The 57,671-nt window shown below is 59.7% G+C and carries 54 protein-coding genes and 1 tRNA gene (2 of these 55 cut by a window edge); 24 read left to right on the forward strand and 31 right to left on the reverse strand.

The features are described 5' to 3' along the window. Positions 1-1,696, reverse strand: the 5' portion of a protein-coding gene (locus CQ015_RS10685) for a fumarate hydratase (RefSeq protein ID WP_096283286.1). Its footprint begins 11 nt before the window's first position; 1,696 of the gene's 1,707 nt are visible here — the first part of the coding sequence; its start codon is at positions 1,694-1,696; its stop codon lies beyond the left edge, outside the window. Between the two features lie 111 nt (positions 1,697-1,807). Between CQ015_RS10685 and CQ015_RS10690 the strand changes: the two genes are divergently transcribed. The 8 genes from CQ015_RS10690 to CQ015_RS10725 all read left to right on the forward strand — a co-directional run bounded on the left by CQ015_RS10690 (position 1,808) and on the right by CQ015_RS10725 (position 8,768). Next, on the forward strand, positions 1,808-2,293 hold the full coding sequence (locus CQ015_RS10690; protein WP_181150397.1) for an SseB family protein: 486 nt from the start codon (positions 1,808-1,810) through the stop codon (positions 2,291-2,293). A gap of 104 nt (positions 2,294-2,397) precedes the next feature. Next, positions 2,398-2,468 (forward strand) — tRNA-Gly (locus CQ015_RS10695). Positions 2,469-2,552: 84 nt separating this feature from the next. Continuing rightward, positions 2,553-3,482: an AEC family transporter gene (locus CQ015_RS10700; protein WP_105553283.1), complete on the forward strand. Its 930-nt coding sequence runs from the start codon at positions 2,553-2,555 to the stop codon at positions 3,480-3,482. Between the two features lie 158 nt (positions 3,483-3,640). Beyond that, on the forward strand, positions 3,641-4,447 hold the full coding sequence (locus CQ015_RS10705; protein WP_105553284.1) for an amino acid ABC transporter substrate-binding protein: 807 nt from the start codon (positions 3,641-3,643) through the stop codon (positions 4,445-4,447). A gap of 89 nt (positions 4,448-4,536) precedes the next feature. Further along, positions 4,537-5,199 (forward strand): amino acid ABC transporter permease, encoded by a 663-nt coding sequence (locus tag CQ015_RS10710; protein WP_105553285.1) that lies wholly within the window; start codon positions 4,537-4,539, stop codon positions 5,197-5,199. Further along, positions 5,189-5,959: an amino acid ABC transporter ATP-binding protein gene (locus CQ015_RS10715; protein ID WP_105650085.1), complete on the forward strand. Its 771-nt coding sequence runs from the start codon at positions 5,189-5,191 to the stop codon at positions 5,957-5,959. Before CQ015_RS10710 ends, CQ015_RS10715 begins: the two co-directional genes overlap by 11 nt. A gap of 63 nt (positions 5,960-6,022) precedes the next feature. Next, complete coding sequence (locus tag CQ015_RS10720) at positions 6,023-7,726, forward strand: helicase HerA-like domain-containing protein (RefSeq protein WP_105553287.1); 1,704 nt, start codon at positions 6,023-6,025, stop codon at positions 7,724-7,726. A gap of 40 nt (positions 7,727-7,766) precedes the next feature. Next, positions 7,767-8,768, forward strand: a complete 1,002-nt coding sequence (locus tag CQ015_RS10725; RefSeq protein ID WP_105650086.1) for a hypothetical protein — start codon at positions 7,767-7,769, stop codon at positions 8,766-8,768. Between the two features lie 7 nt (positions 8,769-8,775). Here CQ015_RS10725 and CQ015_RS10730 read toward each other — a convergent pair whose 3' ends face one another. The 11 genes from CQ015_RS10730 to CQ015_RS10780 form a co-directional block, all read right to left on the reverse strand. Then, positions 8,776-10,041: an MFS transporter gene (locus CQ015_RS10730; protein WP_374954987.1), complete on the reverse strand. Its 1,266-nt coding sequence runs from the start codon at positions 10,039-10,041 to the stop codon at positions 8,776-8,778. Positions 10,042-10,203: 162 nt separating this feature from the next. Next, positions 10,204-12,120: an NHL domain-containing thioredoxin family protein gene (locus tag CQ015_RS10735; RefSeq protein WP_105650087.1), complete on the reverse strand. Its 1,917-nt coding sequence runs from the start codon at positions 12,118-12,120 to the stop codon at positions 10,204-10,206. 105 nt (positions 12,121-12,225) lie between these two features. Next, positions 12,226-12,993 carry a hypothetical protein gene (locus CQ015_RS10740; protein WP_105553291.1) on the reverse strand — a complete coding sequence of 256 codons (768 nt, stop codon included), beginning with the start codon at positions 12,991-12,993 and terminating at the stop codon, positions 12,226-12,228. Continuing rightward, entirely contained in the window at positions 12,983-15,097 is a 2,115-nt protein-coding gene (locus CQ015_RS10745; RefSeq protein WP_105650088.1) for a cytochrome c oxidase assembly protein, read from the reverse strand. Before CQ015_RS10745 ends, CQ015_RS10740 begins: the two co-directional genes overlap by 11 nt. A gap of 105 nt (positions 15,098-15,202) precedes the next feature. Then, on the reverse strand, positions 15,203-16,426 hold the full coding sequence (locus tag CQ015_RS10750) for a Dyp-type peroxidase (protein ID WP_105650089.1): 1,224 nt from the start codon (positions 16,424-16,426) through the stop codon (positions 15,203-15,205). Then, on the reverse strand, positions 16,427-16,975 hold the full coding sequence (locus CQ015_RS10755) for a copper chaperone PCu(A)C (RefSeq protein WP_105650090.1): 549 nt from the start codon (positions 16,973-16,975) through the stop codon (positions 16,427-16,429). A gap of 157 nt (positions 16,976-17,132) precedes the next feature. Then, positions 17,133-17,735, reverse strand: coding sequence for a copper resistance protein CopC (locus CQ015_RS10760; RefSeq protein ID WP_181150398.1), 603 nt, complete (start codon positions 17,733-17,735; stop codon positions 17,133-17,135). Positions 17,736-17,793: 58 nt separating this feature from the next. Continuing rightward, on the reverse strand, positions 17,794-18,294 hold the full coding sequence (locus tag CQ015_RS10765; RefSeq protein WP_146114048.1) for a hypothetical protein: 501 nt from the start codon (positions 18,292-18,294) through the stop codon (positions 17,794-17,796). 275 nt (positions 18,295-18,569) lie between these two features. Then, a complete protein-coding gene (locus CQ015_RS10770; protein WP_096255549.1) occupies positions 18,570-18,854 on the reverse strand; it encodes an HU family DNA-binding protein in 285 nt (94 codons plus the stop codon). Positions 18,855-19,140: 286 nt separating this feature from the next. Then, positions 19,141-19,425, reverse strand: a complete 285-nt coding sequence (locus CQ015_RS10775) for an HU family DNA-binding protein (RefSeq protein WP_096255549.1) — start codon at positions 19,423-19,425, stop codon at positions 19,141-19,143. A gap of 172 nt (positions 19,426-19,597) precedes the next feature. Further along, a complete protein-coding gene (locus CQ015_RS10780) occupies positions 19,598-20,593 on the reverse strand; it encodes an SDR family NAD(P)-dependent oxidoreductase (protein ID WP_105650093.1) in 996 nt (331 codons plus the stop codon). Between the two features lie 100 nt (positions 20,594-20,693). Here CQ015_RS10780 and CQ015_RS10785 point away from each other — a divergent pair, with 100 nt between their 5' ends. Continuing rightward, on the forward strand, positions 20,694-21,305 hold the full coding sequence (locus CQ015_RS10785; RefSeq protein ID WP_105650094.1) for a DUF1992 domain-containing protein: 612 nt from the start codon (positions 20,694-20,696) through the stop codon (positions 21,303-21,305). Between the two features lie 91 nt (positions 21,306-21,396). Here CQ015_RS10785 and rpsN read toward each other — a convergent pair whose 3' ends face one another. The 9 genes from rpsN to CQ015_RS10830 all read right to left on the reverse strand — a co-directional run bounded on the left by rpsN (position 21,397) and on the right by CQ015_RS10830 (position 28,726). Further along, positions 21,397-21,702 (reverse strand): 30S ribosomal protein S14, encoded by a 306-nt coding sequence (gene rpsN, locus CQ015_RS10790; protein WP_060702423.1) that lies wholly within the window; start codon positions 21,700-21,702, stop codon positions 21,397-21,399. Between the two features lie 3 nt (positions 21,703-21,705). Further along, positions 21,706-21,876: a 50S ribosomal protein L33 gene (gene rpmG / locus CQ015_RS10795; RefSeq protein ID WP_022874359.1), complete on the reverse strand. Its 171-nt coding sequence runs from the start codon at positions 21,874-21,876 to the stop codon at positions 21,706-21,708. 1 nt (position 21,877) lies between these two features. Further along, on the reverse strand, positions 21,878-22,114 hold the full coding sequence (gene rpmB, locus CQ015_RS10800) for a 50S ribosomal protein L28 (RefSeq protein ID WP_096283268.1): 237 nt from the start codon (positions 22,112-22,114) through the stop codon (positions 21,878-21,880). Between the two features lie 332 nt (positions 22,115-22,446). Continuing rightward, a complete protein-coding gene (locus CQ015_RS10805) occupies positions 22,447-22,947 on the reverse strand; it encodes a MarR family winged helix-turn-helix transcriptional regulator (protein WP_105650095.1) in 501 nt (166 codons plus the stop codon). A 409-nt stretch (positions 22,948-23,356) separates the two neighbouring features. Continuing rightward, entirely contained in the window at positions 23,357-24,154 is a 798-nt protein-coding gene (locus tag CQ015_RS10810; protein ID WP_105553366.1) for an ABC transporter permease, read from the reverse strand. A 9-nt stretch (positions 24,155-24,163) separates the two neighbouring features. After that, complete coding sequence (locus CQ015_RS10815) at positions 24,164-25,096, reverse strand: ABC transporter permease (protein ID WP_105553300.1); 933 nt, start codon at positions 25,094-25,096, stop codon at positions 24,164-24,166. Beyond that, entirely contained in the window at positions 25,093-26,253 is a 1,161-nt protein-coding gene (locus CQ015_RS10820) for an ABC transporter ATP-binding protein (protein ID WP_105553301.1), read from the reverse strand. Before CQ015_RS10820 ends, CQ015_RS10815 begins: the two co-directional genes overlap by 4 nt. Before the next feature lie 6 nt (positions 26,254-26,259). Further along, positions 26,260-27,483 carry a PotD/PotF family extracellular solute-binding protein gene (locus CQ015_RS10825; protein WP_105553302.1) on the reverse strand — a complete coding sequence of 408 codons (1,224 nt, stop codon included), beginning with the start codon at positions 27,481-27,483 and terminating at the stop codon, positions 26,260-26,262. A gap of 10 nt (positions 27,484-27,493) precedes the next feature. Further along, positions 27,494-28,726, reverse strand: a complete 1,233-nt coding sequence (locus CQ015_RS10830) for a PotD/PotF family extracellular solute-binding protein (protein WP_105650096.1) — start codon at positions 28,724-28,726, stop codon at positions 27,494-27,496. A gap of 270 nt (positions 28,727-28,996) precedes the next feature. On the opposite strand from CQ015_RS10830, the gene CQ015_RS10835 reads away from it, so the two are divergent. Both CQ015_RS10835 and CQ015_RS10840 read left to right on the forward strand, forming a co-directional pair. Then, positions 28,997-29,470, forward strand: a complete 474-nt coding sequence (locus CQ015_RS10835; RefSeq protein WP_105553304.1) for an Lrp/AsnC family transcriptional regulator — start codon at positions 28,997-28,999, stop codon at positions 29,468-29,470. Beyond that, positions 29,467-30,849 (forward strand): aspartate aminotransferase family protein, encoded by a 1,383-nt coding sequence (locus CQ015_RS10840; protein WP_105568680.1) that lies wholly within the window; start codon positions 29,467-29,469, stop codon positions 30,847-30,849. Before CQ015_RS10835 ends, CQ015_RS10840 begins: the two co-directional genes overlap by 4 nt. 86 nt (positions 30,850-30,935) lie before the next feature. Here the strand turns inward: CQ015_RS10840 and CQ015_RS10845 are convergent, their stop codons facing one another. Further along, on the reverse strand, positions 30,936-31,352 hold the full coding sequence (locus CQ015_RS10845) for a hypothetical protein (RefSeq protein ID WP_105568679.1): 417 nt from the start codon (positions 31,350-31,352) through the stop codon (positions 30,936-30,938). 93 nt (positions 31,353-31,445) lie between these two features. On the opposite strand from CQ015_RS10845, the gene CQ015_RS10850 reads away from it, so the two are divergent. Both CQ015_RS10850 and CQ015_RS10855 read left to right on the forward strand, forming a co-directional pair. Further along, a complete protein-coding gene (locus CQ015_RS10850; protein WP_105650097.1) occupies positions 31,446-32,111 on the forward strand; it encodes a metalloregulator ArsR/SmtB family transcription factor in 666 nt (221 codons plus the stop codon). A 234-nt stretch (positions 32,112-32,345) separates the two neighbouring features. Then, a complete protein-coding gene (locus tag CQ015_RS10855) occupies positions 32,346-34,322 on the forward strand; it encodes an acyl-CoA dehydrogenase family protein (protein ID WP_105650098.1) in 1,977 nt (658 codons plus the stop codon). Here CQ015_RS10855 and CQ015_RS10860 read toward each other — a convergent pair. Further along, positions 34,319-35,131 (reverse strand): shikimate 5-dehydrogenase, encoded by an 813-nt coding sequence (locus CQ015_RS10860; RefSeq protein ID WP_105650099.1) that lies wholly within the window; start codon positions 35,129-35,131, stop codon positions 34,319-34,321. The genes CQ015_RS10855 and CQ015_RS10860 overlap by 4 nt on opposite strands. A 52-nt stretch (positions 35,132-35,183) precedes the next feature. Next, entirely contained in the window at positions 35,184-36,806 is a 1,623-nt protein-coding gene (locus CQ015_RS10865; protein WP_105650100.1) for a PucR family transcriptional regulator, read from the reverse strand. A gap of 124 nt (positions 36,807-36,930) precedes the next feature. Between CQ015_RS10865 and CQ015_RS10870 the strand changes: the two genes are divergently transcribed. The 5 genes from CQ015_RS10870 (at position 36,931) to CQ015_RS10890 (ending at position 42,463) form a co-directional block, all read left to right on the forward strand. Further along, complete coding sequence (locus CQ015_RS10870) at positions 36,931-38,439, forward strand: CoA-acylating methylmalonate-semialdehyde dehydrogenase (RefSeq protein WP_105650101.1); 1,509 nt, start codon at positions 36,931-36,933, stop codon at positions 38,437-38,439. Positions 38,440-38,484: 45 nt separating this feature from the next. Next, positions 38,485-39,855: an aspartate aminotransferase family protein gene (locus CQ015_RS10875; protein WP_105553312.1), complete on the forward strand. Its 1,371-nt coding sequence runs from the start codon at positions 38,485-38,487 to the stop codon at positions 39,853-39,855. A gap of 95 nt (positions 39,856-39,950) precedes the next feature. After that, positions 39,951-41,321, forward strand: coding sequence for an FAD-binding oxidoreductase (locus CQ015_RS10880; protein ID WP_258133802.1), 1,371 nt, complete (start codon positions 39,951-39,953; stop codon positions 41,319-41,321). A gap of 106 nt (positions 41,322-41,427) precedes the next feature. Further along, a complete protein-coding gene (locus CQ015_RS18980) occupies positions 41,428-41,889 on the forward strand; it encodes a hypothetical protein (protein ID WP_181148205.1) in 462 nt (153 codons plus the stop codon). 100 nt (positions 41,890-41,989) lie between these two features. Next, positions 41,990-42,463, forward strand: a complete 474-nt coding sequence (locus CQ015_RS10890; protein ID WP_181148204.1) for an HtaA domain-containing protein — start codon at positions 41,990-41,992, stop codon at positions 42,461-42,463. A gap of 71 nt (positions 42,464-42,534) precedes the next feature. Here CQ015_RS10890 and CQ015_RS10895 read toward each other — a convergent pair whose 3' ends face one another. The 4 genes from CQ015_RS10895 to CQ015_RS10910 form a co-directional block, all read right to left on the reverse strand. Beyond that, positions 42,535-43,947, reverse strand: a complete 1,413-nt coding sequence (locus CQ015_RS10895) for an aldehyde dehydrogenase family protein (RefSeq protein WP_105650103.1) — start codon at positions 43,945-43,947, stop codon at positions 42,535-42,537. A gap of 15 nt (positions 43,948-43,962) precedes the next feature. Beyond that, the gene (locus CQ015_RS10900) at positions 43,963-45,399 is read right to left on the reverse strand and encodes an APC family permease (RefSeq protein ID WP_105650104.1); all 1,437 of its coding nucleotides are present in this window, start codon (positions 45,397-45,399) and stop codon (positions 43,963-43,965) included. Positions 45,400-45,503: 104 nt separating this feature from the next. Continuing rightward, entirely contained in the window at positions 45,504-46,433 is a 930-nt protein-coding gene (locus tag CQ015_RS10905) for a helix-turn-helix domain-containing protein (protein WP_181150399.1), read from the reverse strand. 107 nt (positions 46,434-46,540) lie between these two features. Beyond that, on the reverse strand, positions 46,541-47,128 hold the full coding sequence (locus CQ015_RS10910) for a TetR/AcrR family transcriptional regulator (RefSeq protein ID WP_105553318.1): 588 nt from the start codon (positions 47,126-47,128) through the stop codon (positions 46,541-46,543). A gap of 127 nt (positions 47,129-47,255) precedes the next feature. Here CQ015_RS10910 and CQ015_RS10915 point away from each other — a divergent pair, with 127 nt between their 5' ends. The 5 genes from CQ015_RS10915 (at position 47,256) to CQ015_RS10935 (ending at position 53,278) form a co-directional block, all read left to right on the forward strand. Continuing rightward, positions 47,256-49,175, forward strand: a complete 1,920-nt coding sequence (locus CQ015_RS10915; protein ID WP_105553319.1) for a primary-amine oxidase — start codon at positions 47,256-47,258, stop codon at positions 49,173-49,175. A 4-nt stretch (positions 49,176-49,179) separates the two neighbouring features. Beyond that, positions 49,180-49,578 (forward strand): hypothetical protein, encoded by a 399-nt coding sequence (locus CQ015_RS10920; protein ID WP_105568673.1) that lies wholly within the window; start codon positions 49,180-49,182, stop codon positions 49,576-49,578. Between the two features lie 358 nt (positions 49,579-49,936). Beyond that, positions 49,937-51,382, forward strand: a complete 1,446-nt coding sequence (locus CQ015_RS10925) for an FAD-binding oxidoreductase (protein ID WP_105553321.1) — start codon at positions 49,937-49,939, stop codon at positions 51,380-51,382. Next, positions 51,382-51,750, forward strand: a complete 369-nt coding sequence (locus tag CQ015_RS10930) for a cupin domain-containing protein (RefSeq protein ID WP_105553322.1) — start codon at positions 51,382-51,384, stop codon at positions 51,748-51,750. Before CQ015_RS10925 ends, CQ015_RS10930 begins: the two co-directional genes overlap by 1 nt. Before the next feature lie 37 nt (positions 51,751-51,787). Then, complete coding sequence (locus tag CQ015_RS10935; protein WP_105553323.1) at positions 51,788-53,278, forward strand: gamma-aminobutyraldehyde dehydrogenase; 1,491 nt, start codon at positions 51,788-51,790, stop codon at positions 53,276-53,278. Here CQ015_RS10935 and CQ015_RS10940 read toward each other — a convergent pair. The 3 genes from CQ015_RS10940 to CQ015_RS10950 are packed head-to-tail and all read right to left on the reverse strand — an operon-like array spanning position 53,275 to position 56,796. Next, positions 53,275-54,393, reverse strand: coding sequence for a CDP-glycerol glycerophosphotransferase family protein (locus CQ015_RS10940; RefSeq protein ID WP_105553324.1), 1,119 nt, complete (start codon positions 54,391-54,393; stop codon positions 53,275-53,277). The two genes, CQ015_RS10935 and CQ015_RS10940, sit on opposite strands and share 4 nt — an antisense overlap. A gap of 20 nt (positions 54,394-54,413) precedes the next feature. Then, positions 54,414-55,472 (reverse strand): metal ABC transporter solute-binding protein, Zn/Mn family, encoded by a 1,059-nt coding sequence (locus CQ015_RS10945; RefSeq protein WP_105553325.1) that lies wholly within the window; start codon positions 55,470-55,472, stop codon positions 54,414-54,416. 46 nt (positions 55,473-55,518) lie between these two features. Continuing rightward, the gene (locus tag CQ015_RS10950; RefSeq protein WP_105650106.1) at positions 55,519-56,796 is read right to left on the reverse strand and encodes a YibE/F family protein; all 1,278 of its coding nucleotides are present in this window, start codon (positions 56,794-56,796) and stop codon (positions 55,519-55,521) included. Between the two features lie 156 nt (positions 56,797-56,952). Here CQ015_RS10950 and CQ015_RS10955 point away from each other — a divergent pair, with 156 nt between their 5' ends. Continuing rightward, positions 56,953-57,671, forward strand: partial view of a CPBP family intramembrane glutamic endopeptidase gene (locus CQ015_RS10955; protein ID WP_105650107.1) — the 5' portion only. Its footprint extends 439 nt past the window's final position; 719 of the gene's 1,158 nt are visible here — the first part of the coding sequence; it begins with the start codon at positions 56,953-56,955; its stop codon lies beyond the right edge, outside the window.

Below are 57,671 nucleotides of genomic sequence, written 5' to 3' on the forward strand. Positions count from 1 at the left end.
GAACCGGAATGCCGGTGAAGGTCGGCTTCATGGTCGCTTCAAAGAAGTCATTGCCCTTGTCATCGACAACGATGAACGCCGGGAAATCTTCGACGTCGATCTTCCAGATAGCTTCCATGCCAAGCTCCTCATATTCGACGACCTCGACCTTCTTGATGCAGTCCTGCGCCAAGCGGGCGGCCGGGCCGCCGATCGAACCGAGGTAGAACCCGCCGTGGGTGTTGCAGGCCTCGGTGACCTGGCCGGAGCGGTTGCCCTTGGCCAGCATGACCATCGAGCCGCCGGCTGCCTGGAACTGATCCACGTAGGAGTCCATGCGACCGGCGGTCGTTGGGCCGAAGGAACCCGAGGGCATGCCCTCGGGAGTCTTCGCCGGACCCGCGTAGTAGACCGGGTGGTCCTTCAGGTACTGCGGCATCTCTTCGCCGGCGTCCAGCCGTTCCTTGATCTTGGCGTGCGCGATATCGCGAGCCACGACCAGCGGACCGTTCAGCGACAGTCGGGTCTTGACCGGGTATTTGGACAGTTCGGCCAGGATCTCATCCATGGGCTTGTTCAGGTCGATTTTGACCACGGAGGATCCGCCGGTGCCGGAGACCCCAGCGGTTTCGTCGTCGTGCGCGGCGATCGCCGGGTGGTTCTCATCTGGCATGAAGCGCGCCGGATCGGTTTCCAGCTGCTCGACGAACAGTCCGTCGGCGGTGACCTTCGCCATCATCTGGCGGTCGGCGGAGCAGGATACCGCGATAGCCACCGGCAGCGAGGCACCGTGGCGTGGCAGGCGCACCACGCGCACGTCGTGGCAGAAGTACTTGCCGCCGAACTGGGCGCCGATGCCGAAGTGGCGGGTCAGCTCCAGCACCTTGTCTTCAAGCTCCGTATCGCGGAATCCGCGTCCGGTCATGGCACCCTCGGTGGGCAGCGAATCAAGGTATTTGGCCGACCCGTATTTGGCGGTCTTCAAGGCCATCTCGGCGCTGGTTCCACCGATGACGATGGACAGGTGGTACGGCGGGCAAGCGGCCGTTCCCAGCGAACGCAACTTCTCATCCAAGAACCGCAGCATCGCATTCTCGTTGAGGATCGCCTTGGTCTCCTGGTACAGGAAGGACTTGTTGGCGGAGCCGCCGCCCTTGGCCATGAACAGGAACTTGTAGTCGGTGTCGTGGCAGGCCTTGGTGTCTGCGTACAGGTCAATCTGCGCGGGCAGGTTGTTGCCGGTGGCCTTCTCTTCCCAGGTGGTGATCGGGGCGAGCTGCGAGTAGCGCAGGTTCAGCCGGGTGTACGCGTTGTAGATGCCGCGCGATAGCGAAATCTCGTCCTGCTCTTCGGTCAGCACACGCTGGCCGCGCTTACCCATGACGATTGCCGTTCCGGTGTCCTGGCACATGGGCAGGATGCCGCCGGCGGCGATATTTGCGTTCTTCAGCAGATCCAGTGCCACGAACTTGTCGTTCGGGCTGGCATCGTCATCGTCGAGGATGTTGCGCAGCTGCTGCAGGTGGGCCGGACGCAGGTAGTGCGAGATATCGTGCAGTGCGGTTTCGGCCAGCTGTTCCAGTGCCTCGGGGGCTACCTGCAGGAAGTTCTTGCCATCCGGTCCGGCGACAACTTTGACGCCCTCGGAGGAAATCTTGCGGTATGGGGTCTGATCCTCGCCAATTGGCAGAAGATCTTCATAGCGAAATTCAGGCATGCTCAGTCCTTGGAAATGATGATGATTGCTCTTCAACTATTTTAGGCCTTTGCGCCGATTTTCCTCATTCGGCGTTTGCACCTGCGGGTTTGGCGCGACATGCTTGAGTACATGAGCTCCGATAACAGCAACGCCCCGCGGGACGGACGCAATCCCGACGACCAGCCGAATATGGTCGTCGAAACGCCAATGGACAAGGAACGTGAACGTCCCAAAACGCACTTCGAGATGATGTTGCAGGCCGGACTTAACAAACCCGAACTTTCCGGATCCGTGATCAGCGCTTTCATGACCGCCGAGGTTTACTTCCTCTCACGCGAGGAGGTGACCGAGGAGAACAAGAACGCTCAGCCGATGCTGCTCACCAACCCGGCTGGGGCCGCAATGGTCGCGCTGTTTACCGGTTTGGATCGTATCCCTGGCTCCTACATCGACATGGCCCCCTATGGAGTTAAGGTTCAGGGTGCCACAATTGTGCGCGCGCTGGAAGGAACCGGTTTCGTGGTGAATCCGGGAGATGAGCTGAGCTTTGAAGTTCCAGCGGATGGAGTGGCCATCCTGAAGGAGGAACTGCTCAAGGAAAAACGGGCCGAGTAAGTTCGGGTCAAAATTCGGACATCTTGGTTCGCAGATTTCTGACCTGCGTTTTCGTAGGATAAGCTGGACTTCGCCCGGGCCGCCAATAGGCCGCCCGGAGCATTGCGGGCGTAGCTCAATGGTAGAGCGCTAGCTTCCCAAGCTCGATACGCGGGTTCGATTCCCGTCGCCCGCTCGCATTAGGCCGAACGTCGGGACACCTCAGGTGTCTCGACGTTTTGCGTTGGCATCCCGCGCCTTATCGAACCGAGGAGTTTCCATGACCGGTGTGCTGTCAGGATTCTCAATCATCTGGATAGTGATCTTGGTGGGTTACCTGGTGGGTCGCACCGGAGTGCTGGGCGAACAGGGACGCCATGTGCTGAGCCGCCTGACGTTTTTCGTCGCCAGTCCGGCGCTGTTGTTTGTCACCTTGGCCGAGTCAGAACCGGTGGCCGTACTGGGGCCGCTGATGTGGGTTGCCGCGATCTCTGCCGGTTTGACGGCTCTGGCTTACCATCTGGTGACCTATAAGTGGCTCAAACGCGAGCCGGCCGAACGAATCGTGGCGGCCATGTCGGCCTCCACGGTGAACTCCGCGAATCTTGGCCTGCCCATCGCCTTGTACGTGCTTGGCGACGTGTCTCATGCGGCGCCCATCATCCTGTTTCAGTTGGCCCTCTACCAGCCGATCAATCTGGCCATGCTAGATGCTACGACCAGCACACATCGCACTACCCCGATAGCCTTGGTGGTTGCCACCGCGAAGAACCCGATGATTATCGGTTCGATGCTGGGACTGGTGGTGGCGCTGACTGGATTCGAGGTTCCCGAATTGGTATTGGCACCTATCGAACTAATTTCTGGTGCGTCGATTCCGGCCATGCTGATGGCATTCGGCATCTCCCTGGTCGGCTCCAAACCCTTGGAAAAGAAGTCCGGACGCCGGGCAGATGTATTGCTGGGTTCGGTTGCGAAGCTATTCTTGCAGCCGCTGCTCGCGTGGCTGGCCGCCGCCTACCTCTTTGGCCTTTCCGGTGGGATGCTGGTCGCGGCGGTCATTATGGCCGGGCTACCCACCGCACAGAATATTTTCGTCACCGCGCAACGCTACGAGCGTGGTGTGACGGTCGCCAAGGATACGGTGTTAATCACCACTATCTGCGCCGTCCCCATGATGATGATTCTGGCATTGCTCCTCGGGCTTTAGCGGAAGATTCGGCGACGGATGATCGATTCCCAGAAGAAGATATATGACATGTCAGTTGCTTCATAGGTTTATTCACGGAAATCTTACGGAATACCCGGTAAGTCAGCACCGTTGATCTGGGTAGAGAACACCTCGTCACCTCGAAATGTTAGGTCATCATGAAGCGCACAGCTCCCCTTCTGGCAATTACGGCAGTACTCGCACTGGCACTGAGTGCATGCGGTGCCTCAAGTACAGACTCCGCCAGCTCCCCCGCCGCGGATGAAAACCTGCTGCAGCATGTGAAAGACAGCGGCGTGCTGACCGTGGGCACCGAAGGCACCTACCGTCCCTTCTCCTTCCACGAAGGCGATCAGCTGACCGGTTTTGATGTCGAAGTTATTGAGGCAGTCGGCGATCAGCTCGGCGTAGAGGTCGAGTTCCAAGAAACCCAATGGGATGGCATTTTCGCCGGCCTGGAAGCCGGACGATTTGACGTCATCGCCAACCAGGTCAACGTAACCCCGGAACGGGTTGAGAAATACCTGCTTTCCGAGCCATACAACTTCTCCAGCGGTGTCATCGTCACCAAAAGCGAGAACACCGACATCACTTCCTTCGATTCGCTGGACGGTAAAACCACTGCGCAGTCGCTGACCAGTAGCTTCCACGATGATGCCAAGGATGCGGGCGCCAAGATCCAGGCGGTCGAGGGCTGGGCCCAGGCCGTCACGCTGCTCAAGCAGGGCCGCGTTGATGCCACGGTCAACGACAAACTCACCTTCCTGGATTCGCAGACGACCAACCCGGATGACAGCATCAAGATCGCTGCCGAGTCCGAAGAGAAGTCCGAGACCGTCGTCGCCTTGAAGAAGGACCAGACCGAACTTCGCGATGCCATCAACACCGCATTGGAGGAATTGTCGGCTGACGGGACCCTCACCAAGATCTCCGAAAAGTACTTCGGCGAAGACATCACCAAGTAACTAGCCTCGATCGTCGCACCTCGACACGTAAGCTGGCCCAAGGACCCACTTTGGGCCAGTGTCCGCTGTCTAGGACGGGAAGATAACAAATGGATTCACTCTGGCAGCTAGCCTTGGATTCGCTGTGGCCGATGGTCAGCGGCGCATTAATGGCCACCATTCCCCTGACCTTGATCAGTTTCAGCCTGGGCCTGGCGTTGGCGTTGATGGTCGCGCTGATGCGGATCAGCTCGAACAAGCTGGTCTCCGGAATTGCCCGTGGTTATATTTCGATCATCCGCGGCACCCCGTTATTGGTCCAATTGTTCGTGATCTTCTATGGCTTGCCCTCCTTGGGAGTCACCATTGATCCTTGGCCTTCGGCTATTTTGGCGTTCACCCTCAACGTCGGAGGCTATGCCGCGGAAATCATCCGCGCCGCAATCCTGTCGGTGCCTGGTGGGCAGTGGGAGGCCGGTTACACCATTGGGATGTCCCGCACGCGCACCCTGTATCGGCTCATCTTGCCGCAGGCGACGCGTGTGGCAGTACCGCCGCTGTCGAACACCTTCATTTCGCTGGTTAAAGACACGTCGTTGGCATCGATGATTCTGGTGACCGAGATGTTCCGGCGTGCCCAGGAAATCGCCGCTACCACCTATGAATTCATGCTGCTATACCTCGAAGCGGCAGCCATCTATTGGGTCATTTGCCTGATCCTTTCGGCAATCCAGGACCGCATGGAAAGCAGGCTTGAAAAGTATGTCGCCTAGGAACCCCACCCCCTTGCTCAACGTCACCGGGCTGCACAAGGCATTTGGCAGCAATCAGGTTTTGCGCGGCATAGATTTTACCGTGCATTCCGGTGAAGTTGTAGCACTCATTGGACCGTCTGGTTCGGGTAAAACTACCGCACTGCGTTGCTTAAACGGCTTGGAAAATCCGGATCAAGGAGTCGTAGCTTTTGCCGGTGGCCCCGAGGTGCGCTTTGCCCCTGGGCTTTCACCTAAGAAGGCCCAGGTGCTCCGCGATCGCTCAGCGATGGTTTTTCAAGGTCACCATTTGTTCCCCCATCTCACGGTGCTGCAAAATGTGACCATTGGCCCCTTGCAGGTGCAGCGCCGGCCCCGCGAAGAGGTGATGGCTAAAGCCAATGAATTGCTGGAGCGGGTCGGCCTTTCGCAGAAGGCCGCGGCTTATCCTTCTTCGCTCTCCGGCGGTCAGCAGCAACGTGTGGGCATCGTGCGGGCGCTGATGCTGCAGCCGGATCTGTTGCTTTTTGACGAGCCAACCAGTGCCCTGGATCCGGAACTTGTCGGCGAGGTGCTGACCGTGATCAAGGAGTTGGCGCAGGAGGGATGGTCAATGGTGCTAGTCACCCACGAGCTGGCTTTTGCCCGTGACGTGGCCGATACCGTGGTGTTCATGGATGGTGGAGTTGTGGTCGAGCACGGGTCCGCCGCCCAGGTTCTCGGTAATCCATCGCATCATCGCACCAAGGCTTTTATGCAGCGGCTTTTGCATCCCTTCTAAGTCTTCTACGAATTTTTACGTGCCGTTCTCCCGATAGCGCCACGCGATGCGTAGGCTATGTGCATGGTTGAAAGTACCTCGCAGGAGATCATCGCGCAGCTTCGGGCTGGTTACGCCTTTGACGGCACATGCCTGGAGCTTGGCGCGGCAATTGTCGCTGGAACGCCGGAGCCTGAGGCTCAAGTTCGTGTTCCCTTAAGAATGCTCAACCGACATGGCATCATTGCCGGTGCCACGGGCACCGGCAAGACCGTCACCTTGCAGGTGATGGCAGAGCAGCTCAGCGCTCAGGGCGTGCCGGTCTTCTTGGCGGATATCAAGGGCGACCTGGGCGGCCTGGCCCAGCAGGGAGAGCCCAGCGACAAACTCACCGCACGCCTCTCGGGTATCGGCCACGAGTTCACCGCACGAGCGAACCCGGTGGAATTCTTGACCCTCGGCGAGGGCACCGACGGGCTTTCGGTACGTGCCACCATTGATTCTTTCGGCCCGATCTTGCTTGCACGCGTTTTGGAACTCAACGAGACGCAGGAGGAATGCCTCCAGCTGGTTTTCCACTACGCCGACCAGCGTGAGCTGCCCATGGATGATCTCAAGGATCTCAAAGCGGTCTTTAATTTCTTGCTCTCCGATGAAGGCAAGCAGGATCTCGAAGGTCTCGGCGGAGTTCCTGCCGCAACGGCCGCAGTCATCTTGCGCGGACTGACCATCATGCAGTCACAAGGCCTAGATAAATTCTTCGGCCAGCCCGAATTTGATACCGACGACTTTTTACGTTTCGACGAGGCCGGGAACGGCATCATCAGCTGCCTGGAACTGCCCTCACTGAATCGCCAACCGTTGCTGTTCTCCACATTTATGATGTGGTTGCTTGCCGACCTCTTTGATGACTTGCCAGAAGCCGGCGATCTGGACAAGCCAAAGCTCGTCTTCTTCCTCGACGAGGCGCACCTGCTGTTCAAAGACGCTTCCAAGGCATTCGTCGATGCGATCATTTCGACCGTTCGCCTCATTCGCTCCAAGGGTGTTGGGCTGTTCTTCGTCACGCAATCGCCCGCGGACCTGCCCGACGAGGTGCTCGGCCAGCTCGGCAACCGGATACAGCATGCGGTACGCGTCTTCACGCCTAAGGACGGCGAAGCACTCAAGGCAATTATCAAGACCTTCCCTGCTGGTCCTCTGGACCTGCGCCAGGCTCTCACCCAAGCCGGGGTTGGCGAAGCGGTCATTACCGTGCTCAATGAGCGCGGTGCGCCGACGCCGGTGGCTTGGACCAAGCTCACCTCGCCGGGCTCACACATTGGTCCACCGTCCCCGGAAACTCAGGCTTCGCTGATCGAGACTTCTGAGCTGGCAGCAAAATACGCCACGGCGGTCGATAGGCATTCGGCCATGGAGATGCTCAATGGCCAACCGGCGGCCACAGAGCCGGCAACACCGGCTGCGGCGCCGGGCTCCGGTACTTCGGATGCGCAAGATGTCGATGCCGAAGCACGCCGGATCGCGGATTCAATTCTTGGCAAGCCCACTTCGGTACCGCCCAGTTCGCAGAGCCCGGCCGAACAGCCACCGGTTGAATCCACGCCGCCGTCTTCGTCACGTACAAAATCACCGTCGTCATCCTCCGCGCCCCCACAACGCTCCAACGATTCTTCAAACAATCAAGTCAACCCGCTGATGGACTTCGCGATGGACGCGGCGAAGATGGTGGGGCGCGAAATGCTCCGCGGCATGTTCGGCACAAAACGCCGACGACGCCGACGTTGAGTTACAACCTCTGAACGGAAACCCGCTAGCCTGATTAATAATGAAATCTCGTATCTCCGTGCCGCGCCTTGCCCTGCGCTGGGCAACTGCGGCCATCATCATCGTTGCACTGGCGGTAACTAGCGCCCTTGTTGCCAACCGCACGCTGTTCTCAGCAGAGCATGCGGTCGAGTCGTTGCACAAGCATCTGCTTGCCGGTGAAGGCGCCGAGGCGCTTGGCCTGATGGGTGCCCAAGTCCCCCAGGGCGACGCCGTAGCACTCGACGGCGAGGTGCTCAAACGCACCCAAGCGGGGATTACGGAATTCGACGCGCAGAAGGCCGATTCTTCCGAGAACGACCCGGATTTGCATACGGTCACCGCCACGTACAAGGCCGACGGTGTCGAACAAGAATCCACCTATACGCTGCGCCGCACCGGCAAGTCCTGGCTGTTCTTCGACCAGTGGTCCTTTGAACCGGTGATGCTCCCTACCGTTCGGGTCAAGGCCAATACCGTCAACGAGGTTGCCGTCAATGATCAAAAGATCCCTCTGGTCAAGGGGGTGAGCACCCTGCCGGTGTTCTACCCCTCGATTACCGACGCGAGCTTCAGCACCAAGAACTTCGAAGCCGACACCCGTGGAGTAGTAGTGACCGGTCCGGCCAAGGAACCGGTGGAAATTTCCTTGAAGACGCAGCCGACCAAGGAATTTATTGCGCAGGTCAATTCCAAGGTACGAACCTACCTCAATGAATGCGCCGCGCAGCAGGTACTGATGCCTTCGGGCTGCCCCTTCGCCTATCACACCCCCTCACGGGTGAACCCCGAGACCATCGAATGGTCCATCGCGAAATACCCGACCATTGAAGTCAATTACTACAATGGCGCGTGGGTGCTCAGCCCGTTGAAAGTGACGGCAAAGCTGTCGTTGACCGAGCAGGACCTGCGTACCGGTACGCTGGAAAAGAAGACCGTGAATGAGCAGTTCTCCTTCACCGCGCAACTGACCACCAGCACCTCCGAAGTCAGCGTGGTTCCGGTAGCAGGCACCGAGGAATAAGCCCGGCTTAGCCTCGTCGTTTGCGAACCGGTACGAGTTCTCTGAACTGGGTACGCAATGGCACCGCATCGGGACGAAAGCGCTGCCAAACCAGCAGGGCCACGACGCTGACCAGCAGCGAAAGCACCGCGCCGAATGCCACCGCTGCGCGCACCCCCAGCAGCTCGGCGAGCCAGCCCACCAGCGGCGCGCCCAAGGGTGTTCCGCCTTGCACCACCATCAGATAAAGCGCCAGAACTCTGGCCCGGTACTGTGGCGAGACAGAGGTCTGCACCATGGTGTTGCAGCTGTTGAGGAAGGTCAGCGCGCTCAGCCCGACGAGGACCAGGCTCGCCGCGAAGAGCAGATAGTGCGGCATGAACGCCGAGAGCAATGCGGTCGCACCGAAGGCGATGCCGCCACCGATCACGAATCGCCAGCGTGGCCTCGAGCGACGTGCCGCCAGCAAGGCGCCGGCAAAGGTGCCGACCGCCATGATGCTGCCCAGGATTCCGTATTCTGCTGCGCCCACCCCAAACACTTCGGCGGCCATCATCGCGTTGGTCATCTGGAAGTTCAGCCCGAAGGTGCCAATGACAAATGCCATGGCAAAGATCAACAGCAGGTCCTTGCGGTTTTTAACATAGCTGAATCCCTCACGCACCTGCCCCTTGGCGCGCGCCACGGGTTTGGACTGGCTCAGTTCGGAGACTTTCATGGTGCTCAGCGAGAACAGCACCGCCAGGAAGGACAAACCGTTGAGCAGGAAGGCCGGGCCGGTCCCGACCAAGGCGATCACCGCACCGGCAATTCCAGGTCCCGCGAGCCTGGCAAGGTTGAAGTTGGCGCTGTTCAACGCCACCGCGTTTGTCAGATGAGTGCCGGGCACAATCTCGGAGACGAATGCCTGACGGGCGGGGGCGTCAAAGGCCGATCCGATGCCTAGCAGGGTGGCAAGGACATAGACATGCCACAGCTGAACCGTTCCGGTGATGACCAAGGTGCCCAGCACCAGCGCGCAGAGGCCCATAAAGGTCTGGGTTGCGAGCAGGACCTTGCGTTTGTCATACCGATCGGCAACCAGGCCGGCGTAGGGGCCGAGGAGCAAGATGGGCAGGAACTGCAGGCCGGTGGTGATGCCGGTGGCCACCCCGTCATGATCTGTCAGCTCGGTGAGCACCAGCCAGTCTTGGGCCACGCGTTGCATCCAGGTTCCGATATTTGAAACGAGCGCACCGATAACCCATAAACGATAGTTCGGCACTTCCAGTGCCCGGAACATCCTATTTGCCACGAATTAATTAGCCGAACACCAGATGTTTCGGCTCCTCCCGTCGGCATCCAGTCTAGCGACCGGGCAACGCAAAATTGGTGAGGTTTCCTCAATTTCCTGTCACTTAAATACTCGGGGCGCACCAAGTCGTACTTGGTGCGCCCCGAGCTGAGTGCGTGATCGCTAGTTCACGCCACGCAGATCAAGCAATAATTCGTTGTCGCCGCCGGCATCGAGTTCTACCGGGATGCCCCAATCCTGCTGGTACAGGTGGCACGCGGCATGATCTGGGATCTCGCCGCCTGGCTCGCCATCGCAGGCCGCCGCGCGTGCGGTGATATGCAGGACGCCGTCGGTGATTTCAGGGTTCAGCACCAAGGTACGCGTCAGCCCCACCGAGGTACCGGAACCTTCGAGGATCAGTTCCTCGGGGCTGGCCGAGATCTTCAGCTGTGTCGGGTCGCCCCAACGGTCATCGAGCTTCTGGCCCTTCGGTGCGGCGAAACGCACCAGGATCTCGTGGTTGCCGGACTGCACCTTGGTCTTCGGACGCTGGGTCTGGCTCGCACCCTCGTCCACCACTAGTGCCTCGGCAGGAACCGGGATACGGATCAGCTGGTGGGTGTTGGTCTCCACAACCAGCAGCACCGGGGCCCCATCGACTGAATCGTCCAGCAACACGTCTGCAGGTTCCTTCAGCCCCTTGGCCAAGGTCGAAACCATACCGGTCACCGGGTCGAACCGGCGCACCGCACCATTGTAGGAGTCGGCCACCGCGATTGAACCATCTGGCAATGCGGTCACGCCCAGCGGGTGCTGCAGGCGAGCCTGCTCGGCTTCGCCATCGCGGAAACCGAAATCGAAGAGTCCCGCGCCAATCGCGGTGTGCACCGCGACCGCATTGCCCTGCGCGTCGATTTCCAACCGGCGCAGGGCGCTGGTCTCCGAGTCGGCGATCCACACATCGTCATTGGTGTCCAGGCTCAAACCCGAGGACTGGGCAAACCACGCTTCGAGCGGCTTGCCGTCGGCCAGGCCTTCCAGGCCGCTGCCGGCAAAGACATTAACCGCGCTGGTGACCGGGTCGAAGGAGAAGATCTGGTGCGTGCCGGCCATTGCGATGATGACCTTGCCCGAAGGGTGGTAGAGCACGTCCCAGGGCGAGGACAGCGAGATGTTCAGCGCGTCGCTGCCAAGCTCGGTTGGCTGCTGTTCTTGGCGGGCGTTCTCCGCGTCCAGGAGGCGCTGCACTCCATTGCCTGCCACGGTTCCGACCGCCCCGGTGCTCAACTTGACCGAGCGCAGCCGGTGGTTGACGGTATCGGCGACGATCACGTCGTAGCCGACCTTCGCGGCAAGTTCCGTCGGCAGTATGGCCAGGCCCTGCAGCTCGTTGAACTGTGCGGTATCCGCGTCGCCATCGGCATAGCCCTTGACCCCTGCACCGATGGTGCGCACCACGGTGCTCAGGTCATTGCCCAGCTCCACGAGGCGGTGGTGGCCGGAATCGCCGACCAGGAAGTTCCCGTTCTCCAAGGCGATTGCCTTGCCCGGGAAGCGCAGATCCCCTTCGCGGGCCTCGGGCGCCACGTAGGGTCCGTCGCCGCGGTGCAGGGTTCCCTTGGCCTCATGCTCTGCCACGAGTTCGTCGACCAGGGAGCCCAGCCCCTGGGCATGGCCCTCGCCGGAAAGGTGCGCCACGATGTAGCCTTCGGGATCGAGCACCACCAGCGTCGGCCAGGCGCGAGCGCCGTAGGCCTGCCAGGTGACAAGCTCTGGATCGTCAAGCACCGGGTGGTGGATTTCGTAGCGTTCCACGGCGGCGGCGAGCGCCTCCGGGTCTGCCTCGTGCTCGAATTTTGGCGAGTGCACGCCTACGGTGACTAAGACATCGGAGTACTCCGCTTCCAACGGACGCAGTTCGTCCAGCACATGCAGGCAGTTGATGCAGCAGAAGGTCCAAAAATCCAGAAGGACAATCTTGCCGCGCAGGGCCTCGAGATTCAGTTGTTCACCGCCGGTATTCAGCCAGTTGCGGCCCACCAGTTCGCTGGCCCTGACCTTGTAGTTTGCGCGTACCGAGTCGGAAGTTGCACTCATGATTGTCCTTTCAAGGCGACTTCACTATCTAGATGCGACAGTGAGATTTCAATTATCTGCCACTAGCCCTGCACCGCAGAACAGTATGAAGCGATGCTAAGCCGTTTAGAGCTGAGCGATTGCGGTGTCCATGATGGTCTTGGCTACGTCGTTGAACTCTTGCTCGGCCAGCGAAGCGGTGGACATGAATGAAACCATCACCACATAGTCTCCCTTGCTCTGCAATAACACCAGCGATTCGCGGGCGTTCGCGGAATCTCCGGTGCGTGTGTAGTACAACTGAGACTCGACCTCGGATATTCCGGGGCTGGAGAACTTCAGCGTCTCGGTGTATTCCGGTCCGTTGAGCTTCACGCTCTTGCATTCGGTGCGGATCTCCAACACGGTGCGGTAGTGATCCTCGAGCTTTTCGCGGTTTTTCACCTCGGCGACTTCGATGGAACCTGCAATGTTCTGCGCCTCATTGGTGAAGTCGGTGCGCGCAACCTCGGTACCCAGCTGCGCCGGGGACCAATTCAGTTCTTCGACCGGTTCCGAGCACTGCGCGGGCAGCACGACCACACCCTTCAGCGTGTCGGTCGGGGCAACCGCGAGGCCTTCGAGCTCCTCCGCGGTAATCTGACGTGAGTTGGGGAAACCCAGGGTCGCTGCCATCACCGCACCGGTGGAGGCAACCACCTGCGCCTTAGTCAGTTCGGCTTCCGCGGAGCCTGATGGCGCTGGATCCTTGGCCGATTCGCTCGGTGGCTCGGTGGCCTTTTGGTGCGTGAGGTCATCAGGCATTTCAGTGCCAGCTTCTTGGGCCGAGCAGGAGGAAAACAGCAGTGCCCCGGCCAGCATTCCGGCGGTCAGCTTCCATACCTTAGCGGCCACGATATTCTCCCTTTGTATCTTGCTGCTTCATCTTCGCAAACATCTCGTTGTAGGCTGCCAGCTCGGCATCTCCATCACGGTCAGCCTGGCGGTCATATCGCTTGGTGTCCTTCTTATCTTGGCGCAGCCAGGAAACCACCACGAACATGGCCAAAACCAAGGTTGGCACCTCTCCAATGGCCCACATCGCCCCGGCGCCCACCACTTGATCCTCCATCGCGGTGCCGCCCCAGGTGCGCCCCATATTGCCGTACCAGTCCGGAGCCAACAGGTTTTCGTTGCCCATCAGCGCCACCCCGAAGAAGGCGTGGAAGGCGACGGTGGCTAGGAGCACGATCAGTCGCATCGGGTACGGGTAGCGTTTAGGGATCGGGTCCGCATCGACCAGCGACAGCGCGAAGATATAGCCGGTGAGCAGGAAATGCACGTTCATCAGTTCGTGCCCCGCGTGGTACTTCATCGCGATTTCCAGGATCGGCGTGAAATAGAAAACGACAATCGATCCGGCGAACATCACCGCGGCGAAGATCGGATGGGTAACCACAGCCGAATACTTCGAGTGCACCGCCCACAAGATCCATTCGCGTGGTCCACGCGTTCCGTCGGTTCGTGAGCCAAGCACCTGCAGGGCCAGGGTGATCGGGGTTCCGAGCACCAAGAAGATCGGCGCAATCATGGTCAGCGACATGTGGTCGACCATATGGACCGAGAATTGCACCTTGCCATAGACGGCCAGCGCACCACTGGTGATGTAGAACAGCACCACCAAGCCGATGATCCAGCTGAAGAGCCGCGGGAAGCTTGGCTTATCTCCGCGTCGACGCAGGAGGATAAACGCCCAGAGGTAGAAGGCCAGCAGGAAGAAGCACACCGCAACCCACAGCCAATCCAGGCGCCAGACGGTCAACCAGCTGGCAGTGGTCGGCGGCGCCGGAAGTTCATAGCCGGTCAGCAGACGCGCGGGGGTGGCCTCCACCGGGGGCTGGTCATCGGTGGGCGGCGCGGTCCGTGCCAGCACCGTAGCCAGCGACATCGTGGCGCCCATCAGGATGAGTTCGGCCAGCACCACACGCCAAGCTGCATTGAGTGTCGTGAGTTTCCCGGCCAGCAGTTGCGGAATGACGTGGCGGCGGTGCATGAAGCCTAGGAAACCCAGCACCAGCGTCAGGACCACCTTGGCGATCACCACTAGCCCGTAGCTCGAAAGCCATTGGTCCAGCTCGGTGATGCGGATCGTTGCAGAGGCCAGACCGGATCCCACCATCAAGACAATGGCGACGGTTGCCAAGGCGGAGAAACGCTTGAGCACCAGCCCGGCAAGCACCGGACGGGATTCGAAGCGTCCGGGGGCCGCGGAAGTCAGCGTCGGCGAAAGCAAGGCCAGCACCACGATGCCGCCGAACCAGATGACCACGGCCAACAGGTGCAGGGCAATGGAATTCACCGCGCCGTAGTGGTCATCTCCGCCGGCAGCGTGGCCGATAAATGCCATGGGGACAATGCCGAATAGCGAAAACACCGCGGCCAGTCCCACCCCGGTGTGGGAACGGATGGCCAGGGCCAGAGAACTAGTGATCGCAGCAATGACGATCATCCAAGCCCAGGCCCGGCCGGTGGCCAACTGCAGAATGTAGTCAAGAATTGCCGCGGTATAGCTCGCGTCGAGGTTCATCGGGACACCGGCCAGGTCCCAGAAGGTCAGCAGCAGCACGGTAGCTGCCGCGAGGGTCCACACCACACCGGCGCCGGCGGCAATGTTCATGGCGCGGTTGAAAGCCGGATGGCTCTGGCCCACCTCTACGCGCGCGTCGTCGACGCTGGGGCGCCGGATCTTGGTGCTGCGGGGAAGTATGACCGCGGCAAAGATCAGCGCAGCGATGGTGATTGCCATGGAGCTGTGGTGGATCGCTCGGGAGATGGGCAACGCCCAACGCACGAAAGCCCCGGGGTCTGCGAGCTGGCTGGGAGCGGCGATTCCGGTGAATAGCGCCGCGCCGAGGAAGACCAGCGCCATAACCGGGATTGCCGGTAGCAGATATCGCGATATGGAGGGTTGCTGCGGTGCCGACCTGGTCGCCGGTGGCTTTGGAGTTTGAGTGGCCATAACCTCTCCATCATCTCACTTGCATTTACCCGGCTTTGAATCGGGTAGTGGTTTTAGGCCGGTGAGGCGGTGCATCTCACACCGCCTCACCGCTTGGTAACGCTCCTACTGCTTATTTTGGGAGAATAGTTCTTCCCCCAAATATTTGCCTTCCGCGACCCCTGGGAGGATCGCGTACAACGCCGAGCCCGCGTGTGTGATCCATTCGTTGAGCGCATCGGCTTGCGCCAGGCGGCGTTGGACCGGCACAAAACTGCTCCTCGGATCGCGCTGGTACGAAGCGAATAACAACCCCGAGCTCTGGGTCTCGTGGTAGTTATAGCCGCGGCGCCACAGTACCTCATCAGCCGTTTCCGGTTTCGCCCTGGCGACATGGGCATGAGCGGCAATAGCAGGCAGCCCCAGACCGTCGACCGCTTGCAGATCCACCGGATCCGTTGGCTTCGTCCCGGACAGCGGGGAGCCGTCGCTTTGCCGTCGACCCAAGGCGAAGTCGCGTCCGGCCCGATCCACCTCGTCCCACTTGTCCAGATTCATTTCGATGCGGCGAAGCACCAAGGTGGTGCCGCCAGCGATCCAACTCGGCTCCTGGGCATCGCCAAACACCGCTAATTCGCGCGCCTCCCCGGTGGGATTGTTGATCCCGTCGAGTTGCCCGAACAGGTTTCGGAATCCCGGACCCTGGCGTACGGGGTGAGCCGCGTGCAGGAAACCGCTTTGGGCAAAGGCGGGTTCGGTAATTCCACGTAGATTCTTACGCAGCGCACGTACCGCATGGTGCAGCACGGTCGGATCTTGAGCACAGCATTGAATGATCAAATCGCTCTGGCCATAGCGCGCGTCGAGTTTCTCTCCCGCGAATGCCGGAAGCTTTCCCAAGAACGCGGATTTATACCCGAGAACGTCCAAGATGCCTTGGCCGACTCCCACCGTCACGGTCAAATCGGATGCCGCATGCGACATTTCCGGTTCGGTATCCGCAAGCACTCCCCTACCGGACATCAGCCTCTGGGCATCCGTGGACAGCATTTTGAGGATCGAACGAATCCTTTCGATCCCTTCGGAGCGAGCCAGCTCTTCAAAATGCACGTTGAATCCGAGGAATTCCGCATGAGCCTGCGGTTCGGTGAGGATACCCGCTTGATATTTGCCGTGGAAAGGTTGGAATCGCGGGTTGTGCGCAGCCGCGGTTGCCTTTGGCGCGGCACCACCGTTCTCGGCGGCGGTAGCGCGCCCAGCTCCGAAGCCCGCAAAGACGCCGCCAATGGCCGCGGCGGCCGAACCACCGAGTACTACGCGCCTAGTCGGTTGGACATTAGCCGCTGCCATCTAGTGGCCCTCGTGATCAGCATGCTCTTCGGGCGACCCGTGGTAGCTTTCGTTGGCGCCGCTGAAGTTGCGTATCGGGAACTGCACTTCAGCGCTGGAACCGTCGCTAAAGTTCAGTTGCAGCGTCGAGGTTTGCGAAGCCACCAGCTCGGTCTTCAGATCCATGTACATGAAGTGCGTGCCGCCGGGAGTCAAAACAACTTCTTCGGCTGGCTTGATGAGCAATGCACCTTCGTGCTGCGCCATCCGCGCTTCGGCTCCTTGGCCCTGCGTGTCATGGATTTCGATCACCGTGCCGTGAGTTTTATCGGTGACAGATTCAAGTTCCAGCGTTGATTCGCCTTCATTGCGCAATTCGCCGAACGCGGCGCTCATTCCATGCTCGGCGGCTTTAGCCCAGGTCTCGTTCGTGCGCAGATCTTCTGCCTGGGTACCCTGCATCTGGTCGGTGGAGCTTTGTGGTGCTACGGCCGAAGGTTCCTGGGCGCAGCCGGTCAACAGTAACGTGGTGGCCGCGGCAAGAGCGGCGGTGAGCTTGAAATACTTCATTGGTGTGTCAGCTTTCGCTAGCTCGCAAGGCTGATCCAGCAGGGCCGGCGAATCGGGCGCGCAAATGCGCGCGATAGGTCACCGGTATTAACCTGGCTCACGTCGCCTTGCGAAGATCTCATAAGGGAGGATGCTGTTGCGCGTGGGGCGCTACGGCCTACTTATTCTGGCGCGTGAATTTCACCAGTACCGCAATGGCAGCACCGAGGATAACCACGCCAATCACGACCCAAATAATCGGGTTCACCTGTGAGCCAAGTTCCTGGATCGGCTCAGGCTGCTGGTCTGCTGGTTCCGATTCAACCGGCGCGTTGTTCGCTGAGGCGCTAGCGGACTCGCGGGCTTCCTCTGCCACGTCCACGGTGAAGGAGATGCTGTCCTCGATTGGATGACCGTCAGAGGAGGCAACACGGTAGGTCAATGTGTAAGTTCCCGAGCTAAGATTCGCTTCTGGTACCACTGTGACGTTGGTGCCCTTGGTCGTGGCTTCGCTGGCGATCTTTGTCCCGTCCTCGGAGCTCAAGGCCACCACGCTGGTTTCCGCTCCAGCAAGCTGCTGCAGAACTCCGGAGAATTCCAGGACGATCTGTTCCGGTGATTCGGTCACTGTCGAACCGCTGGCTGGATCCGAGGAGATCAATTGGTCGTGGGCCGAAGCGGCGCTAACGCTGCTGAACACCGCGAAGAATGCCACGAGAATGGCGGCCGAAATTCGCGCGAGATGCGTACGGGATGACTGCTGGCTAGTGAGGGTTTTCAAGATTTTTCCTTCCAATGATCGGTGCACCACGGTGCACGATCGAAGCGTATTGATTCGTTTAGGCGAAGAGGGGCAATACGTTGGAAGGTGGCCCGCGCCGGGCCGGAAGTCGGAGCAGGACAGAGATTTGGTTCAGTACCGGTTCGATGAATGTCGCTGGTACCTGCGGGAATTCTGGAACGAGCTTTCGGGCGCGGGCCAGAATATGGCGCACCGTGCTCAACGTCAGCAGGCCGCCAATGATCGCCAAGAGCTGTTCGCCGGTATGCAATACGACAATGCTGGTCACCGCGGCCAAGATGTGGGCGTAAAGCATCGAATCGGATTGCACCGCACCGTACTGGGAAGCAATATTTCCTGCAAGCTCAACACCGTGATGGTGCCCGGCATGTTGTTGAGCCATCGGCAATGCGGCCGGCGCATGGTGCGTCATGACGGACAGTGCTAGGTGATAGAGCCCTTGGCTGAGCAGCACCACGATGCTGGTAGCTAGCAAACTGAATTTCTTGCCAAGCATGGCGATAGCAATGACCGCCGAGACGCAGGTAATCAAAACCATCACCACGAGCGAAGCTCGCGTTGGCGCACTGTGCGCGTGCGCAGCAAATGCCGTCCAGGTGCACAGGCTCGCAGCTAGCCAACCGCGCATTACGCGAGCTGCGCCGAAGTCCTTGAGCACGAAGAGCTACCGTTCAGTTGGAGTGTTTGACCCTGCAGATCGATTCTACGCTAGGTAGAACAATGTCCCAAAGGGGTTGGCGTCATTCACCGTTAAAGAATGCGAGGGCCCGATTCCTTGAAGAGAATCGGGCCCTCGGCAAAAGTCTGGGGGACTTACTTCTTGGAGACAGCAGCCTTCAGCTTCGAACCAGCGGTCAGCTTGACCGAGTGGCCAGCTGGGATCTGGATAGCTTCACCGGTCTGTGGGTTACGTCCGGTGCGAGCTGCACGATCGGTGCGCTCCACTGCCAACCAACCTGGGATCGAAACCTTCTCACCCTGGGAGATCTGGTCAACGAAAACTTCGAACAGCGCATCCAGCACACCGTTGACGGCTACCTGGGAGTTTTCGGTCTTAGCTGCAACAGCGGCAACAAGTTCGCTACGGTTCATAGCCAATGTGTGGTCCTCCTGGACTAGTGGTCCATGACCCGGCGGGCCACGGTGCCGCACGTTCGTGCGGACTTATCAGTGAGAACATATCAAATCTTTGACCCCGAAACCGACGAAAACGTGCGAATTCTGGGGATTTTTTCAACTATTTACGGTTCAAAACGCCAGACGGTCTATTTTTTAGGTTGAGGGGAAGCAAATACCGAGAATCTGGTAGTTAACGACATCGACCCGCCACCGCGAAATAAATTCGGGTAACGGGTCAATGAAATGCACAAAGTGCGCCGTGGCATTACTTCTTGGAGACAGCAGCCTTCAGCTTCGAACCAGCGGTCAGCTTGACCGAGTGGCCAGCTGGGATCTGGATAGCTTCACCGGTCTGTGGGTTACGTCCGGTGCGAGCTGCACGATCGGTGCGCTCCACTGCCAACCAACCTGGGATCGAAACCTTCTCACCCTGGGAGATCTGGTCAACGAAAACTTCGAACAGCGCATCCAGCACACCGTTGACGGCTACCTGGGAGTTTTCGGTCTTAGCTGCAACAGCGGCAACAAGTTCGCTACGGTTCATAGCCAATGTGTGGTCCTCCTGGACTAGTGATCCGCCGCCCCAATCCGGGGGCCGGATGCCGCACGCTCGCACGGGCTTACTTGAGAGAACTTACCAGCAATTACCGACAGAAGGCGCACGGATCCGCGGTTTTTACCGATATTCGGTCAAGTTACATGGTGTGAAAGTTCACTGAAGCTCAGATTTTGAATGGATCCATCCCTTGATTCGCTTCAATAAAGATCTTCCAAACGGGGTCCATAAGTCGCTTCTGTCGAGTGACTTTTGCCGGTCTGGCCAGCGAAGATTCGCCTTTTGAGAGGAATCGCGGGCCAAGATAGGTCCCCCGGGGACTTGCGGATATCCCGGGGTTAAGCGCCGCCTCCACGAGGGACACCGAACCTTCATGTTTGCCCTGCGCGAAACGGGCCTGCATTTGGTCCCGGACCCGCTTGAAATAGGGTGGTTCGTTGATTCCGGGCACTTGGAGGGTCAATCCCGAAATGGAATATCCGGGGTGTACCGCGATGGCGCGCGAAGGCCACGAAAGCTGCTTCAAGCGGTGGTCCATGGCTAGAGTGAATGCTTGAACCGCGGCCTTGGATTGGGCGTAGGCCCGATAGGCGTGGTAGCCGTGATCCAGCGCCAAGTTATTTGGGTCTGTTTTCAGCAACAGTGTGGACACCGATCCGAGGCCGATGAAGCGCATCGGTCGGCTGCGGAAATTTTCGGCGAGCTCCCCTACTAGTCGGGCGTGTCCCAAAAAGTTTGTGCTCATTGTTGACTGGTATCCCAGACTGCCGGCCACTCGGGTTGCCGGCGTGCGAATCATCCCGGCATTGGCGATCAAGATATCAAGTTCCCGGTGACGCAAAATGTTCCCAAGCGCCGTTGCAGATTCTAGGGATGAGGCTTCGAAGGGAAGATACTCTAATTTCGCCTGGGGTACACGACGTTGGATCTCTTTCATGGCCACTTCGGCCTTCGCCTCATTGCGACAGGCGAGCACCACATGGGCGCCGCTTTCCGCCAGTGCGAGGCTCGTGAAGAATCCAAGGCCGGAATTAGCGCCGGTTACGACGGCGGCTTTCCCCTCGCCGAGGCCTGCCCAACGGGCTCGATTGGCGTATACGTCGTGGTGCGGCGTTCCATAGCCTAAGCGGTCCAGGGTTCCGGCACGGGCTTCAATGCTCATGGCTCAACGCTACTATGCCTTGCTCTGCAGATCGCGATGCCACTAGCCCTGCTTACCGTGCCCTATTGCCGGTCTGTGCTCGGGATGCCATCATTATCAGGTGAGCAACAAACCGGAGAAATCGGCCCAGAACGCAGCGTTGAATGCCGCCCGCTATCAAATGGCCGCCGGCTCCGATGCGCCGGTTCCGGTAGACGAGTATGCCGAGAAAACGGGTAAGCCAAGCGTCACCGGACCGGCGCGTACACCCCTGCAATATCATGCCCAAGATGAAGCCTGGGAAGTGGCAAATAGCGCCTTGGATGAGGCTTTCGCCCGAGGAGATTTCGATAACCTGCCCTTGGCTGGCAAGAATATTGACCACATCACGGCCACTACCGATCCAGATTGGTGGTTAAAATCCATGATGCAGCGAGAGCAGCTCTCCGGTCTCGGTCCGCCGGCCTTGACCTTGCGTGTTGAAGACGAGCAGCTACACCAGACCCTAGATCGCCTGCCCACTACCGCCGCGGTACGCGAGCACCTCGCCAATTTTAATCAGCGCATAATCGACGCTCGCCGCCAGTTACTCGGCGGTCCACCGGTGGTCACCAAACTGCGCGATATCGAGGCCGAGGTGCGGGCCTGGACAGCACGCCGGACCGTCCAGAATGTTGAACCGACGCAGCAAGCGCCTACGTCGAGGCGCCGCTGGTGGTCGCGTCGCAAGTAGCTGGCGGATTAAACGACGAAGGCCGCCTCACATCCTTGCGGGATTGAGGCGGCATTCGTGCTAGAAAGCTAAAGCCGTAAGACTTTGTGGCTTACCAGGAAGACTTGGTGATGCCCGGAAGCTCACCACGGTGTGCCATGTCGCGGAAGCGAACACGGGAGATACCGAACTTCTGGAAGGTACCACGTGGACGGCCGTCAATGGAGTCGCGGTTGCGGACGCGGATCGGCGAAGCATCGCGTGGAAGCTTCTGCAGACCAACGCGTGCAGCCTCGCGGGCTTCATCGGTTGCGTTCGGGTCAACCAAGGTCTTCTTCAGTTCGAGGCGCTTTTCAGCATAACGCTCGACAATGACCTTGCGCTGTTCGTTCTTTGCGATTTTGGACTTCTTGGCCATGTCTTAGCGCTCCTCTCGGAATTCAACGTGCTTACGGACAACTGGGTCGTACTTCTTCAGAACCATGCGGTCTGGATCGTTACGACGGTTCTTGCGGGTCACGTAAGTGAATCCGGTACCGGCGGTCGACTTCAGCTTGATGATAGGACGTACGTCCTTATCCTTCTTTGCCATATTAGAGCTTCACACCCTTCGCAAGCATGTCGGCAACAACAGCGTCGATGCCACGAACGTCAATGAGCTTGATGCCCTTAACCGAAAGGGTCAAGGTCACGTTGCGGCGCAGGGACGGAACCCAGTAGCGCTTCTTCTGGATATTCGGATCGAAACGACGCTTGTTGCGACGGTGCGAGTGGGAGATGCTATGTCCGAAGCCCGGGGTAGTACCGGTTACCTGGCAAACAGCTGCCATGATCACTCCTTAGTTAGTTAGTAGTAAAATTCGGCGGTTCTCGCGCGCAGTGTCTTTACCGAAATAACGACACCACTTAGTGCGTTATGAGCCCCGCCAACCAGTGAAACACCGTTAATACTGCACACTAGGAAGGTAACCAGGCTGGGTGAGAACCAACCGAAGAGCCTTAAAGTATGTAAGTCGGTGAACTTCGCAACCGGTTGAGCAATTTCCCCGTACTCAGATGGTCGCAATATTCGGTATTACGGGCTACGCGTACCCGCTGCTCCACCGAAATGGCGGCACAACGAAACACGCGATTAACGCGCTATAAGAATATCTGGGATTGCTCAGGGAGCCAAATCGGAGGTGGAATCCGCTAAGACCCAGTGATCCGCGTCCAAAACCTTCACGACCTTGCGCGAAATCCTCGAAAGATCCTTAACGTCCTTGTCATCCAAGGTTTCAAGGAGAAGCGCACGGACGGTGGAGACATGATGCGGTGCCATCTTGACCACCGCGTCCCAACCTTCCTTGGTTAATGAGGCGATCTTCACACGCGCGTCTCCGGCAGATTGAGCACGAACTACCCATCCGCGCTTCTCCAGCTTCTTCACCACATGAGACAAGCGCGACAGTGAAGCGCTGGTGCGAGCGGCCAGATCGGTCATGGTCAGTTCACGGTCCGGCGTTTCGGAAAGCATGGCCAGCATATGGTAGTCGAAGAGAGTGATCCCTTCGAGGCCTTGAAGGTCTGAATCTAATGCGGCGGGCAGCAAGGACATCATTGTGTTCAGCCCCAGCCAGGCCTTTCGCTCTTCAGCAGAAAGCCAGACGACCTGTTCACCCATGTATTTTCACACCATTCCTCTACCGCACACGCAGTAAGTCGTTACCACATTGTGGGAATATTCTAATCGGTTGAATCCTACCCTGTCGCCTGCCGGATACTGAGGCCAGCTCCGCTCCTGCAGTACTGCAGGTAAGCGACCCCGAGCTGCCGACCCGCAGCTGAAAGGCCACGATGTTCCCGAGGGTTGGGCTCAGCGAACGTCGCAAGATATTCAGGGCCTCAATGCTTCGAGCCACGGTTCGACAGCTAATCGGAGAATATCATCGAGCGCCGAAGCGGAACCCGCGACCAGCACCTTGCCCCGGGGTTCTCAAATAACTAGTCCCAATTATCTGCTCCAACTGGCAGAGCCCGCCGGCTCCTCAACGCGGAGGAACCGGCGGACCCCGGGCAATGGTTATGCTGCCCTAGACCTGCTCTAGGCGTTTGCGCTTTCGATAGGCCATCACCTGTCCAATGACTACCACCAGCAACGCAGTGATGAACATGGCCGAACCGATGACGTTGGCTTGAGCCGGAATGCCACGTGTCGCCGCAACATAGATGAACTTCGGGAAGGTCTGGAAGGTTCCGGAGTTGAAGTTCGTGATGATGAAATCGTCAAAACTCATCGCGAAGGACAGCAACGCTGCGGCAACGATGCCGGGCACCAACAGCGGGAAGGTGACCTTCAAGAAGGCTGCCCGCGGGGTGGAGTACAGGTCGGCTGCTGCTTCTTCCAGGCGCGGATCCAGCGAAGAGACTCGAGCCCGAACTGTCACGATGACGAAGGACATGCAGAACACCGAATGCGCGATCACAATCGTGGTGTACCCCAATTCCCACCCGAGGTTCAGGAACTGGGCCAGGAGCGAAGCACCGAGAACAACCTCTGGAGTTGCCAGGGGAAGGATGATCAGCACGTCGGTCAGCTTGCGGAAGCGGAACTTGTAGCGGACCAGGCCGATAGCAATACAGGTGCCCAGCGCGGTGGACACGATCGTGGCAACCACGCCGACCTGCAAGGAATTGACCAAGGATTCGCAAACAGCCGGCGCACCGCAGGGGTTCTGCCAGTTGTCCAAGGTAAAGCCGCGCCATTCAAGGTTTGTACGTCCTGCATCGTTGAATGAGAAGACGAAGATATACGCGATCGGTACCAGCAGGTAGATGAAAGCCAGTCCAGCAATGGCGGGAATGATCCAGCGCCCTATTTTTTGTTTCATCATGGTCTCCTACATCAATTCCTTGGTTCCGAATCGTCGGATATAGATCGTGACCAGTACCAAGATCGAGAGCATCAACACGAAGCTCAGCGCCGCGGCTCCCGGGTAGTCGATGACCTTGAAGAATCGTGAATCGATGACTTGTCCGATCATCGTGGTGTTGCGGTTGTTGCCCAGCAGCGCAGCGTTCACGTAGTCGCCGGCCGCCGGGATGAAGGTCAAGAGCGTGCCGGCAAAAACACCTGGCGCAGACAACGGCAGCGTCACCCTAAAGAACGAGGTCATTGGCCCGGCATACAGATCTCCGGAGGCCTCTAGCAGTCTCGTATCTAATCGGCCAAGGTTCGCATAGATGGGAAGCACCATGAACGGCAGGAAGTTATAGGTCAAACCGGCCACCACAGCAAATGGGGTGGCGGTCAGGTGCCCATCCGCGGGCAGGATCGCAAGGAATTTCATCGTTTGTGCCACGAATCCTTCATCAGCCAGGATTTGCTTCCACGCCTGGGTGCGCAGAATGAAGCTGGAGAAAAAAGGTGCGATCAGCAGGACCAGCAAGATTCCTTGAAGCAGCCCATGCTGGCGCAAGCGCACGGCGACGAGGTACGCCATCGGATAGCCGATCAGCAGTGCCAGCACCGTAGCGATGAGCGCAAAACCGAAGGAGCGCAATAAGTCGGGCCAGTACGATCCGAGCACCGTCGCATAATTGCGGAATTCAAGTGCCGGGACGAATTCACCGATGCTGGCCCCTTCTGGTCTCGCGTACAGCGACATCGAAAGCAACACCATGACCGGAACTGCGAAGAACAACAAAAGCAGCAGCAGGCCGGGCACCACCAGATATACACCGGTTCGCCCCTTGCGTCGTTCGGCCTTGATCTCGTCGCGGCTGCGCAGATCCGCAATCTTTCCTTTCTTGGTCATCACCGTATTGCTCATGTCTTATCAACTCCGGCATCGACAAGTTCATCGCCGGCTAGTCCGAAGGAGTGTGCGCTATCCCAGCTGAGATATACGGTCTCCCCCACTTCGGCCGATTGTTGTCCACGGTTTTGCGCAAAAGTTCCGATTCGGCCAATGCCAGCGACTTCGATCAGGTATTCGGTTGTGGTTCCGGTGAACGAAACATCGATAACCTCACCGCTGAGCTCGTTGTACCCCGTCGCCTCGGCGGGCGCTTCACGGTTCAAGTGCAGCTTCTCCGGGCGCACTCCAACAACGATCTCGCCTTCGTGTTGCACTGCCCGGTCCACGGCGACGACTATTTTGTGCCCGGAGGCCGCAACTTCCAGCAGTCCGTCGCGTTCCCCGGTAACCGTTCCGCGCATGAGGTTTGATTTACCCAGGAAGTTTGCCACAAAGGCTGTTTTAGGAAGTTCGTATAGGTCGCGCGGCGCGCCCATCTGTTCGATTCGGCCCTCGTTCATCACCGCGACGACATCCGCCATGGTCATGGCTTCTTCCTGGTCGTGCGTCACGTGGATGAAGGTCAGGCCGACTTCGGTTTGAATGGATTTCAGTTCCATCTGCATCTGCCGGCGCAGCTTCATATCGAGGGCGCCGAGCGGCTCGTCAAGCAATAACACCTGGGGTCGGTTCACCAGTGCCCGCGCCAGGGCGACGCGCTGTTGCTGTCCGCCAGAGAGCTGTTCGGGGCGGCGGTTTGCCAGGTGCGCCAATTCCACCATTTCGAGCCCGGCCCTGGCTTTTTCCATGGCCTGTTTATCTTTTTTGCGTTTTAGCCCGAAAGCCACGTTTTCCAGCACCGTCATGTGCGGGAAGAGCGCATAGGACTGGAAGACCGTGTTGACTTCGCGTTGATGACTTGGCAGCGCGGTAACGTCCTTGCCGCCAATCGAAATTTGGCCTTCGCTTGGCGCTTCCAATCCGGCGATCATGCGCAAAGTGGTTGATTTGCCGCAGCCCGAAGGCCCGAGCAGAGCGAAAAATGTCCCGGAGGGAACCATGAGGTCCAGGTCTTTGACCGCAATAAATTCCGCGAAGCGTTTGGTGACGCCTTTAAGATTCAGGTCCGCGCCGTCGCTGCGCGGCAGTTCCACCTGCTTGATCGATGGCTCTGCGGTGTTGGTATTCATCACGTTCTATACCCCAATTACTTCTTGGAACTGGTTTTGGAAGTCGTTTTCTTCTTCGACCGACAGTTCTCGTTCCGTGCTTGCTTTGTTCAGGAATTCTTCGGTTGGGAATATCAGCGGATCGTTGACCAGATCCGGGTCGATTTTTTCCATTTCTTCCTGTGCCCCAACCACCGGGCACAGATAGTTGACGTAGGCTGCGACCTCTGCCGCGACATCTGGCTGGTAGTAGAAGTCCATCAGCTTTTCGGCATTTTTCTTATGAGTCGCTCCGATGGGAACCATGAAATTATCTGACCAGATCAATCCACCGCGCTCGGGCATGATGAACTCCCACTTGTTGCCCTCTTCATAGTTCAGCTGCGTGATATCGCCGGAATAAGCGATCCCGGCCAATGCATCGCCTGAGATGAGGTCCTGCTTATAGGAGTTGCCCTTAACTTGGCGGATCTGTCCGTTTTGGATGTTTTTCTCCACAATTTCGATCGCGCCGGAAAATTCGTCTTGACCCCATTGGCCCGTGATATCGATACCTTGGTCAAGGAGCAGAATCGGGATGGTATCGCGCATCTCGTCGAGTAGCGTCACCCGCCCCTTGAGCTCAGGAGCCCAGAGGTCTTCCACATTGCGTAGCCCCTTGGGGAACGCTTCCTTGTTCCATACCAGACCGGTGTAACCGGACTGCCAGGTCAGTGACTTGGTGCGTCCAGGGTCGAACCGGACATCGTTCAGGCTGGGAAGCAAATTCTTCAGGTTCGGAATATTTGCATGCTCAAGCTCCTGTACGTATCCCAGCCGAATCACGCGTTCGGTCATCCAGTCGGTGAGAACCATCAGGTCTTGGCCGATATCTTGTCCGGATGCCAGCTGCGACTGCACCTTTCCGTAGTAGGAATCATTGGAGTCGATGTCTTCTACGTACCGCACCTCCAAACCACTGGATTTCTTGAACTGTTCCAACGTTGGATAGTGCTTGGCCTTGTCGTCATAGTCCAAGTACAGGGTCCAGTTTGCCCATCGCACGAGTTCTTCGGTATCCGAAATATCTATTCCCGGGGTTAATGCTTGCGCCGGACCGCTGCTGGCCCCTTTGGTTCCGCAGGCGCCGAGCAGTCCAGCGAGCGCAAGGCCTGCCGCCCCGGCAAGCACTCCGCGTCGGCTGGCTTGTGCCTGCCCGATGGCTTGGGAAAGTCGGCCTCGTTGTTCGTTAATGGCTCGTTGGCGTGACATATATTTATCCCTAGGCTCCAATCGCGCTTTGGAATTCACTGCCGAGGGTGTTTTCCTCCTCAGCACTCAACGAACGAAAGACGTGTGCGTGGCTCAGGTCTTCGTCTGTCGGGAAGATCAGCGGGTTGTCCACCAAACTAGGATCGATCTTTTCCATTTCTTCCTTGGCGCCGACAACCGGGCAAATGAAGTTCACATAGGCTGCAACTTCCGCGGCAACCTTCGGGTCATAGTAGAAGTTCATGAGCTCTTCGGCATTGCTCTTTCGCGGTGAAGCGATGGGAACCATCAAGTTATCGCTCCACAGGGCTCCGCCTGCTTCCGGGATGATGAATTCCCATTGGTCATCGTTTTCGAAGTTCATCTGCACGATGTCCCCGGACCAGACAACGCCTGCCACCGCGTCGCCGGAGATGAAGTCCTCCTTGTAGGAGTTGCCCTTAACCTGTCGAATCTGGCCGTTGCCGATGTTTTTGCGCAGGTCATCTAGTGCCGCACCGAATTCCGCTTCGCCCCACGAACCGGTAATGTCGACGCCGTTTTCCAACATCAGCAGGCCCATGGTGTCGCGCATTTCATCGAGCACCGTGATGCGACCTTTGAGCGCAGGATCCCAAAGATCCGAGACGTTCTTCAGCCCCTTCGGGAACTTCTTCTTGTTCCAAGCGATTCCGGCGTAGCCGGTCTGCCAGGTCAGCGAATTCTTTCGCCCTGGGTCGAAGTCGACATTTTGGAGGTTCGGAAGCAAATTGGCCATATTTGGGATGTTCGCGTGATCCAGCTCTTGGGTGTATCCCTGGCGGATGATGCGTCCAGCCATCCAGTCGGTGAGCGTAATCAGGTCCTGTCCAATGTCCTGACCGGCATTGAGCTGGCCTTGCACCTTCCCGTAATAGGTGTCGTTGCCGTCGATGTCCTCGACATAATTGACGCTGATTCCGGTCTGCTTCGTGAACTGGTCAAGGGTGGGGTAGGTCTTCTCCTTGTCGTCATAATCCAGATACAAGGTCCAGTTGGCCCATTTGACCGTGGGGTCGGTTTCCGAAATGTCTTTGACGGCGGCCGCTGGCCCGTTGGAGCCACCGCCGGATCCGCCGGTGCCGCAGGCTGCCAGCAAACCGGTTAGCCCCAAGGCGCCGGCTGCCCCCAGCACGCCGCGTCGAGACATCGATCGCTGGCTCATCGCTTGCACGAGAGCTCGGATCTTTGGATCTTCAGGAAGTTGTCCTCGCGAGTGAGACATGGATCTGTCCTAACTTGAATTGTCCAAATTATCGGGTGACTGTGATGTGCCACACAACATATCAATGACGTTCATAATGTCAGTTCCTTGCTGGCGAAACAAGGGGTGGACGCAAGAATCCTTGTTAATTTCGTGTTTCCAATGCTGGAAACAAACAAAATTTCCCCCTTTCGCAACTGGATCAGTAGCTGTAGGGTCGGTGCTATACCCAAACGCTTGATGCTTTTGGGTGGCGAATACGCATCGAAAGACCTGGGAGGTCGATACCGAATGACCATGCCACCGAATGGCCACGCGACGGCGATAATCGATGAGATTTCCAAGGAAATCATCGAACAGCTGCAAGAAGACGGTCGCCGATCCTACGCGGCGATAGGCAAGGCCGTGGGCCTGAGCGAAGCAGCAGTCCGTCAACGCGTGCAGAAATTGGTGGACAGTCGAGCCATGCAAATTGTGGCGGTAACCAACCCATTGGAGCTGGGTTTCACCCGGCAAGCAATGATCGGAATTACCGCTTCAAGCGACATCAACGGGACCGCGGACCGCATCGCAGCAGTTCAAGAAGTGGACTACTGCGTGGTGACCGCAGGAAGCGCCGACATCCTGGCCGAAGTCATTTGTTCCAGCGATGAAGACCTCCTCCGCGTCATCAGCAAGATCCGCGGCACCGAAGGCGTCGTCAGCACGAATACGTACACGTACCTTTCTTTGAAAAAACAGGAATACAACTGGGGAACACGATGAGTACAACTCCACGCGGTACCGATCGCCAGCAGGCAGCTCGCGATCATCTTTGGATGCATATGGCCCGCCACTCAGGCCTTCACAACGGTGGCAATGTGCCAATTATTTCCCGCGGCGACGGGCATAAGATCTATGACGATCAGGGCAAGGAGTATATTGACGGGCTCTCGGGACTGTTCGTGGTCAACGCCGGACACGGGCGCGCCGAGCTTGCGCAAGCGGCCGCCAAACAGGCCGAAAAGTTGGCGTTTATGCCGCTTTGGTCCTACGCGCACGAACCGGCAATCGACCTGGCCGAGCGGCTAGCGCATTATGCACCGGGAGATCTGAACAGGGTCTTCTTCACCACCGGTGGCGGTGAAGCGGTGGAGTCGGCTTTCAAGCTTGCCAAGCAACATTTCAAGATGAAGGGCCTGCCGGGAAAAACCAAGGTCATTTCGCGGGCCTTGGCCTACCACGGCACACCGCAAGGTGCGTTGGCGATTACTTCCTTGCCGGATATGAAGACACCCTTCGAACCGCTGGTTCCGGGAACCTTCAGGGTTCCGAATACCAACTTCTACCGAGCACCCGAAATGTTTGCCGACAATGAAAAGGACTTCGGGCTGTGGGCGGCGGAAAGAATCCGCGAGGCTATCGAGTTCGAGGGCCCCGACACCGTCGCGGCGGTTTTCTTGGAACCGGTCCAGAACTCCGGCGGTTGCTTCCCACCGCCTCCGGGGTACTTCGATCGCGTACGCGAAATCTGCGATGAGCACGATGTGCTACTCGTTTCAGACGAAACCATCTGCGCATTCGGCCGCATCGGCTCGATGTTCGCTTGCAATGACTTCGGCTACGTTCCGGACATCATCACCTCGGCGAAGGCGCTCACCAGCGGTTACGCACCCCTGGGCGTCATGGTGGTTTCGGACAAGCTCTTCGAGCCATTCACCAAGGGCGACACCACGTTCTATCACGGTTATACCTTTGGCGGTCACCCGGTGGCGGCAGCCGTTGCTATGGCAAACCTCGACATTTTCGAGCGCGAGGGACTCAACGACAATGTCAAGAACAATGCCGAGAATTTCAAGTCGACGCTGGACAAACTCAAGGACCTGGATATCGTCGGTGACGTTCGCGGTGCCGGGTACTTCTACGGGATCGAACTGGTCAAGGACAAGAGCACCAAGGAGACCTTCAACGATGAGGAATCCGAACGGCTGCTCCGCCAGTATCTCTCCCCTGCGTTGTGGGAGGCCGGGCTGTACTGCCGCGCCGATGACCGAGGAGACCCAGTCATCCAGCTTGCGCCCCCGCTAACCATCGCGCAACCGGAATTCGATGAAATTGAATCGATCTTGCGTGCGGTACTTTCTGAGGCCTCCAACAAGATCTAGTCGGCCCCAGGACAATAGGCTCCAAACTGGATATAGCGATCGGTTCCGTCAAGGAGCCGGTCGCTATATTCATCTGGAAGTCAGCTCTATCGGTGCGCCGCCGCTCGTGCCGCAGCCAACCGATTGAGCGCCAGTGCGCCGACTAGCAGTCCGAAGTCGCGCAAGGCAACGTCAAAGTACCCGGGCAGGATCAGCAGGTTCACGATGATTCCCAGCAGCCAGAGGCTCACCACGAGAGAACCCAGTTTTGGCCGCAGAGCCACCAAGATGCCGGCGGCAATTTCCACGATACCGACGGCGTACATGAATTGTTGGGCCGACACCGGAATGATGTCGGTGGCCAATGGTGCGAGGTAAACCGTCCAGTCGGTGAGCAAGTTGAAGAACTTGTCCAAGCCGAACAAGATCGGGGCCACCGTAAAGATTGTGCGCAGCAGCACGAACGCCTGATGCTCCAGTGCGCGCGAGCGGACTTCCGCTGCGCTCATAGCCGTCGAAGCCATGTCCACCCCTCCTTTCTAAAATCAGATAATCTTATTTTAGAACCCCGCACTCTCTAAGTCAACAAAAACCAATTTTAGATTTACACTTAACTTATGCAGTTCTTTCCCCGCAAACGTTCGGTCCAGGCGGTCTCCGCATTAGCCGACCCGCTCCGCGCGAGAATCTACGAATTCCTCTCCCGCTCCGCGGAGCCGGCCAGCCGCGATGCGGTGGCGCAAGCGCTGGAACTGCCGCGAAATACGGTGTCATTTCAGCTTGAACGGCTGGTCAAAGAGGGCCTGCTGAGCTATGAGTTTCGCAAGCTGCGCGAAAACACCGGCCCCGGCTCGGGACGTCCCGCAAAACTGTATTCACCCGTTGCCCGGGAGATCGAGGCAAGCGTCCCGCACCGCGAATACACGCTGGCCGCTCAAATTATGGCCAAAGCCATCGAACGGGCAACACTGGAACAACGGCCGATCAATGAATTGCTCGCCGAAGTCTCGCGCGAAACCGGACGGGGTATCGCGGCCTCCAAAGACTCCCTGCAACAGACCCTGACCAATGGCGGCTATCTGCCACAGACGGATACCGCAGGCTCAATTCACCTCACCGATTGTCCCTTCCACCAGCTTTCGGCACAGCACCGGGACACCGTATGCCTGATGAACCGCGAGCTCTTAGCGGCGCTCCTCGAATCCGGCGATGCCCCTTATCGTGCCTGTCCGGTCACACCAGAAACCGGGCATTGCTGTGTACGTTTGGACCCGCTGACCTAGCGAGAGGCAATGCTAGGGCTAGGCCTTGCAGCATTTTCGCTTCATGCTCCGTGGTGCTCGCCGGCCAGCAGCCATCGGTGCTGTTCGACTTCTTCATCGAGTGGCGGTACCTCTTCTGCACACCAAGGCACGCCCCCTTTCTTGTCTGCTAGTTCAGGGCTAGGCTTGGGCCAACCAAAGGACAGGCGCAGATGCCACCAGGGCAAAACGCGCCTGGAGTGCAAAGGATCTGCCATGTGCCCGAATCCGGAACCATCAAGCGCAAGCATCGACGCGGCCCAAGCCCGAGAAGTTGCCGAGACATCTCGCGAGCAAGGCTGGGAACGGCCTAGTTTCGCCAAGGGCCTCTATATGGGTGAGGTTGATTTCTCGCTGATCACCCCAATGCCAGTTCCGGACCCGAAGGCCGCGGCGCGCGGAGAAAAATTCCTTGCCGAGCTGAAAACCGTGCTGGATGGCTTCAACGTTTCCGGTATTGAAGAAGACGCACGCGTACCGGATGAATACATAGCCGCGCTCCGGGAAGTGGGCGCGTTCGGCATGAAAATCCCTGAGGAATACGGCGGGTTGGAACTGAGCTTGCTGGATTATGGGCGCGCCTTGATGCGCGTCGGTTCGGTGTCCCCCGCACTCGGCGCGCTGCTTTCGGCGCACCAATCCATCGGCGTCCCAGAGCCCGTGAAGCGCTTCGGCACGGATGCCCAGAAACGCGAATACCTGCCACGCTGCGCGGCAGGGGAAATCAGCGCCTTTCTCCTGACCGAGAACGATGTCGGCTCCGATCCGGCGCGCTTGGGCACCCACGCGACGTTGAGCGAGGACGGTACGCATTATCTTCTGGAAGGTTCGAAGCTCTGGACCACCAATGGCGTAGTGGCAGACCTGCTGGTGGTGATGGCAGCGGTGAAGCCCCACGAAGCCTGCGGAACCGAGCCGGCAGGACGAGGCGGGATCACCGCGTTTGTCCTCGAGGCGAACTCTGCGGGCATCACGGTGGAAAACCGCAACGCATTTATGGGGCTACGCGGGATTGAAAACGGTGTCACCCGTTTCTCCGCCGTCAAGGTACCGGTGGAGAATCGGCTGAGCAAAGAGGGCTCGGGGCTGAGAATCGCGCTGAGCACCTTGAACACCGGACGGTTGTCAATTCCCGCGATGTGCGCGGGCGCCGGGAAATGGGCAACAAAAATTGCTCGCGAATGGTCCGCAGCCAGGGTGCAATGGGGCCACCCCGTGGGCAAGCACCAGGCGGTGGTCGCCAAGCTCTCCTATATGGCGGCAAGCACCTACGCGCTGGAGGCGGTCTTTGAACTGAGCGCGAGCCTCGCCGATGCGGGAATGAAAGATGTCCGCATCGAAGCGGCGCTCGCCAAGCTCTACAGTTCCGAAGCCGCCTGCAAGATCGCCGATGAGCTCATTCAGATCCGCGGGGGCCGTGGCTTCGAAACCGCCGCTTCCCAGGCCGCCCGGGGCGAACGGGCGGTCCCGGCCGAGCAGCTGCTGCGCGACCTGCGCATCAACCGCATCTTCGAGGGCTCCACCGAAATCATGCACCTGTTGATCGCCCGCGAGGCGGTTGACGCTCACCTCCAAGCCGCCGGGGCATTGGCGCAGAGCGATGCCACGCTGGAGGAAAAGGCCCGAGCCGCCATGGAGGCCTCCGGCTTCTATGCCCGCTGGCTGCCAAAGCTGATGGTCGGAGCCGGTACCGTGCCGGGGTCCTTTTCGGACCGGGGGCCGCTGGCCAAGCACTTGCGGTATATCGAACGCAGTTCACGCCGCCTGGCACGCCAGACCTTTGCCGGAATGGCGAGGTGGCAGTCCGGCATGGAGAAACAGCAGGTATTCCTGGGACGCATCGTGGACATCGGCGCCGAGCTGTTCGCCATGTCCGCAACGATCACCAAGACCTTGTCGCTCCACGATTCGGGCGCCGCCCAAAGATTCTCTGCCGAAACCCTGGCCCAGGCATTTTGCGAACAGGCGACCAAACGCTGCGAAGAGCACTTCAGCCACCTGTGGAGCAATACCACGCACCGTGACGAACAGGTTGCCGCCAAGCTATTGGATGGTGACTTCCAATGGCTCGAAGAGGGCGTGCGTGACGTCTCGGAAGGCACCGGCCCGTGGATCGCCGAATGGTCCGCGGAACCTCGCGAGGATGTCCGCAGACCCTACGGCGCCGCCGCGCGGCGCCCCAGCGCGGACTAGCTGCGGGAGAACTCCGAAGCGCGTCGCACCTGGTCCTCGCTGAGCCGAATTCCGGTGTACTTCTCAAATTGCGCCGCCGCTTGCAAGGCGATGACCTCGGCACCGGTAATGACCTGTTTCCCCAGCTGTTCTGCGGCGCGGATCAACGGTGTCTGCGCCGGAAAAGCTACCACGTCGAAGACGGTTTCTGCGGCCGCTAGATGGGGTAATTCGAAGGCCAGCTCCTGCTGGTGCGGCCCGTCCATGCCCAACGGGGTCACATTCACCAAAATATCGTGCCCTGGTTCGGGGTCGCCAACCTGATGGCGGTAGCCATACTTCGTGGCCAGTTCCTTTCCACTAGCTGCGTTGCGGGCCAGCACCGTCAAGTTTTCGAATCCCGCGTCGCGGAATGCTGCGACGACCGCCTTCGCCATGCCTCCGGATCCCCGGACCAGCACCGAGGCGTTCGGGTTCAGCCCGTGGTGGGTTATCAACTTCGCTATGGCTTCGTAGTCGGTATTCGACGCGCGAAGCACACCCTGGTCATTGACGATGGTGTTCACCGATTCTATGGACGCTGCCGAGGGCTCGATGACGTCCACGAGCTCCATCACATCTTCTTTAAACGGCATTGAGACGGCACAACCGCGGATGCCCAAGGCCCGAACCCCGGCGATGGCACCGTCCAGATCCTGGGTAGCAAACGCCTTGTAGATGAAGTTCAGCCCGAGTTCCTCGTAGAGGTAGTTGTGGAATCTCGTGCCGAGATTCGAGGGACGCTCCGAGAGCGAAATGCACAGGGTCATATCTTTGTTCAGTATGGGCATGGGTGCTCCGTTTCTCCGCTGGCCTCGTGGTGGGTGCAACTGCCGGATCCAGTTATCCGTGCATTCGATACCAAAGCAACGCTACCTGCAAGCTGGCTCGGGATTCTGCAGAATCCAGCGATACCCCAAGCTTCTCTTCGAGCTTCGCCAATCGGGCATACAGGGTTGGCCGCGAGAGGTAGCCCTGTTTGGCCAACGCGCTTTTGTTGCCTGCATGCTCCAGATATAGCTGAAGCAGCTCCAGGCCGGATTCATCTGGCGGGTTCAGCAGCCCGGATAGTTCGGTCAGCGCGAAGCTGCGCATGCGCGCATCCTGGCCCATGGCCGAGAGCACCCCGCGCAAGCGCAGGTCCGCGAAGCGGTAGTAGGGCCGGGCTCGGGTCGGGAGGTTGGGAACGATCTCCGCGACGAGGGCCGCCTCTTCCAACCGGCGAGCGCTCGCGCTGATGCTCGTTTCTTCGGCCGCCACCCCGACGGCGACCTGGGCGGAGAGCATCTCGGTCAGCTGTCGGGTGAACCGCTGCAGCGAGTTTTCCACCAGCTGCTTCGCCGCGACGGGGAGAATGACCCCGAGGTATCCGGAGCGCAGCGATCCGGCGAGCACTCCCAGACGCATATTCTCGGCCACCTGGTCTACGACTTCCAGCACTTCTCGTTCGCGGAGCTGGATGTCCGTGGGGCTGTGGGCCTCCCCCACGGCCAGCGAGACCACCAGCGGGACATAGTGCGCTCCGGCATCCAGGCCAAGAGACTCGGCCCGTACGGCCACTTCCTTGTCGGTGTAGGATTGGTGCTGCTGCAGCTCGTGCAGCATCGAGGTGCGGGCCTGGTAGAGAAGTTCGCGCTGGTCGCGGCCGGCTAATCGGGCGATGGTCAAGGTTTGGCCCGCCCGCTCCAAGACCAGGGCGGCGTTGTGCTCGTCCTCGAGCTCGGCCGGAACCACCAGCCTGCCCCATCGGCTGCGGACCGCGCCGACCGGGGTTTGCAGCCAGCTTTCGGCGCCGTGGCCACGCCCGGTCTGTTCGGCGTATCCGACGAATTTCGAGCGATTGATCCAGTGTTCCAGCACCGATTCGGCCCCGTATCCGGCACCGGCGTGGGCGAGCACATGGTGGCGGACATCTTCCAAGACCACCGGAGCCTGCAAAAGCTCCGCCGTGCGCTCAACGATGCGCTGTTCATCGGCTTCATGCAGCGAAAGCTCGGTATAGATCTCGTGGACGTTTCGGGAAAATTGCACCGCGGCCAGCTGTTCCGCCACGAGACGCTCGTGGATGACCTCGGTAATCTCCACGAAACGCACTTTCTTGCGCAACCGGATCACCGGCAGCGCCAGGGCATTCACCGCTTCGGCCAGGCGTGCGCCGATGCCGGCATCCGCGCCGCCGGGATCCTCCAGCAGTTCCACCACCACCCCGGCCGCTCCGGAATCCTCCAGCTTGGTCATGAACGCACGCAGCCGCTGCACGCTGGGCTCCACATTCCGCAAGGTGGTGAGCACGACTTCGCGGCCGAAGAGCAGATCGACGTTCTCTGCCGACTCGGTGACATGCACCCAGCGCAGGCGCACATCGAGGTTCTTCTCCCCCGAAAGGACCAGCGGTTCGGCGTTCTGCACGACCTTCAGCGCCAGCACGTCGGCCATGGTCAGGGAACCAGTTGTTTCAGCACTCATCCGTCAACCTTTACAAAGCGTAAGACCTTCCGCCTAAATCATGACACATCGCTTGTGTTACTTGTCATATTGGTGGCGCAAGATGGAATCAGATAACCACGAACGCACTTGAAGGGACTTTCTCATGACGACTACGATGACCGAAACTCTGCAGCACTGGGTCAATAACGCACCGTTCTCCGGCGAAGGCGACACCCGCACCGGCAAGGTCTACAACCCTGCCACCGGCGAGATTGCCCGCGAAGTCGCCTTGGCGTCCAAGAACACCACCGAAGCCGCCATCGCCGCAGCCCACGCAGCATTCCCCAAGTGGCGCGATACTTCGCTGGCCCGCCGCACCGCGATCATGTTCAACTTCCGCCAGCTGCTCGCCGAGCGCAAGGGCGAGCTGGCAGCCATCATCACCGCGGAGCACGGCAAGGTGCTCGATGACGCACTGGGTGAAGTGGCCCGCGGCATGGAAGTTGTCGAGCTGTGCTGCAACGCCCCCTACCTGCTCAAGGGCGAATACTCGGAGAACGCCTCCACCGGTGTGGACGTGCAGTCCCAGCGCCAGCCGGTCGGCGTTTCCGCCATCATTTCCCCTTTCAACTTCCCGGCCATGGTGCCGCTGTGGTTCTTCCCGGTCGCCATCGCCTCGGGCAACGCGGTAGTGCTCAAGCCTTCGGAGAAGGATCCCTCCGCGGCCCAGTGGATGGCCGAGCTGTTCGCCGAGGCGGGCCTGCCAGAGGGCGTGCTCAATGTGGTGCACGGTGACAAGGAGTCCGTGGACACGCTGCTGAACGATCCGCGCATCGCTTCGGTGTCCTTCGTCGGCTCCACCCCCATTGCCCAGTACGTCTACTCCACCGGCACCGCCAACGGCAAGCGTGTCCAGGCCTTCGGCGGCGCCAAGAACCACATGCTCGTGCTGCCCGACGCCGATCTGGATCTGGCCGCGGACATGGCCATCAACGCCGGCTTCGGCGCGGCCGGCGAGCGCTGCATGGCGATCAGCGTGGTGGTGGCGTTGGAGAACATCGCCGACGAGCTGGTCGCCAAGATCGCCGAGCGCGCCAAGAACCTGCGCGTGGGCGACGGCACCCGCGGCTGCGATATGGGCCCGCTGATCACCGGCGAGCACCGCGACAAGGTCGCCGGCTACATCGAGGCGGGCATCGAGTCCGGCGCCTCGCTGGTGGTCGACGGCCGCACCGGGGCGCTGGACGCGGACGGCAACGGCTTCTTCCTGCACCCCACCTTGTTCGACAACGTCGGCACCGACATGTCCATCTACACCGATGAGATCTTCGGCCCGGTGCTCTCGGTGGTCCGCGTGGATACCTTCAACGAGGGCATCGAGCTGATCAACGCCTCGAAGTACGGCAACGGCACCGCGATCTTCACCAACGACGGCGGCGCCGCGCGCCGCTTCGAGAACGAAATCCAGGTCGGCATGGTGGGCGTGAACGTGCCCATCCCGGTCCCGGTGGGCTACCACTCCTTCGGCGGCTGGAAGGCCTCGCTGTTCGGCGACCAGCATGCCTACGGCCCGGAGGGATTCAAGTTCTTCACCCGCAACAAGGTGATCACCAAGCGCTGGCTGGACCCGAGCCACGGCGGAATCAACCTCGGCTTCCCGCAGAACGACTAATTTTCCCCGCGTGCCCACGTGGTTTGAGTAGAAGGATCTAGATTCATGACCGAACAGCTCACCGCCGACATCTCGGCGGAAGAGATCGAAGCAGGCAAGCGCGCCTACCAGCTGGACCGCGACCACGTCTTCCATTCGTGGCAGGCGCAGGGACCGTTCAACCCGATGACCATTCTGAAGACGCAGGACTCCTACGTCTGGGATGGCGAAGGCCGGAAGCTGATCGACATTTCCAGCCAGCTGGTCAACACGAATATCGGCCATCAGCACCCCAAGGTGATCGCGGCCATCCAGGAGCAGGCCGCGAAGATCGCGACCATCGCCCCGCAGCATGTCAACGATGCGCGTTCCGAGGCGGCCCGGCTCATCGCCGAGCGCACCCCGGGAGACCTGAATCGGATCTTCTTCACCAACGGCGGGGCCGACGCGGTGGAGCATGCCATCCGCATGGCTCGGCTGCACACCGGAAAGCACAAGGTGCTCTCCGCCTACCGTTCCTACCACGGCGGCACGCAGCTGGCGATCAATGCGACCGGCGACCCGCGGCGCTTCGCCTCGGACCATGCCACCGACGGGGTAGTGCATTTCTTCCCCGCCTACCCCTACCGGTCCTACTTCGGCTCAACCAGCGAAGCGGAGGAAACCGAGCGGGCGCTGAAGCACCTGGAAGACACCATCGTCCTGGAGGGCGCCTCGACCATCGGCGCGTTGATCCTCGAATCCATTCCGGGCACCGCCGGCATCTATATGCCGCCGGCCGGCTACCTGGCCGGGGTGCGCGAGCTGACCCGCAAGTACGGGATCGTGTACATCGCCGACGAGGTGATGGCGGGATTCGGGCGCAGCGGCCAGTGGTTCTCGGTCAACCACTGGGGCGTCACCCCGGATCTGCTGACCTTCGCCAAGGGGGTGAACTCGGGCTACGTGCCGCTGGGCGGCGTGGCGATCAACGACGAGATCTTCGAGACCTTCCGCGAACGCCCCTACCCTGGCGGCTTGACCTACTCGGGCCACCCGCTGGCCTGCGCGGCGGCGGTCGCTACCATCCACGCGATGGAGGACGAGTCCATGGTGGCCAATGCCAAGCGCCTGGGCGATGAGATCATCGGCCCGCGGCTGGCGCAGTTCGCCGCGCAGCACCCCTCGGTGGGCGAGGTCCGCGGAGCCGGGGTGTTCTGGGCCATCGAGTTGGTCAAGAACCGTGAAACCCGCGAGCCGCTGGCGGCCTACGGCGGCTCCTCCCCCGAGATGAACGAGGTGGTGGCCGCGGCCAAGGCTGCCGGGCTGCTGCCCTTCGCCAACTTCAACCGGCTGCATGTGGTTCCGGCACTGAACATCCCGGACGATGTCCTGGTCGAAGCCCTGGACCGGCTGGAGCAGGCGCTGGTTGTCGCCGACAAGTTCGTGACCGGCTAGCCATGAGTTGTATCGGGCCCGGCGGGAGAGCATTATGCGCTCCCGCCGGGCCTTTTTAACACCCCCCCACCCCCTCTCGAGCCAAGGACGTCCCAGTGATCCCCGGAGAAGCCAACCAGTCCAGCAAGCAGCTATTAGACGCGCATCCACAGGCCTCGATACGTCCGGAAGACTGCCAACGGGCAAGCATCGACCGCTCGGGATATCTCCCGGAATCCTTCGCGGACGGCGTGGTTTTTGCCCGGAGCACCGCGGACGTGGTGCTGGCCATGGAGCTGGCCAGCAAGTTCGGGGTGAAGATCGTGCCGCGTGGCGCCGGAACCGGTTTGGCGGCCGGCGCAACGGCCCGGCGCGGCGAAGTGGTCCTGGACGTCTCGAAAATGGATCGGATCATCTCCATCGATCCCGTCGAGCAGATCGCGGTGGTTCAGCCCGGCGTCATCAATGCGGCGGTTAATGCCGCCGCCGGTGAGCTCGGCCTGTTCTATGCCCCGGATCCGGCAAGCACCGCCATCTGCTCCATCGGTGGAAATATTGCCACCAACGCCGGGGGCATGTGGTGCGCCAAGTACGGGGTGACCCGCGAATCGGTTTTGGCCCTGACCGTGGTGCTCCCCGATGGGCAGCTGCTGCGCACCGGGCGCCGCACCATCAAGGGCGTGGCCGGCTACGACATGAATGCCCTCTTCATCGGCTCCGAGGGAACCTTGGGCATTGTGGTGGAAGCCGTGCTGCGCCTGCGCCCCAAGCCGATTCGCACCGCGACCGCCGCCGCTTATTTCCCCGATGAGTCCCGCGCCGCGCAGGCCGCGGCGGCGATTATTTCCGCTCGGCTGCAGCCTTCGGTTTTGGAACTCATGGACGGGCCCAGCCTCTGGGCCATCGATGGCGCCCTGGGCACCGGGCACCGGGAGCTAGGTGGCGCCCTGCTCCTGGCGCAAACCGACGGGTTCGGCGCCGAACTGGAAATGCAGGCACTGGTGGAGGCCATTATGCCGCTGGCCTCGCGCATCGACCGCGCCGAGGACGAAGCGCAGGCGGCTCAGCTGATGGAAGCACGGCGCCAGGCGATCCCCAGCATGGAGCAGCTAGGTACGGTATCGATCTGCGACATCGGGGTGCCACGCAGCAAACTCGCCGAGGCGCTGGCCGGCCTGGCCGAAATCGGCGAGCGGCGCGGCGTGCGCATCTTCACCATCGCCCATGCCGCAGACGGCAATCTGCACCCGGTCATCGTGGTGGATCCGGGGCAGTCCATCACCTCAGGGGCGCCCAAGGCGGCACTGGCCGACATGTTCCATCTGGCCCAACGCTTGGGCGGCACGCTGACCGGCGAGCACGGCATCGGCCTGCTCAAGCAGGATTGGCTCGAGGAAGAAATCGGGTCGCGTTCGCTGCGGTTGCAGCATTCCATCAGGCAGGTATTCGATCCGCAGGGAATCCTCAACCCCGGCAAGGGGATCTAGGCGCGTGCTGCCCGGCGCCCACAAGGGACCGGTCCCCACTCATTGGACGATCTACTGGTGTTTAATACCTCTGGTCAGCTAGCGTATCTTTGGCTAGGATCGGACCATGGAGATGCTGGGATACGAACCGATAGATTTTCTGCGGCCACTGGTTTATTTTGGTGTCGCGGTGACCTTGGTGCTGATCTGCTTCCCCACGCTCATCCACGGGCTGATCCGCCGCGGCGACTTCCAGCGGAAGCCCGACGGGCTGCAAACCTATGCCTTGAAGTCTTCGATACGCACCGAACTGATCGTTGCCGGTGCCTCCGGCTTGCTTGCCATCGTGTGCACGATCGTCGCCGCCAGCGGCTATTTCACCGCCATGAAGCACCTCGAGGCGAACATTGCGCTGAAGTACGAGCCGACAAGCCTGGATCTGGGCTATTGGAATGGTTCCTGGGCTACCACCAGCTTGGTGCTGCCCGACGGCACGTCGTTCAGCGACGTCGTCGTCGAGGTTCGTGAGGCCGGGGAACCATTTATCGAGGAGATTTGGTACCACGAGCGCAAACAAGGTAACCAGTAGTCTCTTTCAAGCTAATGTATATGCAATACTGATCCCCGGATCTAATTTGCGCACCGCGCGCGACGTCAAGCCGCAAAGGGGAATGAACACGATGATGGGTATGAATGGTGCACCGGCGGGTGATCCGTTCCAGCCTCACCTCGAGTGGGGCCTGAAGGCTTCCTTTGTGGGCTATATTTCTTCGCTTCCCGACGGCCGTATCGAAGCATCCAACGGGGTGTGGCAGGTTGGCAATAACCTCGCGTTCCCGGTCGCCGTGGACGCCGAATCCCCCGAAGGCGAGCTGCGCTTCAACGGCCGTGTCTCCTTCGTGGGCCATGGCGGAATGATGAAGCTGGACCTCATCGAACCGCGCATCGAAGAACACGATGATTTGGTCCTGCTCAGCGTCGCCAACGAAAACGGCGAGCGCCTGCCCATCGCCGAACTGGTCGAAACCGCCGTGTCCAATGCCTTCGGTCTGGTCAAAACCCGCTTCGCGGCATCACTGACGGAACAGGGCTCGGCCCTGTTCAACGGACAGTACAAGTCCGGCCAAGACATGGAACCGGTTGAGGTCGTCTTGCGCGGCTAGCGGGCAGGCACCACATGCTTCAAAGGGTCCGCAGCTCCTTGCCGGAGTTGCGGACCCTTTGCGCTTTTTTATCAGCCCTTGATCAGCTGCGGCTGAGCCAGTGCCTTGAGCCCATCCAGCCCGAATTCCAAACCATAGCCGGACTGCTTGGCCCCGCCGAACGGAATGCGCGGATCGATAGTGCCGTGCGAATTGATCCAGACCGTGCCGGCCTGGATCCGTGCCGCTACGGCAAGAGCCTGCTCGCGATCCGAGCCCCAGACCGAAGCGCCCAGTCCGGTCTCCAACGAGTTAGCGTGGGTTATGGCTTCTTCCACGTTCTTAACCTTGACAATCGGCAAGGCCGGACCGAACTGCTCCTCGGTGACCAGAGGATTTTGCGGATCGATATCTGCCACCAGGGTGGTTGGGTAGAAGTATCCGGCAGCTTCGCTGTCCGGGTCGGCCCCCAGCAGCACCGTCGCACCGGAGTCCACCGCACTCTGGACCAGGTCGGCGACGATCTTATATTGGGCCTTATTCTGCAGCGGGCCGAGGACGTTGTTCTCATCAAGGCCCACGCCCATTGGCATCTTGGCGGCCACCTCGGTCAAGGCCTGGCAGACCTGCGCGTAGATGGATTCCGGGACGTACAGGCGCTTCAAGGCGGCACAGGTTTGGCCGGTGTTGATGAATGCGCCCCAGAACAGATCCTCGGCGATGGCCTTCGGATCGGCGTCCTCCATGACGATTCCCGCATCGTTTCCACCCAGCTCGAGGGTCAGCCGCTTGACGGTGTCGGCCGAAGAGCGAATGATCGCCTTTCCTGTCGGGGTGGACCCGGTGAACATGATCTTATTGATCTCTGGGTGGGCGGAGAGCTTCTCTCCTACTTCACGGCCACCGGCCACTACATGCAGCACATCCGCTGGCAAGACCTCGTTGAGGACATGCCCCAAGGCCAGCACCGACAACGGGGTGTATTCGCTTGGCTTCATGACCACGGTGTTGCCCATGCGCAGCGAAGGCGCCAGCTGCCAGATGGAGATCATCATCGGCCAGTTCCACGGTCCAATGGCGCCCACCACGCCTAGGGCACGGTAGTGTTTGGCGGCGTAGGTTTCCCCGTCGTCCACCACGACCTCCGGCTCCACCTCATAGGCGGTGGCGGCGCGCAGCCAAGCCGCGCATCCTCCAATTTCGAAGCGAGCGTTGGGACCGTTTAGCGGTTTGCCCTGTTCCCGGGAAAGCAGCTCGGCCAAGGCCTCGGCGTTGGCTTCGATGCGATCCGCGGCCAGGTTCAGCAGACGATTGCGCTCTTCGTGGCCGAGTGCGTCCCATGCAGGTTGTGCAGTTCGGGCGGCGCTCACCGCGGCGTCCAAATCTGCCACGCTGCTTTGGGCTACCCGGCCGACGAGCTCTCCGGTGGCCGGGTCAAAGATTTCGGTGCCGCCGGAAGCCGGCTGAATAGCGGACAGCAGTTCCTGTGCGTTGGAGTATGACATTGAGATCTCCCTTGGTTAGTTCAGAGTTGTTTCATGGATTTTAGATTGAGCAGACTTATTCCGGATCTTTCGCACCCACCAAGAAAGCAGGAAGCCGAGGATACCGGGCACAATGACTATTGCTTGCAAGATATAGGGCAACGCCCCTGGTTCCTCCAAGCCGATCAGAACATCGAAGTTGATGACGATCTGGACAAAGACAAAGCTCAGCGCCAGCCCGGCAGCAATTGGGGCGATAACACGGGTGAGCAGCGAATCTGCCGTACGGTTCCTGGCGAAGTATCCGCACACCGCGAATGAAGTCAGCGCCATCAGCAGCACCAGCCCGAAGGCGGCGGAGTTTGTCATCCAAGTGAACATGGTGAAGACGATAAATATCGGGTCCTTGCCGGCGGAGACCACCGCAAATACCACGATCACCAGCAAGGCAAGCAATGACTGGGCCTGGGAACCGGCGACCGGCGCGTGGGTTCGGCGTGAGGTCTTCGCGAGGAACTTCGGCAAGGCGCCACCGCGGCCCATGGAGTAAAAGTAGCGTGCCACCACGTTGTGGAAGGCAAGCAGCGCGGCGAACAGGCTGGTGATGAACAGCAGGTTAGCGATGTCAACGAACCAGCCCGGCGCATGGGCACCGAGGAATACGAAGATCAGATCGGGTCCGAATTCTGCCGAGGCCGCGGCGACATTTCCCTGCCCCTCGCCCACGGCAACGGCCCACGCGGAGAAGGCATAGAATACTGCGATGATCGTGACGGCAATCAGCGTGGCACTGCGGGCCGTGCGCTTTGGATCCTTGACCTCTTCGTTGTAGATAGTTCCAGACTCGAACCCCATGAATGCCGCGATGCTGAACGCCATGACCGCGCCCATGCCCGGCGCCATCGCGTCACCGACGTTGAATGCAGCGTTGAATTCTGGTGCTTCCGGAGCGACCGCGAAGGTCATCGCGTCATAAACAATGACCACGAGGAATTCCAGCGCGACGACGAATCCAAGAATTTTGACGGAGAAATCGACCCGGTTCATACCCAGCGCACCGACCAGAATCCAAGCGACTAGCGCCATAACCCACCAAGGGATGGTGGAGCCTAAGAGGCCGGAAGCGAAGGAAGCCGCCGCGAACCCGAAGAGCCCATAGATGCCGATCTGCATGAGGTTGTAGCTGACAACCGCGACCATAGCCGCGCCGACGCCGGCGGCTTGGCCCAGGCCTCCGGCGATATACGCGTAGAAGGCGCCCGCGTTAGGTATATGCTGGCTCATCGCGGTGTAGCCGATGCTGAAGATCAGCAGGATAATTCCCAGAATGACAAATGACAGCGGCACCGAATCCATGCCGGTCACCGCATAGTTTGTCGTTACGCCGCCGGCGACAACCGTCAGCGGTGCGCTGGCCGCGATAATCATGACTACCAGTGCTGGCACCGATAAGGTGCGTTGTTCGAGTCCCATTGGTTTCCCCACTCAATCTATCGATATCTCAAGGATCCATGGCGGGGTTCACATTCACGTTGCCGTTGCGTGCAGGGCTCTTGCCCATGCGCGCATACGATGGCTCAGGCCAACGCCTTGAGCCTGAATTTACCGGGAGTCAGCCCGTATTCGCGGGCGAAGGCTCTGGTGAATCCGGGTGCATCGACGATGCCTACGCGCGTGCCGACCCTCTGGACCGACACCTGTGCCAGCAATGGGTCGCTCAAAAGCTCGGCAGCGTATTTCATCCGATAATGCCGGATGAGGGCGGCAACGCTGCGTGGCTCCTCCGCGAAGAGAGCATGCAGGGTTCGCACCGAGATGAAGTGGGCTTCTGCAATATAAGCGGGCGTTAGCTCCGGAGCGTCCAGGCGCTGCTCTATGAATTCGATAATGCGTTCGCGCTGGGCAATCCGTGGGTCCACCGCATGGGCATGGGATAGCACACCGCCCAGCGAGGTCGCCAGCAGATCCACGGTATTGCGGGCAAGCCCCGCGCCACCATATCGATCCCACTGTGCCAGGTTTTCGCCCAAATGCCGCAACAGCGGCGTAACAGTTCCGGTGAGCGGATGCCCGGCTTCCATTCGAGTAGCGGTGATTTCGCCGACCTGGTGGCGCGAGAGCCGAAACTGATGATGCGGAATGAGCACCACCATCAGTGAGGCCGCCTGGTCAAAGCTCAGCGTGTAGGGCCGCTGAGTATCGTAGATTGCCAAGTCTCCGGGGGCTAAAACGGTTTCGCGTCCATCTTGAATCAACAGGCCGTGCCCGGCGAGCTGATAAGAGACTTTGTAGAATTCCCCGTCTCCGGTGGAGGTCAGGTCCTCGGTACGCAAGACGGTGTGCGCCTTGGAATTCACTCGCATCAGTCCGATGTTGCCGAGCATATTGACCCCGAGGCTGGCCGAGAAGTGACCGGCGGTTACCTGCTCGCTGCGTAATTGCACGAAGGCATCAGAGATCAGCCTGGACCATGCGCTGAACGAGTCAACATGTTGAATCTGATACATCGAGACCTCTCTGGAACGCACCCCCGTTGTGTCGGGCATCACGTTTGAGGGTACGGCAGTTCTACTCCAAAGTCACCTTTATTCTTCAGGCGGAGAATAAAGAATATTTATCGCGGCAGGGCCACGAGCGCACGCAGCTGGTATTCGAGCTGCTCAACCAGCGATTGAGCGGTATTCGTCCGGGCGTCGAGCACGCTCGCACCCTGCGCACCAAGCATGAAGTTGAGCAGCGAGTCACGTGCCACCATCGCACCCGGGTGCCCATCACCCAAGATATCGACCAGCCAGCCGTCCAGCATGGTGCGCCAGCGATCCATCGCCACCGCATTCACCTCAGCCAAATCCGGCTCGCCGAGTGCCAGATGCCAGAAATGCACGGCAACACGCCCCTCGTCCCGACGCTCCTCATCCAAGGGGAGCACCTCTAGCGCAAAGGCGCGAATCGCGTCTACGCCCTTGAGCGTCGCGGTCTTTTCGGCAATGCGTCGGCTGGTTGAGTCGGCAACGTAATTGAATGTCGCAACCAGAATCGCGTCACGGTTCGGAAAATAGGTTTTCAATCCACCGTTGGCATAGCCAGCCGCGGCGGACAGGTCGCGCAGGTTCAGCTTGTCGAAGCCTTGCCTGGCAATAAAGCGCCAGGTGACTTCGACAATCTCGCGGCGCCGCTGGTTGTGGTCAACAATTCTTGGCATGCACCCAGCCTAGCTAAGACAAGTTTTCTTCGGCGCGCTATTGCCACGAGTCGCCATTTTCCGTATTCTCTACAAGCAGAGAATAAAAAGTGGTTCGACTCACATCAATCCAAAGGATGCGTTTGTCATGCAAGATACAAAAACTAACTTCTCCCTGCTTTCTGCAGAAGAAATTGCCGCGGCCAAGAAGATCTTGGTGACCGCGGGGATTTACGGACAGAACACCCGCATTGCCTACATGGGACTTGAAGATCCAAACCCGCAGGCCCCTGGGCGCAGGGTCCGCGCCATGCTGATGGACCGGCTGGAGAATGAGCCGAAGGATGTAGTCCTTGACCTCTCCACTGGGAAGATTGAAACGCTCGTGGAGCTGGATCCAGGGGCCACCGGCCAGCTGCCGGTGCTCGTGGAAGAATTCGAAATGGTCGAAGCAATCTTGGCCAAGAGCGAGGAGTGGGCCGCGGCCCTAGCCAAAAGAAATCTGAAGCCCGAGCAGGTTCGGGTCGCGCCATTATCCGCCGGCGTCTTCGAGTACCCGCAGGAATCCGGACGCCGGATCCTGCGCGGCCTGGCCTTCCGCCAGGACTTTGCCGAAGATTCCGCCTGGGCCCACCCGGTGGATGGGCTCGTGGTCTACCTCGACACCATCGCCGGCACCGTGGACCAGCTCCTGGATTTTGGTATCGTTCCGGTGCCGGAAACACATGGAAACTACACGGATCCGGAACTCACCGGTCCGGTCCGCACCACCCAACGACCGATCGAAATCACGCAGCCCGAGGGCGCAAGCTTCACGGTAACCGAGGGAAACCACGTCGAGTGGGAGAAATGGTCGCTGGATATCGGCTTCGATATGCGCGAAGGCCTAGTGCTCTACAACATCGCCTTTGACGACCAGGAGCAGCGCCGCCGCATCCTGGATCGCGCTTCCATCGCCGAAATGGTGGTCCCCTACGGCGACCCTTCTCCGGTGCGCAGCTGGCAGAACTATTTTGATACCGGCGAATACCTGGTGGGCCGATTCGCCAACTCGCTGGAACTGGGTTGTGACTGCCTCGGCGAGATCCACTACATCTCCCCGGTGATCACCGACGCCAACGGCGAGGCCCAAACAATTACCAACGGAATTTGCATGCACGAGGAGGATGCCTCGATTCTCGCAAAGCACTCCGATGATTGGTCGGGGGTCAAGTACACCCGGCGCAACCGTCGCCTGGTGATCAGCTTCTTCACCACCGTGGGCAACTACGACTACGGCTTCTACTGGTACCTCTACCTGGACGGCACCATCGAGTTCGAGGCCAAGGCCACCGGCGTCGTCTTCACCTCCGCCATGCTCGATGAGCGCTTCGCCTCCGAAATGGCACCGGGACTAGGGGCACCATTCCACCAGCACATCTTCGGCGCCCGCCTCGATTTCGCCCTCGACGGCGGCCCCAGCCAGGTCATCGAGGAGGAAGCCGTCCGCCTGCCGATCAGCGCAGAGAACCCGCGCGGCAACGCCTTCAGCCGTTCGCACACCGTGCTGGCCACCGAGCAGCAAGCGGTCCGCGATGCGAATATGGCCGCGGGACGTTCATGGGTAGTGACCAATCCCGAGTCGAAGAATTACCTCGGCAAGCCGGTAGGCTACAAGCTCATGCCGCAGGGGCTGCCGACCTTGCTTGCCGCCGAGGGCTCCTCGGTGCAGAAGCGTGCCGAATTTGCCTCCAAGGCCCTTTGGGTTACCCAGCGCAATGCGGCACAGCGCTACCCCACCGGAGATTTCGTCAACCAGAACCCGGGAGTTGCCGGCATTGGTTCTTGGATAGAGGAAGATAAGAACATTGACGGCGAGGCGGTGAGCCTCTGGCACACCTTTGCGCTGACCCATTTCCCACGCACCGAAGACTGGCCAATCATGCCGGTGGACACCGTTGGATTCAAGATCCGCCCCGAAGGGTTCTTTGACCGTTCACCGGCACTAGACGTCCCGGAACCAGCCAAGCACGGTTGCTGCTCAACCGCATCGGACTCCGCCGGTGGATGCTGCTCCACGAACAGCTAATCCCGTGCCGGCGGCTCTCCGGGTCCTGGTGGCCGCGACCCTCATCATGTCAGCTACCCATCTGGTGCTGCTCATCGCGGCGCCGCATGACCTTGGCTGGTCCTTGGTGCTGCTCCTCATGACCGCATGGTGCATAAAATGCGCGCTGGCGGTGGCGAAAGGCGAGTCACCGCAGGCGCTGATGCTGATGAGCGCGTTGATGGGGCTGGCGCACATCATCATGGTGCTAGGACTCCCCGGAGGCGCCGCCCATCACTCATCAGGCGCCGCGCCTGAACATGTTGCCCACGCCGTGCCAATGCTCGTGGTGGGAGTCGCCGAGCTCCTGCTGATGTTCTTCGCGGCCGTGTTACTCAACCGTTCACGAAGTCGGACGCCAAAACCGCAATACGCGGCAAATTAATCGCTGAGGATCAGATCATGGATCTGGTCCTCAGCCGTTTCATGTCATCATTTCGCTGCACAGAGAATTGAATTTTCCCTTGACCTGCCCGAGAAACCGGGCTTAGATAAGTAATGAATGACGTTCACTGCGAGGCAAGCACTCCGAGAAGAGGGATATCCGTGGCCAGCCAATGGCTATCGAATCATGCCGCGCACCGCATTGCCGCAAAACGCGATCCTGCCCTTCGGCAATCGGCATCCGTCATGCCTGCAATCCCTGGGGACCAGATCCCCGCTGCCATCCTGTGCCCGCTCGTGGTTCCCCTGTCGTAGCCCAACACAGCAAACTTCACACTGATACGACTCGAGGACCAATAATGAGCACGAATTTGCCCCTTACCTTTGACCGGCACGAAGCAAATGCCGCGGCCGGGCACATCAAAGAATCCCTGTCCGGTGCCAAGCACACCTCATACTGGCTTGATAACGAGCACCGCCCCGATGCAACGCACGCTTTAGACGGTTCGATCGAGGCAGACCTGCTCGTTGTCGGCGGTGGATATACCGGTCTCTGGACGGCGCTTCAAGCTAAAGAACGAGACCCCCACCGGGATGTGGTCCTCATCGAAGGGCAACGCATCGGCTGGGCTGCTTCGGGGCGCAATGGCGGTTTCTGCGAAGCCTCACTAGTACACGGTGAGGCCAACGGCGAAAACCACTTGCCTCGGGAAAATGCTCTGCTCGGCAAGCTGGGAACTCAAAACCTCGATGAGTTCCAAGCCACCGTCGAGCGCTATGGCATGGATGTGGAGTTCACTCGTGCTGGCGTACTCGAAGTGGCCACCGAGCCGCATCAGGTCCCTTGGGTTGCCGAAGCGGCCGAGTCCGAAGGCACCGAATATCTCGATGGCCAACAAGTCAAGGAAGTCATCAACTCCCCGGATTTCCTCGCGGGCTCCTTGGATCGAACGTCCACGGCGCTGGTGCACCCAGCAAAACTCGCTTGGGAACTGGCCCGGGTCTGCCGGGAGCTGGGAGTGCGCATCTACGAGCACACCCACGCTGCCGAGCTGAAAGAGGACAATGGGCAAATACTCGTATTGACGGCAGCCGGGCGCATTCGGGCCCAGCGCGTGGCCTTAGCCACCAACGTCTTCCCCTCCTTGCTCAAACGTCACCGGGCAAGGGTCATCCCCGTCTACGATTACGCGTTGATGACCGAACCGCTGACCGAAGAGCAACACCGTTCGCTGGGTTGGAAAGAGCCAGTCGGGCTGGCCGATCTGAACAATAGATTCCACTACGCCAGACCGACCGTAGATGAAAATGGCAACTGCCGGATCCTCTACGGGGGCTACGATGCCATTTACCATTTCGGTGGCAAAGTCCGCTCGAGCTACGACACCAATAACTCCACATTCGAGAAGCTCGCAGCCCATTTTTTCGGAAACTTCCCGCAGCTGAAGGACGTGAAGTTCTCCCACGCCTGGGGCGGGGCAATCGATACCTGCTCACGCTTCTTCTCCTTCTTTGACCTGGCTCACGGCGGCAAGGTGGCCTACTGCGCAGGATTCACCGGACTCGGTGTCGGCGCCACAAGATTCGGTGCGAAGGTCATGTTGGATCTGCTCTCGGGCGAAAAGACCGAGCTCACCGAGCTGGAAATGGTTCGCACCAAGCCGATTCCCTTCCCTCCGGAACCCGCCGCGTATGTCGGGGTTAAGCTCATGACCAGTCAGCTGATCAGCGCCGATCGCAATGAGGGTAAACGGCCGGCCTTCCTCAAGGTCATGGACAAGATCGGCATGGGCTTCGATTCCTAATGGCAGATGAAAACAGACCGCTAGCCACCCTCGTTGACGCTGCCAGCATCCCGCTAGCGGCCGAACCAATTCCGCAGCATCTGGAACTAGACGCGGCCGGCACCCGCACCGCCGTGCACGAGGTCGGTGACCTGGCCGGGACGTCCATCGGGATCTGGGAGATGTCGATCGGCGCAATGCGCGACATCGAAGCGGACGAATACTTCGTGGTGCTTTCCGGGTCCGGAAATATCAAGATTGCGCAGAGCGCGGGTTTCGCCGCGCAAGAAATTGAGCTATTCCCCGGTGCCCTGGTGCGGCTGCACGCCCAGATGCATACCGAATGGCGCGTCACGAAAACTCTGCGCAAGATCTATCTGAGTCTCTAGCCCGCAAAGAATCCACAAATCCAAGGAACGATAGAACATGTCAGGTTTCAATTTTTCACAAGGACACCAATTCATCAACGGCTCCTGGCGCCACGGTACCGGTGAGCTACTTATTCGAATCAATCCGGCGACCGGAGAGCAACTCGAAGAAGTTGATACTGCGAGCGTGGCCGAGGTAGACGAAGCGGTCCAGGCGGCGGCGAAGGCCTTCGAGATCTGGTCGGCCCTCACCCCCGGGGAGCGGTCCGATCATCTGTTGGCGCTGGCCCGCGAGCTGCAATCCCACGCACAGGTACTGGCCGAAGTGGAGACCGCGCAGACCGGCAAGAGCATGCGCATGTCCACCGAGTTTGATGTGCCCGGTTCGATCGACAACGTGAACTTCTTTGCTGGAGCCGCACGCAACCTGCAGGGTCTGGCTTCCGGAGATTACGCGGGTAATACGACCTCGATGATTCGCCGGGAGCCCATCGGCGTGGTTGGCTCTATCTCGCCGTGGAACTACCCCTTGCAGATGGCCGCTTGGAAAGTGTTGCCGGCCATCGCCGCCGGAAACACCATCGTGCTCAAACCCAGCGAGCTAACTCCCGGAACAAGCCTGCTCTTCGCTCAGGCCGCCAAGGATGCGGGTCTGCCCGACGGCGTGATCAACGTTGTGGTTGGCAGCGGCGCAAGCGTCGGTGAGGCATTGGTCAGGCACAAGCAGGTTCGCATGACTTCCTTTACCGGTTCCACCCAAGTCGGCCTGAAGGTCATGACGATGGCGGCCGAGACCGGAAAGCGTGTGCATCTGGAGCTCGGTGGCAAGGCTCCATTTGTGGTCTTCGACGACGCGGACATCGAGGCGGCAGCCCATGGGGCGGTTGCCGGTTCAACGATCAATGCGGGGCAGGACTGCACCGCCGCCACGCGCGCCTATGTGCATTCGTCGGTATTCGAGAAATTCACCCGGCGGGTTGCCCAGCTGATGGACGCCATGGTGGTCGGTGACCCGCAGGATCCGAACACCGATATGGGAGCACTGATCAGCGCGGCCCATCTGCAGAAGGTCTCCTCGATGGTGCAGCGCGCGGTTGGCTCCGGTGCCAGCGTCCTGGCCGGTGGACGCCGGCTCGAAGGCCCGGGGAACTTCTATCGTCCTACGCTGCTTGTTGGGGCCAGCCAAGATTCCGAGATCGTACAGCACGAGGTCTTTGGCCCGGTGCTGGTGGCCTTGCCTTTCGAAACCGATGAGGAAGCGATCGAGCTAGCCAACGATACTCCGTACGGCCTGGCTGCCAGCGCTTGGACTAAGGACCTTAACCGGGCCATGCGTGCCAGTGCGCAGATTCAGGCCGGATGCGTGTGGATCAATGAACACATCATCATCGTCTCCGAGATGCCTCACGGCGGCTACAAGTCCTCCGGCATGGGCAAGGACATGAGCCAGTATTCATTTGATGAATACACCAACGTCAAGCATGTGTTGATCTCGCACGACACGGATACTCACCGCGAATGGCAGAATACCGTGTTTCTGCAGCGCTAGACGGAACCCAGCAACTGGCCCAACTTTTTCGTAGCGTCTCCCGGAGAGGTGGTGGCGAAGAAATACTGGGCCAGTTGCTTTTGTCGCCCAGATACGCCGGCCTTGGCCAGTTCGGCCACACGCTGCGCCAGCCCGTTTGCCGAGCCCAATAGCTGCTCCTGCGGTAGGCGATCACGCAATTGCGAGGGGCGTTTTCCGGTCAGGAACAGCGGAACGTTTAACGCCACCGCGTCGTAGGCCATCGCCGAGGTGTCGCAGATCGCGACGTCTGCCCAAACCAATGACTGTCCCGGGTCGGCCAGCGGATCAAGTTCCGCGGCAAATCGGGTGCGTAGCGCCGCGATTTCGCGTTTGGTCGCTGCAGAATTGTCACCGGTTTTGGGATGTGGACGGAATCGCACCTCGAAGCGGCGGTCGCCCTCGAACTGGGTCAGGATGCTTTCACCCAACCGCACCACCGAGGAATAATCCATCGCCTCCGAGTCGCCCTCCCACGTCGGCGCGTAGAGCACTCGAATTTTTGTCGACGGGCTTTCAGGAGTCAACGCGTCCAGTTGCGGTCGGCCTATCTGCACCAGGTGCTTGATATCGAAACGAGCTATTGACTCGGAAATACGTGCCACGGCGGCCGGGCCGGCAACGCAGGCATAGTCATAGGCCTTGAGCTGGTTTGAAACCATGGAGGCCTTTTCGCTCTCCCCGTGGTTCAGGTGAATATGCGCCGGTCCATTAAAACGGAGCATGGTGAAATTGCGCTGTGAATTATTCACGTAGCAAATGGTCCTGGTTCCCAACTCGGTAAGCTTTCGCTCGATCTGCTCAATGGACCGCGTGAAGTAGACCGGCAATTTGCTGACCTTGAGCACTTCGCGGGCAGTCAATGCATCCATGACCACTACGCCGGCAGATTGCCCCTGCGCCGCCAACCGTTCGAAGGTTTCCAGCCAAACCCCAAGTTGGTAGAACTGTCCGGGACCCTCGGCGAAAAAGAGGACATTCTCCGCCTTATCCAAGTCTTGCTTGGCCTCGGCAATCTGCGTTCGCACCGCACGTTCAGCGAAAATTGACCTTGCACGGCCTGCGACTTGATTGACTTGGGAGGTAATCAGAGACATGCCTCTAGTCTACGTTTTAACTACTCGCCAATCGCGGAAGCCAAGGAGCTAATATTTTTCTCCATCCATTCAAGGTAGCTGGAGTCGTCGGTGATGGTTTCGCGGAAGTCCACTACCGCCACCTTGCCGGATTCGGCGCTCGCACGAAGTGCCGTAGTTTCAGGCCCTTCGGTCTGCACGTTATAAGCCAGCACATCCAGTTCGCCTGCATCCAGTGTGTCGCTCAATGACTTGAGCGTCAGCGGCGCGATCCCTTCGCCGGCTTCGACGGCTTCGCTCAGTCCAGCGGGAGTCTTATTTTCCATTCCTGCATCCTCGAGCAGATGGAATGGCACCGGCTCGGTCATGGCGTAGCTGCGCTTGCCAAGCTTCGCGGATGCGAGCTGCTCCTGCAATCCACCGATCCCCTCCGCGAAGCTTGCAGCGTTGGCTTTGAAGGTCTCGGCGTTTTCTGGGTCGGATTCGCCAAGCTCGGTAGCCAAACTGGCTGCGAGGGCTTCCATTGAATCCAGGTCATACCAAATATGTTCGTTGTATTCCGCGTGATCATGTCCAGCATGGTCATCGGCTGCTTCTTCTGCATGCTCGTGCTCGGCATGCTCCTCGCCCTCATGCTCATGCTCGGCATGCTCCTCGCCCTCATGCTCGGCATGCGCTTCGCCTTCTTCGTGCTCTGCCGCTACCGGAGAGGAGTCCACAGCGTGGATCAGCTGCACCTGTTCGGCTTGCTCGGCAGGCAACGAGGAAACCAGCGAGTCCATGAATTGGTCATAGCCGCCGCCGTTGGCCAAGACGATCGAGGCCTTGGACACGGTGAGCTTGTCCCGGGCGGTTGGCTCGTAAGAGTGCGGATCCTGCGCCGTGGAAGTGATAATTTCGGTGACCTCTACATGCTCGCCGCCGACAGCCCGGGCAATCTGCCCGTACACATTCATCGTTGTGACAACCTCAACCTTGCCACCGGCTGCTGGCTCCTCGGTGCCCTGCGCCTCGGCGGTTGTATTTGCCGAGCATCCTGCCAGCAGTAAGCCGGTCAGTGGGATCGTCACCAATGAGGCCAGCATTCCACGGTTTTTCATCTATTAGTCTCCATTCACCCATCACGCTATTGAGAACTATTCTACATTAGTTTTGAGAACCATTCGCACTTAGCGCTGCTCGCCGTCCGAGCGGCACACTGCTTTTACCGTGCGCACCGCCGGTACCAGTCGCCTTCACGACAACCACGGCGATAGCCGTGGTGACCGGGATCGCGAGGACCAAACCGATGGAGCCTATGAGGATTCGGATGACTTCCTCCGCCATCGAGCCCGAGCTCAGGGTGGTCCCGAAGCTTTGATCGCTCAATGCCGCGATGGCCAAGATCGGCAGTGCCGCACCGGCATAGGCGAAGGCAATCGTATACACGGTCGAGGCGATATGGTCGCGACCGATGCGCATGCCCTTGAAGAACAACTCCCTGGCCGAAGCATGCGGAGCGGTCTCCGCCAACTCCCAGACCGTTGCGGACTGGGTGATGGTGACGTCGTTCAACACACCCATGCCGCCCACCAGCAGGCCACAGATCAGCAGGCCGGGCAGGGATATTTGCGGCACCACGGTGGAGAGCGTCATCGCATGTTCATCATTGGCGCCGGTGAGCGCCGCGGCGTCGGTCAGCCACACCGCCAAACCGGCTGTCACCGCCAAGCCAAAGAGCGTTCCGAGCAGTGCGGTGGACGTTTTCGCGTTGAGCCCATGGGCGAAATACAACGCCACGAACATGATCGCGGTCGAACCCGTCAGCGCAATCAGCACGGGATTCCCGCCCTCCAACAACGCCGGCACCATGAAAATGATCATGAACGCGATGCCGCCAACGAGCCCAATGACCGCGCGAGCACCACGCCAGCCAGCTACCAGTACCACCACCAGGCCATAAGCCACCGCCAGCAGGGCCATCGGCAAGGTGCGCACGAAATCCACAAAGACATAGGGGCTGCCGCTGCCCGAGTCAACGCTTGACAGGTCCAAATATCGAATCTGGTCACCGGAACGCGCTTCGCGGGAATGCAGCGTCTCCGGCGGAATCTCCAGTTGAATTTCGGCGCCGCCACTATTTGGCATCAGGTAGGTGACGTTGCATTCCAGCGTCTTGCCTCCGACATCTTCAAGCCCGATGCTCGAGGGGCAGTCCTCGATCGCCGATCTGGTCACGGTGCCGACCTGCATGCTCGCGCCACCGGTTGTCTCCATTGCGCCGTTCAGGGCAAAGCGATCATAGTTGCCCTGCGGCCAGAGCGCGATGACCATGATCAAAGCGAGCGCCCCGACGGGGGCGAGCAGGGCCCACAGAATGATTGAAGCGCGGCGCCTGCGGCTCGGGTCTTGCAAAATCGGCTGATCGTGATGGTGATGCCCCACGTGCGGTGTACTCCTCAAAGGAATTTTCAGAACTCGTCGCGCCCAAGTCTAGTCAGCCAACCTGTACACCCGGTAATGAACACCCCTAAAGGATGATCCAACAAATCCTCCGCAAGGTTCATACCTAAAGAACCTGTTCGGGGCGAAAATTGTATTATGAGCATGCCAGAGATAAATGGGCCTACACCCAATGCAGCAAGCGCCGATGAACCTCGATACGAGTTCCATCGTCTGATGCGCCGGGATCCGAAGTATGCATGGTGGCGCCCCTTGGCATTGCTGGGAACGGCCACGGGTTTCTACCTGGTGGCAATCGTCATCTTGCTCATAGGCCTCATGATCGTGCTCTTCAGCTCGCTGGGGACGCGGCTTGACGAGCCGACCGATCCGGTGATGATGGCTTTCGACAGCATGAACATGGCCGACCCTGCGGTCTTCCTCTTCACCATGCTCTCGCTGATCGTATTGATCCCGGTAGCGTATTTCGCCTACCTGCTGCTCGGCCCCAAACCACTGGGGCTCTTGATCTCCGTGGCCGGCAGGATTCGCTGGAAATGGCTGGGCCTGTGCACCGGGATCGCGGTCGTGCTCTATGCAGTTTATTTTGGGATTAGTTTAGGCATCGAGGCCGCCGGCCTCGTGGCTCCGACGAATGTCCCCGCAGAGAACCTCCCCGCGAATCCGCTCTTCTTCGCCTTGCTCGTGGTGCTGCTGGTGCCGTTCCAGGCAGCGGCGGAGGAAATCGTATTCCGCGGGATGCTCATGCAAACCATTGGCAGCTGGCTTAAACACCCGTTGTTCGCGATATTGCTTCCGGTGCCGCTATTCACCTTTGGCCACTTATACGATATTTACGGGCTGCTTGATGTGGCGTT

The sequence above is a fragment of the Arthrobacter sp. MYb221 genome, from assembly GCF_002979835.1.
Lineage (GTDB): Bacteria > Actinomycetota > Actinomycetes > Actinomycetales > Micrococcaceae > Glutamicibacter.

Excerpts from the sequence above, each read along its gene's own strand:
- CQ015_RS10690 (WP_181150397.1), top strand. The coding sequence starts at position 1,808 with ATGAGCTCCGATAACAGCAACGCCCCGCGGGACGGACGCAATCCCGAC.
- CQ015_RS10700 (WP_105553283.1), top strand. The coding sequence starts at position 2,553 with ATGACCGGTGTGCTGTCAGGATTCTCAATCATCTGGATAGTGATCTTG.
- CQ015_RS10705 (WP_105553284.1), top strand. The coding sequence starts at position 3,641 with ATGAAGCGCACAGCTCCCCTTCTGGCAATTACGGCAGTACTCGCACTG.
- CQ015_RS10710 (WP_105553285.1), top strand. The coding sequence starts at position 4,537 with ATGGATTCACTCTGGCAGCTAGCCTTGGATTCGCTGTGGCCGATGGTC.
- CQ015_RS10715 (WP_105650085.1), top strand. The coding sequence starts at position 5,189 with ATGTCGCCTAGGAACCCCACCCCCTTGCTCAACGTCACCGGGCTGCAC.
- CQ015_RS10720 (WP_105553287.1), top strand. The coding sequence starts at position 6,023 with ATGGTTGAAAGTACCTCGCAGGAGATCATCGCGCAGCTTCGGGCTGGT.
- CQ015_RS10725 (WP_105650086.1), top strand. The coding sequence starts at position 7,767 with ATGAAATCTCGTATCTCCGTGCCGCGCCTTGCCCTGCGCTGGGCAACT.
- CQ015_RS10735 (WP_105650087.1), bottom strand. The coding sequence starts at position 12,120 with ATGAGTGCAACTTCCGACTCGGTACGCGCAAACTACAAGGTCAGGGCC.
- CQ015_RS10745 (WP_105650088.1), bottom strand. The coding sequence starts at position 15,097 with ATGGCCACTCAAACTCCAAAGCCACCGGCGACCAGGTCGGCACCGCAG.
- CQ015_RS10750 (WP_105650089.1), bottom strand. The coding sequence starts at position 16,426 with ATGGCAGCGGCTAATGTCCAACCGACTAGGCGCGTAGTACTCGGTGGT.
- CQ015_RS10755 (WP_105650090.1), bottom strand. The coding sequence starts at position 16,975 with ATGAAGTATTTCAAGCTCACCGCCGCTCTTGCCGCGGCCACCACGTTA.
- CQ015_RS10765 (WP_146114048.1), bottom strand. The coding sequence starts at position 18,294 with ATGGTTTTGATTACCTGCGTCTCGGCGGTCATTGCTATCGCCATGCTT.
- CQ015_RS10780 (WP_105650093.1), bottom strand. The coding sequence starts at position 20,593 with ATGAGCATTGAAGCCCGTGCCGGAACCCTGGACCGCTTAGGCTATGGA.
- rpsN (WP_060702423.1), bottom strand. The coding sequence starts at position 21,702 with ATGGCCAAGAAGTCCAAAATCGCAAAGAACGAACAGCGCAAGGTCATT.
- rpmG (WP_022874359.1), bottom strand. The coding sequence starts at position 21,876 with ATGGCAAAGAAGGATAAGGACGTACGTCCTATCATCAAGCTGAAGTCG.
- rpmB (WP_096283268.1), bottom strand. The coding sequence starts at position 22,114 with ATGGCAGCTGTTTGCCAGGTAACCGGTACTACCCCGGGCTTCGGACAT.
- CQ015_RS10805 (WP_105650095.1), bottom strand. The coding sequence starts at position 22,947 with ATGGGTGAACAGGTCGTCTGGCTTTCTGCTGAAGAGCGAAAGGCCTGG.
- CQ015_RS10810 (WP_105553366.1), bottom strand. The coding sequence starts at position 24,154 with ATGAAACAAAAAATAGGGCGCTGGATCATTCCCGCCATTGCTGGACTG.
- CQ015_RS10815 (WP_105553300.1), bottom strand. The coding sequence starts at position 25,096 with ATGAGCAATACGGTGATGACCAAGAAAGGAAAGATTGCGGATCTGCGC.
- CQ015_RS10820 (WP_105553301.1), bottom strand. The coding sequence starts at position 26,253 with ATGAATACCAACACCGCAGAGCCATCGATCAAGCAGGTGGAACTGCCG.
- CQ015_RS10825 (WP_105553302.1), bottom strand. The coding sequence starts at position 27,483 with ATGTCACGCCAACGAGCCATTAACGAACAACGAGGCCGACTTTCCCAA.
- CQ015_RS10830 (WP_105650096.1), bottom strand. The coding sequence starts at position 28,726 with ATGTCTCACTCGCGAGGACAACTTCCTGAAGATCCAAAGATCCGAGCT.
- CQ015_RS10835 (WP_105553304.1), top strand. The coding sequence starts at position 28,997 with ATGACCATGCCACCGAATGGCCACGCGACGGCGATAATCGATGAGATT.
- CQ015_RS10840 (WP_105568680.1), top strand. The coding sequence starts at position 29,467 with ATGAGTACAACTCCACGCGGTACCGATCGCCAGCAGGCAGCTCGCGAT.
- CQ015_RS10845 (WP_105568679.1), bottom strand. The coding sequence starts at position 31,352 with ATGGCTTCGACGGCTATGAGCGCAGCGGAAGTCCGCTCGCGCGCACTG.
- CQ015_RS10850 (WP_105650097.1), top strand. The coding sequence starts at position 31,446 with ATGCAGTTCTTTCCCCGCAAACGTTCGGTCCAGGCGGTCTCCGCATTA.
- CQ015_RS10855 (WP_105650098.1), top strand. The coding sequence starts at position 32,346 with ATGTGCCCGAATCCGGAACCATCAAGCGCAAGCATCGACGCGGCCCAA.
- CQ015_RS10860 (WP_105650099.1), bottom strand. The coding sequence starts at position 35,131 with ATGCCCATACTGAACAAAGATATGACCCTGTGCATTTCGCTCTCGGAG.
- CQ015_RS10865 (WP_105650100.1), bottom strand. The coding sequence starts at position 36,806 with ATGAGTGCTGAAACAACTGGTTCCCTGACCATGGCCGACGTGCTGGCG.
- CQ015_RS10870 (WP_105650101.1), top strand. The coding sequence starts at position 36,931 with ATGACGACTACGATGACCGAAACTCTGCAGCACTGGGTCAATAACGCA.
- CQ015_RS10875 (WP_105553312.1), top strand. The coding sequence starts at position 38,485 with ATGACCGAACAGCTCACCGCCGACATCTCGGCGGAAGAGATCGAAGCA.
- CQ015_RS18980 (WP_181148205.1), top strand. The coding sequence starts at position 41,428 with ATGGAGATGCTGGGATACGAACCGATAGATTTTCTGCGGCCACTGGTT.
- CQ015_RS10890 (WP_181148204.1), top strand. The coding sequence starts at position 41,990 with ATGAATGGTGCACCGGCGGGTGATCCGTTCCAGCCTCACCTCGAGTGG.
- CQ015_RS10895 (WP_105650103.1), bottom strand. The coding sequence starts at position 43,947 with ATGTCATACTCCAACGCACAGGAACTGCTGTCCGCTATTCAGCCGGCT.
- CQ015_RS10900 (WP_105650104.1), bottom strand. The coding sequence starts at position 45,399 with ATGGGACTCGAACAACGCACCTTATCGGTGCCAGCACTGGTAGTCATG.
- CQ015_RS10905 (WP_181150399.1), bottom strand. The coding sequence starts at position 46,433 with ATGTATCAGATTCAACATGTTGACTCGTTCAGCGCATGGTCCAGGCTG.
- CQ015_RS10910 (WP_105553318.1), bottom strand. The coding sequence starts at position 47,128 with ATGCCAAGAATTGTTGACCACAACCAGCGGCGCCGCGAGATTGTCGAA.
- CQ015_RS10915 (WP_105553319.1), top strand. The coding sequence starts at position 47,256 with ATGCAAGATACAAAAACTAACTTCTCCCTGCTTTCTGCAGAAGAAATT.
- CQ015_RS10925 (WP_105553321.1), top strand. The coding sequence starts at position 49,937 with ATGAGCACGAATTTGCCCCTTACCTTTGACCGGCACGAAGCAAATGCC.
- CQ015_RS10930 (WP_105553322.1), top strand. The coding sequence starts at position 51,382 with ATGGCAGATGAAAACAGACCGCTAGCCACCCTCGTTGACGCTGCCAGC.
- CQ015_RS10935 (WP_105553323.1), top strand. The coding sequence starts at position 51,788 with ATGTCAGGTTTCAATTTTTCACAAGGACACCAATTCATCAACGGCTCC.
- CQ015_RS10940 (WP_105553324.1), bottom strand. The coding sequence starts at position 54,393 with ATGTCTCTGATTACCTCCCAAGTCAATCAAGTCGCAGGCCGTGCAAGG.
- CQ015_RS10945 (WP_105553325.1), bottom strand. The coding sequence starts at position 55,472 with ATGAAAAACCGTGGAATGCTGGCCTCATTGGTGACGATCCCACTGACC.